Annotated in this window: 53 protein-coding genes (1 of these 53 cut by a window edge); 33 read left to right on the top strand and 20 right to left on the bottom strand. The window is 62.6% G+C overall.

Translation table 11 applies throughout. The annotated features are described in order from the left end of the window. Positions 1-15 precede the first annotated feature (15 nt). Genes KI242_RS27260 through KI242_RS27250 form a run of 3 tightly spaced genes read left to right on the top strand, consistent with a single transcriptional unit; the run spans position 16 to position 2,752 of the window. Positions 16-576: an ankyrin repeat domain-containing protein gene (locus KI242_RS27260; protein ID WP_015637109.1), complete on the top strand. Its 561-nt coding sequence runs from the start codon at positions 16-18 to the stop codon at positions 574-576. A gap of 45 nt (positions 577-621) precedes the next feature. Next, positions 622-1,989, top strand: coding sequence for a DNA repair protein RadA (gene radA, locus KI242_RS27255; protein WP_011063580.1), 1,368 nt, complete (start codon positions 622-624; stop codon positions 1,987-1,989). A gap of 40 nt (positions 1,990-2,029) precedes the next feature. After that, entirely contained in the window at positions 2,030-2,752 is a 723-nt protein-coding gene (locus KI242_RS27250; protein ID WP_011063579.1) for a hypothetical protein, read from the top strand. A 7-nt stretch (positions 2,753-2,759) separates the two neighbouring features. On the opposite strand, the gene KI242_RS27245 is transcribed toward KI242_RS27250, so the two are convergent. Both KI242_RS27245 and KI242_RS27240 read right to left on the bottom strand, forming a co-directional pair. Next, entirely contained in the window at positions 2,760-3,128 is a 369-nt protein-coding gene (locus tag KI242_RS27245) for a PilZ domain-containing protein (protein WP_011063578.1), read from the bottom strand. A gap of 54 nt (positions 3,129-3,182) precedes the next feature. Further along, positions 3,183-3,644 carry an isoprenylcysteine carboxylmethyltransferase family protein gene (locus KI242_RS27240; protein WP_015637107.1) on the bottom strand — a complete coding sequence of 154 codons (462 nt, stop codon included), beginning with the start codon at positions 3,642-3,644 and terminating at the stop codon, positions 3,183-3,185. A gap of 216 nt (positions 3,645-3,860) precedes the next feature. Here KI242_RS27240 and KI242_RS27235 point away from each other — a divergent pair, with 216 nt between their 5' ends. The 3 genes from KI242_RS27235 to yjiA all read left to right on the top strand — a co-directional run bounded on the left by KI242_RS27235 (position 3,861) and on the right by yjiA (position 7,227). Further along, positions 3,861-5,927 (top strand): carbon starvation CstA family protein, encoded by a 2,067-nt coding sequence (locus KI242_RS27235; protein WP_011063576.1) that lies wholly within the window; start codon positions 3,861-3,863, stop codon positions 5,925-5,927. A 16-nt stretch (positions 5,928-5,943) separates the two neighbouring features. Beyond that, positions 5,944-6,141, top strand: a complete 198-nt coding sequence (locus KI242_RS27230) for a YbdD/YjiX family protein (RefSeq protein WP_007937254.1) — start codon at positions 5,944-5,946, stop codon at positions 6,139-6,141. 114 nt (positions 6,142-6,255) lie between these two features. Continuing rightward, positions 6,256-7,227 carry a GTPase gene (gene yjiA / locus KI242_RS27225; protein WP_019095101.1) on the top strand — a complete coding sequence of 324 codons (972 nt, stop codon included), beginning with the start codon at positions 6,256-6,258 and terminating at the stop codon, positions 7,225-7,227. Between the two features lie 6 nt (positions 7,228-7,233). Here yjiA and KI242_RS27220 read toward each other — a convergent pair whose 3' ends face one another. From KI242_RS27220 to KI242_RS27200, 5 genes are all read right to left on the bottom strand, one after another. Next, complete coding sequence (locus tag KI242_RS27220; protein ID WP_212805704.1) at positions 7,234-7,929, bottom strand: GntR family transcriptional regulator; 696 nt, start codon at positions 7,927-7,929, stop codon at positions 7,234-7,236. Between the two features lie 36 nt (positions 7,930-7,965). After that, entirely contained in the window at positions 7,966-8,679 is a 714-nt protein-coding gene (locus KI242_RS27215) for a FadR/GntR family transcriptional regulator (protein WP_011063573.1), read from the bottom strand. Positions 8,680-8,758: 79 nt separating this feature from the next. Then, the gene (locus KI242_RS27210) at positions 8,759-10,072 is read right to left on the bottom strand and encodes a C4-dicarboxylate transporter DctA (RefSeq protein WP_015637104.1); all 1,314 of its coding nucleotides are present in this window, start codon (positions 10,070-10,072) and stop codon (positions 8,759-8,761) included. Positions 10,073-10,424: 352 nt separating this feature from the next. Next, entirely contained in the window at positions 10,425-11,678 is a 1,254-nt protein-coding gene (gene glyA, locus KI242_RS27205) for a serine hydroxymethyltransferase (protein WP_011063571.1), read from the bottom strand. Positions 11,679-11,874: 196 nt separating this feature from the next. After that, positions 11,875-15,663, bottom strand: a complete 3,789-nt coding sequence (locus KI242_RS27200) for a bifunctional diguanylate cyclase/phosphodiesterase (protein ID WP_085983369.1) — start codon at positions 15,661-15,663, stop codon at positions 11,875-11,877. 342 nt (positions 15,664-16,005) lie between these two features. On the opposite strand from KI242_RS27200, the gene ettA reads away from it, so the two are divergent. Together ettA and gdhA are read left to right on the top strand one after the other, a co-directional pair. Beyond that, on the top strand, positions 16,006-17,670 hold the full coding sequence (ettA, locus tag KI242_RS27195; RefSeq protein ID WP_011063569.1) for an energy-dependent translational throttle protein EttA: 1,665 nt from the start codon (positions 16,006-16,008) through the stop codon (positions 17,668-17,670). Between the two features lie 286 nt (positions 17,671-17,956). Then, complete coding sequence (gene gdhA / locus KI242_RS27190) at positions 17,957-19,294, top strand: NADP-specific glutamate dehydrogenase (protein ID WP_041119950.1); 1,338 nt, start codon at positions 17,957-17,959, stop codon at positions 19,292-19,294. Between the two features lie 6 nt (positions 19,295-19,300). Here the strand turns inward: gdhA and KI242_RS27185 are convergent, their stop codons facing one another. The 4 genes from KI242_RS27185 to KI242_RS27170 all read right to left on the bottom strand — a co-directional run bounded on the left by KI242_RS27185 (position 19,301) and on the right by KI242_RS27170 (position 22,816). After that, positions 19,301-19,792: a GreA/GreB family elongation factor gene (locus KI242_RS27185; protein ID WP_011063567.1), complete on the bottom strand. Its 492-nt coding sequence runs from the start codon at positions 19,790-19,792 to the stop codon at positions 19,301-19,303. A gap of 73 nt (positions 19,793-19,865) precedes the next feature. After that, positions 19,866-20,222 carry a hypothetical protein gene (locus KI242_RS27180; protein ID WP_011063566.1) on the bottom strand — a complete coding sequence of 119 codons (357 nt, stop codon included), beginning with the start codon at positions 20,220-20,222 and terminating at the stop codon, positions 19,866-19,868. A gap of 159 nt (positions 20,223-20,381) precedes the next feature. Continuing rightward, the gene (locus KI242_RS27175; RefSeq protein WP_053160109.1) at positions 20,382-22,235 is read right to left on the bottom strand and encodes a DUF4105 domain-containing protein; all 1,854 of its coding nucleotides are present in this window, start codon (positions 22,233-22,235) and stop codon (positions 20,382-20,384) included. Between the two features lie 92 nt (positions 22,236-22,327). Beyond that, positions 22,328-22,816 (bottom strand): DUF3015 domain-containing protein, encoded by a 489-nt coding sequence (locus KI242_RS27170; RefSeq protein WP_011063564.1) that lies wholly within the window; start codon positions 22,814-22,816, stop codon positions 22,328-22,330. A gap of 276 nt (positions 22,817-23,092) precedes the next feature. Between KI242_RS27170 and KI242_RS27165 the strand changes: the two genes are divergently transcribed. Together KI242_RS27165 and KI242_RS27160 are read left to right on the top strand one after the other, a co-directional pair. Beyond that, positions 23,093-25,531: an AAA family ATPase gene (locus KI242_RS27165; protein WP_015637098.1), complete on the top strand. Its 2,439-nt coding sequence runs from the start codon at positions 23,093-23,095 to the stop codon at positions 25,529-25,531. A gap of 214 nt (positions 25,532-25,745) precedes the next feature. Further along, positions 25,746-26,087, top strand: a complete 342-nt coding sequence (locus tag KI242_RS27160) for a hypothetical protein (RefSeq protein WP_015637097.1) — start codon at positions 25,746-25,748, stop codon at positions 26,085-26,087. A 3-nt stretch (positions 26,088-26,090) separates the two neighbouring features. Here the strand turns inward: KI242_RS27160 and KI242_RS27155 are convergent, their stop codons facing one another. Next, complete coding sequence (locus KI242_RS27155; RefSeq protein WP_212805703.1) at positions 26,091-27,917, bottom strand: hypothetical protein; 1,827 nt, start codon at positions 27,915-27,917, stop codon at positions 26,091-26,093. A 162-nt stretch (positions 27,918-28,079) separates the two neighbouring features. On the opposite strand from KI242_RS27155, the gene KI242_RS27150 reads away from it, so the two are divergent. The 3 genes from KI242_RS27150 to KI242_RS27140 all read left to right on the top strand — a co-directional run bounded on the left by KI242_RS27150 (position 28,080) and on the right by KI242_RS27140 (position 29,754). Beyond that, a complete protein-coding gene (locus tag KI242_RS27150) occupies positions 28,080-28,568 on the top strand; it encodes a TIGR00645 family protein (RefSeq protein WP_015637095.1) in 489 nt (162 codons plus the stop codon). Positions 28,569-28,703: 135 nt separating this feature from the next. After that, on the top strand, positions 28,704-29,009 hold the full coding sequence (locus tag KI242_RS27145) for a DUF6482 family protein (RefSeq protein WP_011063559.1): 306 nt from the start codon (positions 28,704-28,706) through the stop codon (positions 29,007-29,009). Positions 29,010-29,136: 127 nt separating this feature from the next. Continuing rightward, a complete protein-coding gene (locus KI242_RS27140) occupies positions 29,137-29,754 on the top strand; it encodes an FKBP-type peptidyl-prolyl cis-trans isomerase (protein ID WP_007924751.1) in 618 nt (205 codons plus the stop codon). A 90-nt stretch (positions 29,755-29,844) separates the two neighbouring features. Here the strand turns inward: KI242_RS27140 and KI242_RS27135 are convergent, their stop codons facing one another. From KI242_RS27135 to KI242_RS27125, 3 genes are all read right to left on the bottom strand, one after another. Next, positions 29,845-30,114 (bottom strand): hypothetical protein, encoded by a 270-nt coding sequence (locus KI242_RS27135; RefSeq protein ID WP_011063558.1) that lies wholly within the window; start codon positions 30,112-30,114, stop codon positions 29,845-29,847. Between the two features lie 204 nt (positions 30,115-30,318). Beyond that, positions 30,319-30,660, bottom strand: coding sequence for a zinc ribbon domain-containing protein YjdM (locus tag KI242_RS27130; protein ID WP_011063557.1), 342 nt, complete (start codon positions 30,658-30,660; stop codon positions 30,319-30,321). 122 nt (positions 30,661-30,782) lie between these two features. After that, on the bottom strand, positions 30,783-31,751 hold the full coding sequence (locus KI242_RS27125; protein WP_011063556.1) for a polyprenyl synthetase family protein: 969 nt from the start codon (positions 31,749-31,751) through the stop codon (positions 30,783-30,785). 378 nt (positions 31,752-32,129) lie between these two features. Between KI242_RS27125 and rplU the strand changes: the two genes are divergently transcribed. The 5 genes from rplU (at position 32,130) to KI242_RS27100 (ending at position 35,939) form a co-directional block, all read left to right on the top strand. Continuing rightward, on the top strand, positions 32,130-32,441 hold the full coding sequence (gene rplU / locus KI242_RS27120; protein ID WP_003228361.1) for a 50S ribosomal protein L21: 312 nt from the start codon (positions 32,130-32,132) through the stop codon (positions 32,439-32,441). Positions 32,442-32,476: 35 nt separating this feature from the next. Continuing rightward, complete coding sequence (rpmA, locus tag KI242_RS27115; protein WP_003228360.1) at positions 32,477-32,734, top strand: 50S ribosomal protein L27; 258 nt, start codon at positions 32,477-32,479, stop codon at positions 32,732-32,734. A gap of 195 nt (positions 32,735-32,929) precedes the next feature. Further along, entirely contained in the window at positions 32,930-34,153 is a 1,224-nt protein-coding gene (gene cgtA / locus KI242_RS27110) for an Obg family GTPase CgtA (protein WP_212805702.1), read from the top strand. Between the two features lie 186 nt (positions 34,154-34,339). Further along, a complete protein-coding gene (gene proB, locus KI242_RS27105) occupies positions 34,340-35,458 on the top strand; it encodes a glutamate 5-kinase (protein ID WP_011063553.1) in 1,119 nt (372 codons plus the stop codon). A gap of 19 nt (positions 35,459-35,477) precedes the next feature. After that, positions 35,478-35,939 (top strand): CreA family protein, encoded by a 462-nt coding sequence (locus KI242_RS27100; protein WP_011063552.1) that lies wholly within the window; start codon positions 35,478-35,480, stop codon positions 35,937-35,939. 116 nt (positions 35,940-36,055) lie between these two features. On the opposite strand, the gene rpsT is transcribed toward KI242_RS27100, so the two are convergent. Beyond that, the gene (rpsT, locus tag KI242_RS27095) at positions 36,056-36,334 is read right to left on the bottom strand and encodes a 30S ribosomal protein S20 (RefSeq protein WP_007924739.1); all 279 of its coding nucleotides are present in this window, start codon (positions 36,332-36,334) and stop codon (positions 36,056-36,058) included. Between the two features lie 252 nt (positions 36,335-36,586). Here rpsT and murJ point away from each other — a divergent pair, with 252 nt between their 5' ends. From murJ to ispH, 6 genes are all read left to right on the top strand, one after another. After that, a complete protein-coding gene (murJ, locus tag KI242_RS27090) occupies positions 36,587-38,125 on the top strand; it encodes a murein biosynthesis integral membrane protein MurJ (RefSeq protein ID WP_011063551.1) in 1,539 nt (512 codons plus the stop codon). Between the two features lie 128 nt (positions 38,126-38,253). After that, positions 38,254-39,198 carry a bifunctional riboflavin kinase/FAD synthetase gene (gene ribF, locus KI242_RS27085; RefSeq protein ID WP_011063550.1) on the top strand — a complete coding sequence of 315 codons (945 nt, stop codon included), beginning with the start codon at positions 38,254-38,256 and terminating at the stop codon, positions 39,196-39,198. A gap of 13 nt (positions 39,199-39,211) precedes the next feature. Next, positions 39,212-42,043 carry an isoleucine--tRNA ligase gene (gene ileS, locus KI242_RS27080; protein WP_103408137.1) on the top strand — a complete coding sequence of 944 codons (2,832 nt, stop codon included), beginning with the start codon at positions 39,212-39,214 and terminating at the stop codon, positions 42,041-42,043. Further along, a complete protein-coding gene (lspA, locus tag KI242_RS27075) occupies positions 42,036-42,548 on the top strand; it encodes a signal peptidase II (protein WP_011063548.1) in 513 nt (170 codons plus the stop codon). Before ileS ends, lspA begins: the two co-directional genes overlap by 8 nt. Beyond that, positions 42,541-42,993, top strand: coding sequence for an FKBP-type peptidyl-prolyl cis-trans isomerase (gene fkpB, locus KI242_RS27070; RefSeq protein ID WP_011063547.1), 453 nt, complete (start codon positions 42,541-42,543; stop codon positions 42,991-42,993). Before lspA ends, fkpB begins: the two co-directional genes overlap by 8 nt. A gap of 102 nt (positions 42,994-43,095) precedes the next feature. Continuing rightward, positions 43,096-44,043, top strand: coding sequence for a 4-hydroxy-3-methylbut-2-enyl diphosphate reductase (gene ispH / locus KI242_RS27065; protein WP_212805701.1), 948 nt, complete (start codon positions 43,096-43,098; stop codon positions 44,041-44,043). Here ispH and KI242_RS27060 read toward each other — a convergent pair whose 3' ends face one another. Next, positions 44,044-44,568 (bottom strand): GspH/FimT family protein, encoded by a 525-nt coding sequence (locus tag KI242_RS27060; protein WP_072452997.1) that lies wholly within the window; start codon positions 44,566-44,568, stop codon positions 44,044-44,046. Positions 44,569-44,699: 131 nt separating this feature from the next. Between KI242_RS27060 and KI242_RS27055 the strand changes: the two genes are divergently transcribed. From KI242_RS27055 to thiO, 7 genes are read left to right on the top strand one after another with little or no spacing between them, the layout of a single operon-like run. Further along, entirely contained in the window at positions 44,700-45,170 is a 471-nt protein-coding gene (locus KI242_RS27055; protein ID WP_212805700.1) for a GspH/FimT family protein, read from the top strand. Beyond that, positions 45,167-45,610 carry a type IV pilus modification protein PilV gene (gene pilV / locus KI242_RS27050; protein ID WP_072444995.1) on the top strand — a complete coding sequence of 148 codons (444 nt, stop codon included), beginning with the start codon at positions 45,167-45,169 and terminating at the stop codon, positions 45,608-45,610. The genes KI242_RS27055 and pilV overlap by 4 nt, the downstream gene beginning before the upstream one ends. Then, entirely contained in the window at positions 45,607-46,317 is a 711-nt protein-coding gene (locus KI242_RS27045) for a prepilin-type N-terminal cleavage/methylation domain-containing protein (protein WP_015637087.1), read from the top strand. The genes pilV and KI242_RS27045 overlap by 4 nt, the downstream gene beginning before the upstream one ends. After that, positions 46,317-46,799 carry a PilX N-terminal domain-containing pilus assembly protein gene (locus KI242_RS27040; protein ID WP_233447094.1) on the top strand — a complete coding sequence of 161 codons (483 nt, stop codon included), beginning with the start codon at positions 46,317-46,319 and terminating at the stop codon, positions 46,797-46,799. The genes KI242_RS27045 and KI242_RS27040 overlap by 1 nt, the downstream gene beginning before the upstream one ends. Next, positions 46,786-49,848 carry a PilC/PilY family type IV pilus protein gene (locus KI242_RS27035; protein ID WP_212805699.1) on the top strand — a complete coding sequence of 1,021 codons (3,063 nt, stop codon included), beginning with the start codon at positions 46,786-46,788 and terminating at the stop codon, positions 49,846-49,848. Before KI242_RS27040 ends, KI242_RS27035 begins: the two co-directional genes overlap by 14 nt. A 15-nt stretch (positions 49,849-49,863) precedes the next feature. Further along, entirely contained in the window at positions 49,864-50,265 is a 402-nt protein-coding gene (locus KI242_RS27030; RefSeq protein WP_015637084.1) for a type IV pilin protein, read from the top strand. A 53-nt stretch (positions 50,266-50,318) separates the two neighbouring features. Then, the gene (thiO, locus tag KI242_RS27025) at positions 50,319-51,419 is read left to right on the top strand and encodes a glycine oxidase ThiO (protein ID WP_212805698.1); all 1,101 of its coding nucleotides are present in this window, start codon (positions 50,319-50,321) and stop codon (positions 51,417-51,419) included. On the opposite strand, the gene KI242_RS27020 is transcribed toward thiO, so the two are convergent. The 3 genes from KI242_RS27020 to KI242_RS27010 form a co-directional block, all read right to left on the bottom strand. Continuing rightward, entirely contained in the window at positions 51,416-52,750 is a 1,335-nt protein-coding gene (locus KI242_RS27020; protein ID WP_212805697.1) for a sigma-54 dependent transcriptional regulator, read from the bottom strand. The two genes, thiO and KI242_RS27020, sit on opposite strands and share 4 nt — an antisense overlap. 425 nt (positions 52,751-53,175) lie before the next feature. After that, positions 53,176-53,409, bottom strand: coding sequence for a PP0621 family protein (locus tag KI242_RS27015; protein WP_015637081.1), 234 nt, complete (start codon positions 53,407-53,409; stop codon positions 53,176-53,178). A 124-nt stretch (positions 53,410-53,533) separates the two neighbouring features. Next, positions 53,534-54,559, bottom strand: a complete 1,026-nt coding sequence (locus KI242_RS27010) for an outer membrane protein assembly factor BamD (RefSeq protein WP_011063536.1) — start codon at positions 54,557-54,559, stop codon at positions 53,534-53,536. A gap of 150 nt (positions 54,560-54,709) precedes the next feature. Between KI242_RS27010 and rluD the strand changes: the two genes are divergently transcribed. Beyond that, on the top strand, positions 54,710-55,672 hold the full coding sequence (gene rluD / locus KI242_RS27005; RefSeq protein WP_011063535.1) for a 23S rRNA pseudouridine(1911/1915/1917) synthase RluD: 963 nt from the start codon (positions 54,710-54,712) through the stop codon (positions 55,670-55,672). Beyond that, on the top strand, positions 55,669-56,052 hold the 5' portion of the coding sequence (pgeF, locus tag KI242_RS27000) for a peptidoglycan editing factor PgeF (RefSeq protein ID WP_015637079.1). 342 nt of this gene lie beyond the right edge of the window; only the first 384 of its 726 coding nucleotides appear in the window; it begins with the start codon at positions 55,669-55,671; the stop codon falls past the right edge of the window. Before rluD ends, pgeF begins: the two co-directional genes overlap by 4 nt.

Genomic DNA, 56,052 nt, shown 5'->3' with positions numbered 1-56,052 from the left:
CAGAGGAGTCGCGCCATGCGTCTTTTTATAGCGCTGCTGTCAGTGGCCTGGTCGTTTGCCGCCTACGCGCAGCCTACGGCCGAAGCAGCGGCCGCCGCCGACCCGGTGGCGGTCAAGGTCCAGCTGGAAAACTACTATTTCGATGCCGCCCGCCGTGGCGATGTGGAAATGCTCGACACCTTTATCGCGGCCGGCTATTCCCTCGATACCCAGGATGAAAAGGGCTACACCGCGCTGATCCTCGCGGCCTATCACGGCCAGGGCCCGGCGGTGGAGCGCCTGCTGGCCGCTGGGGCCAACGCCTGCGCCCAGGACAAGCGTGGCAACACGGCCTTGATGGGGGCGATCTTCAAGGGCGAGGTGCAGATCGCCCGGCGCCTGCTGGCCGCCGATTGCAGTCCCGACCAGCGCAATGGCGCCGGGCAGACCGCCGCCATGTACGCCGGGTTGTTCAAGCGGGTCGAATTGCTCGACGCCCTGGCCGCCAAGGGCGCCGACCTGAATGCCGAGGATCCCCTGGGCAATAGCGCCACGCGCCTGGCCAGCGGGCAGATACGTACCGCCGCACCGCGCTGATCCGCGCCAGCTGAGCTATCATCGCGGTTTTTGCCGGGGGTTCAGATGGCCAAGGCCAAGCGCATGTACGGCTGCACCGAGTGCGGCTCCACCTTTCCCAAATGGGCCGGGCAATGCGGTGAGTGCGGGGCCTGGAACACCCTGACCGAGACCATGATCGAAAGCGGCGGCGCGGCGGCACCTGCCGGGCGCACCGGCTGGGCCGGGCAGCAGGCGCAGATCAAGACCCTGGCGGAAGTCAGCGTCGAGGAAATTCCGCGTTTCTCCACCGCTTCCGGTGAACTCGATCGGGTACTGGGCGGCGGCCTGGTGGACGGTTCGGTGGTGCTGATCGGTGGTGATCCGGGGATCGGCAAGTCGACCATCCTGCTGCAGACCCTGTGCAATATCGCCACGCGCATGCCGGCGCTGTATGTCACCGGTGAGGAATCCCAGCAGCAGGTGGCGATGCGCGCCCGGCGCCTGGGCCTGCCCCAGGACCAACTGCGGGTGATGACCGAGACCTGCATCGAAACCATCATCGCCACGGCCCGGGTAGAAAAACCCAAGGTCATGGTGATCGACTCGATCCAGACGATTTTCACCGAACAACTGCAGTCGGCCCCGGGCGGCGTGTCCCAGGTGCGCGAGAGCGCGGCCTTGCTGGTGCGCTACGCCAAGCAGAGCGGCACGGCGATCTTCCTCGTCGGCCACGTGACCAAGGAAGGCGCCCTGGCCGGGCCGCGGGTGCTGGAGCACATGGTGGACACCGTGCTGTATTTCGAAGGCGAATCCGACGGGCGCCTGCGCTTGCTGCGGGCGGTGAAGAACCGTTTCGGTGCGGTGAATGAGCTGGGTGTATTCGGCATGACTGACCGCGGATTGAAGGAGGTCTCCAATCCTTCGGCGATTTTCCTGACTCGTGCCCAGGAAGAGGTTCCGGGCAGCGTGGTGATGGCCACCTGGGAAGGCACCCGGCCGATGCTGGTGGAGGTCCAGGCGCTGGTGGATGACAGCCACCTGGCCAACCCGCGCCGGGTGACCCTGGGCCTGGACCAGAACCGCCTGGCCATGCTGCTGGCGGTGCTGCATCGCCATGGCGGCATCCCCACCCACGATCAGGATGTGTTCCTCAACGTGGTGGGCGGGGTCAAGGTGCTGGAAACCGCCTCCGACCTGGCGTTGATGGCCGCCGTGATGTCGAGCCTGCGCAACCGTCCGTTGCCCCATGACCTGCTGGTGTTTGGCGAAGTCGGCCTGTCGGGTGAGGTGCGCCCGGTGCCCAGCGGTCAGGAGCGCTTGAAGGAAGCGGCCAAGCACGGCTTCAAGCGAGCTATCGTGCCCAAGGGCAACGCGCCGAAAGAGGCGCCGCCGGGCTTGAAGATCATTGCCGTGACCCGCCTGGAGCAGGCGCTGGATGCACTTTTCGAGTAAGCATGTAGGTCTTTTTTGAAAGGAAGCAGGTGATATGGCCATGAGCGGATTCAGGGGGCGGGTGTTGGGTTGGGGGTTGCTGGGCTATTGCGGCCTGGCCCTGGCACAGCCGGCCGAGGTGCCGGAAGGCTATCGGATTGCCCAGCAGGTGTTGGTGGGCGACGGTTCGGTGCTGGAGGTGCTGGAGGATGTGCGCATCACCCCCCAGTTGCATGCCGATAGCTGGGGCAATGGCCTGGACGCCGACAGCTTTGCCGAGCCGGAGGGGGATCAGCCGAGCGCGCCGTTGGGAGCCCAGGCGCGCCTGGTGTCCGATAGCGGCGAGGTACTGGCGCAGAAGTCCCTGGGCTACCCGATGGCCACCGTGGAAAAGGCACCGCTGAACGGCCTGCCGTCCCCGGCGTTTTTCCTGACCATCGACCAGACCGCTCCCATGGGCAGCTACAGCGGCCCGGCCACCCAAGTGCTGATGCCGGAACAGAATCAGTTGGACCCGGTGCTGTGCCAGGGGGAGGGCGCGGAGAAGCAGCCGCTGGTGTTTGCCCAGACCGGCAAGGCGGCCTGGCAGATCGTACCGTCCGTTGGTGGCGGCACGGAAAGCATCCAGCAGGTGTCGTCCGCTTCATCGATGGAGAACGAAGAGTTCGTTACCACCTATCGCACCTTCCGTTATGCCGACGGCCAGTGGACTGTCGCCACGCGCCAGCAGGCGGGTTACTGGGACACGGAAAGCGAGTTTCCCGAGCCCGCGCTGTTTCCCTGAAAGGGCATCAGATATCGATCAAGGCCCCGAGCTCGCGCTCAAGCTCCTCGGGGTCTCCCAGGTTCAACTCGATCAGGCGCCTGAGGTGCTCGATGGACTCCAGGCCGATGTGCAGGCAGACGAAGCCCAGTTGGCCCTTATTGTCATGGGCCAGTTGTACGTCCATGCGCACATCGGCGTCGGAGCTCAGGTGAATGTCGGCCTCGAAGGGGCGCGCCGGGTCGCCCAGCCACGGATCGGGGCGCTCGATCAGCAGGCCCTTCAGTGAAAGATCCAGCAGCCGTACCGGCCAGCGGTGGGTGCCTTGGCTGAGTTCGGTCCGGGCATCGAAGGCGATGCGTTTGAAGCGTCGGCGGTCGTCGTGTTGCTCGGTCATGGGCTGGCCCTCTGCATGGTGCCCTGAACTATAGACCCCGGTTCGCGCCTGTCGCTACAACCAGCGCCGGACCTTGCGGCAGTAGTCACGGTAGGGCTGGCCAAAGAGCTCCAGCAGTTGTCTCTCGTCCGGGCGGATCACCGTGCGGTTCATCAGGTACAGCAGCCCCGGCAGCAACAGCCAGGGCCACAGGTTGCCCAGCAGCAGGGCAATGGCGCAGTAGCCCAGGGTGTCGCCCAGGTTGATCGGGTTGCGCGAGATGGCGAAGGGGCCATCGCGGAGCAACTGGTCGGGCTGGTCGAAGTTGCTGGAGGTGGTGCGCTGTTGCCGGAAACGCCACATGGCCCAGAACGACAAGCCCTGCCCGAAGACGATCAGGATCACTGCCAGGCTGCGCACGCCGTTATTGACCGGCAGCGGCAAGGGCAGCCAGCCGCTGAGAAACAGCGCCAGGGTCAGGCACAGTAAATACAGGAGTGGCGGTGGCAATGGCGGTTGTTCGGGTGGCGTTGACATGGAGGTTCCTGCACCAGGGCTCAAGCGTGCGACTGTCGGCAAGTGCCCAGGGTTCCGGTTTTTTCCTGGCGGGCGCCGCTCAGGCAGATCGGGAGCAAGAAAAACCGCCCTCATAAGTTAAAAGAAGGCTCTAGACCAACGTGGGGGGTGGTCTTTAAGAGCAGTAGCGCTACACTCGAAACGCGGTTTTTCTATCCTCCTGGCTGGAATAAAAAAATGAAAAATAATAATAGCCTGTTGCGCCATGTTCCTTGGCTGCTGCTGGCAATCGTAGGAGCTTGCGCCCTTGGCGTAGTTGCATTGCGTCGCGGCGAGGCGATCAACGCCTTGTGGATTGTGGTCGCCGCCGTGGCCATCTATCTGGTGGCGTACCGGTATTACAGTCTGTTCATTGCCAATAACGTGATGCAGCTGGACCCGGGCCGGGCCACGCCCGCCGTGGTCAACAATGATGGCCTGGACTACGTCCCGACCAACAAGCACATTCTCTTCGGTCACCACTTCGCGGCCATTGCCGGCGCAGGCCCCCTGGTGGGCCCGGTGCTGGCGGCGCAGATGGGCTACCTGCCCGGCACCCTGTGGCTGATTGCCGGGGTGGTCCTGGCCGGTGCGGTGCAGGACTTCATGGTGCTGTTCCTGTCCACCCGGCGTAACGGCCGTTCCCTGGGCGACATGGTCCGTGAGGAAATGGGCCGTATCCCGGGGACCATCGCGCTGTTCGGCTGCTTCCTGATCATGATCATCATCCTCGCGGTGCTGGCGCTGATCGTGGTCAAGGCCCTGGCCGAGAGCCCGTGGGGCATCTTCACGGTGATGGCGACCATCCCGATCGCGGTGTTCATGGGCGTGTACATGCGCTACATCCGCCCGGGCCGCATTGGTGAGATCTCGTTGATCGGCGTGCTGCTGTTGCTCGGCTCCATCTGGCTGGGTGGCCAGGTGGCGGCGGATCCGGTGTGGGGCAAGATGTTCACCTTCACCGGCGTGCAGATCACCTGGATGCTGATCGGCTACGGTTTCGTCGCGGCAGTACTGCCGGTGTGGCTGATCCTGGCACCGCGGGACTACCTGTCGACCTTCCTCAAGATCGGCACCATCATCGCTCTGGCGATCGGCATCCTGATCACCATGCCCGAGCTGAAGATGCCGGCCCTGACCCAGTTCACCGACGGCACCGGCCCGGTGTGGAAAGGCGGCCTGTTCCCCTTCCTGTTCATCACCATCGCCTGTGGCGCGGTCTCCGGCTTCCATGCGCTGATCTCCTCGGGCACCACGCCCAAGCTGCTGGATAACGAAGCCAACGCCCGCTACATCGGCTACGGCGGCATGCTCATGGAGTCCTTCGTGGCGATCATGGCCATGGTCGCGGCCTCGGTGATCGAGCCGGGCGTGTACTTCGCCATGAACAGTCCGGCGGCCATCGTCGGCGGCGACGTGGTAGCGGTAGCCCAGACTGTCAGCAGCTGGGGTTTTGCGATCAGCCCGGACCAACTGCAGGCGGTGGCCAAGGACATCGGTGAAAACACCATCCTGGCCCGTGCCGGCGGCGCGCCGACCCTGGCAGTGGGGATCGCGCAGATCCTCCACCATGTATTGCCGGGTGAGAACACCATGGCCTTCTGGTACCACTTCGCGATCCTGTTCGAAGCCCTGTTCATCCTCACTGCGGTGGACGCCGGTACCCGTGCCGGGCGCTTCATGCTCCAGGACCTGCTGGGCTCCTTCGTTCCGGCGCTGAAACGCACCGAGTCGTGGACCGCCAACCTGATTGCCACCGCAGGCTGCGTGGCGCTCTGGGGCTACCTGCTGTACCAGGGCGTGATCGATCCTCTGGGCGGCATCAACACCCTGTGGCCGCTGTTCGGCATCTCCAACCAGATGCTGGCCGGTATCGCCCTGATGCTGGGTACCGTGGTGCTGATCAAGATGAAGCGCCAGCGCTACATCTGGGTCACCCTGCTGCCGGCTGTGTGGCTGCTGATCTGCACCACCACCGCAGGCTTCATCAAGCTGTTCGACGCCAACCCGGCGATCGGCTTCCTGTCGCTGGCGAAGAAATACAGCGATGCAATGGCCAACGGCCAGATCATCGCCCCGGCCAAGGACATCACGCAGATGCAGCACGTGATCTTCAACGCCTACACCAACGCGACCCTGACAGCCCTGTTCCTGCTGGTGGTGTTCAGCATCCTGTTCTACGCGCTCAAGGTCGGCATCGCCGCCTGGGGCAGCAAGGAGCGTACGGATAAAGAATCGCCCTATCAGGCCGTGCCGGACGCGTAACTCGAGGATTGCAACGATGTTCAATGACCTGAGTCGCCTCGGTAAATACCTCGGTCAGGCCGCGCGCCTGATGGTCGGCATGCCCGACTACGACAACTACGTCGAGCATATGCAAACCAAGCACCCGGACAAGCCGGTGATGTCGTACGAGGCGTTCTTCCGGGAACGCCAGGAGGCGCGATACGGCGGTAAGGGCGGTCCGAAGTGCTGTTGAAATACAGCGTTTGAGCCACACCCCTGTAGGAGCCGGTTTGCCGGCGATAGCGGTTCTTCGGACGCCATCGCCGACAAGCCGGCTTCTACGTTTTTATGCGTGGGAGATCCTGTTTTGCACAACCCTATTCCCGTGACCGTGCTCAGCGGTTTTCTTGGCGCCGGCAAGACCACTTTGTTGCGCCACCTGCTCAAGGCCGAGCACGGCCTGAAAATCGCCGTGATCGAGAACGAATTCAGCGATGCCGGCATCGACACCCAGTTGCTGGGCGAGCAGCCGGTACAGGTCATGACCCTGTCCAACGGCTGCGTCTGCTGCACTATCCACACCGACCTGACCAAGGCCCTGTACCTGTTGCTGGAGCGTCTGGACAGCGGCGAGATCGCCTTTGACCGGCTGGTGATCGAGTGCACCGGGCTGGCCGATCCGGCGCCGGTGGCACAGACCTTCTTCATCGATGAGGAACTGCGCGAACGCTATATCCTCGACGGCATCATCACCCTGGTGGACGCCAAGCACGCCGAGTTCCACCTGACCCAGACCATTGCCCAGGCGCAGATCGGTTTTGCCGACCGGCTGCTGGTGAGCAAACGTGACCTGGTGGACGAGGCGACTTTCGAAGCCCTCGGCCAGCGCCTGACCCGGATCAACCGCCGGGCACCGATCCGCCTGGTGGAGCACGGCCAGATCGACCTGGCCGAACTGCTGGATGTGCGGGGGTTCAATCTCAATGCCGACCTGGGGGGCGGTCTCAGCCTGCGGCCAGTGAGCAAGGCGCCGTCAGTGGACCGGATTTCCAGCCTGGTGCTGCGCACCGAGCAAGCCCTGGACCTGGATCGCCTGAGCGAATTCATGAATGAGCTGCTGGAAGACCACGGCAAGCAACTGCTGCGCTACAAAGGTGTGCTGAGCGTTATCGACGAGCCCCGGCGCATGGTGTTCCAGGGCGTGCTCAAGCTCTATGGCTTCGATTGGGACAGCGAATGGGCCGAAGGCGAAGTGCGCGAGAGCGTGATGGTGTTCATTGCCGACGATCTGCCGGAAGAGAAGATCCGGCAGGGGTTCGAGCGGATGCTCGCGGGCTGATGGCGGCTACAGGCCGCCCAGCAGGCGCTGCTCCAGGTGCGCCAGGTGCTGGTTCATCAGGGTTTCGGCCTTTTCGGCATCGGCCTCCTGTAGTGCATCGATGATCTTCGAGTGTTCCTGCCAGGAGCAGTAGTTGCGGGTCTGGCCCTCGAACTGGGCGATGGCCAGTGAGGTCAGGGGCACCAGGCTGCCGAGGAACTGTGCCAGGGGCCCGTTGCCGGCGATTTCCGCCAGTTGCAGATGGAACTCCCCGGACAGGCGGATAGCCGGCCCGCGCTGGTCGCGGGCAATGGCCTCGCGCTCCTGGGCGATCAACTCGCGCAAGGGTTGCAACTGGCGCCGGGGCTGCTGGCAGGCCAGGCGCACCAGGGTGATTTCCGTCAGGCGCCGGGCATGCAGGATCTGCCGGGTCTGTTCCAGGTCCGGCGCCGCCACCTGGGGCCGGTAATTGGGCCGCAGGATCACCACTTGCTGATGGGAAAGCCGCGCCAGGACCTGGCGCACTATGCTGCGGCTGACGCCGAAGGCCTGCCCCAGGCTGTCTTCGGTGAAGCGGCTGCCGGGAGCGATGCGCTGTTCGAGAATGGCGTCGAAGATCTGCGGGTAGACATCATCCACCAGCAGCTTCCTTTCGCCCCGAGGGCGCCTTGGCAGGCTAGCCACCCGGGTGAAGGGATTGTTTTTCAGGGCGTAGCTGACCATGGCCTGTCTCCAGTCCGGTTGCTGACTCGGGGGGGATTACTGGGCGCTGTTGCCCAGGTGATCGTCCGGGATATTCAGTTCGATGCCCATGCGCTGGCCTTCCTGGAGGATGTGCCGGCGCATCTCGGCGCTGGCCAGGGCGCTGTTCTTGTTGCGGATGGCCCGCACCACCGCCTCGTTTTCTTCCAGGCGTTCGGCCAGGTGCTCCGGTGAATTGCGCAGGATCTGTGCACTTTGCTTGAGGGCATTGCTGGTCTGTTGCACCACGTTCTGGAAGATCGGGTTGCTGGTCAGGGTGAAGAGTTCCTCGTGGAAGGCGATGTAGGCATTGACCCCGGCTTCGCTGTCGCCGGCTTCAAGGGCTTCGCGCATGTCCATCAGGGTCAGGCGCAACTGGCCGACTTCCTTGCTGCTGATGGATTGCGCCACCAGGCCGACGATGAAGGGCTCCAGGGTGTAGCGCAGTTGCAGCACGTCTTCGAGGCTGGCCCCGGCCACTGCACTGTCGCTGTTCTGCGCTTCGTCCAGGGGGGTGTCCAGCACCACCACGCCTTTGCCGGGCATGGAGCGCACCAGGCCCAGGGTCTCCAGGACGATCACCGCTTCGCGCAGGCTGGGGCGGCTGATGCCCAGTTGCTCGGCCAATTCGCGTTGCCCTGGCAGCATGTCGCCGGAGCGCCACTGGCCGCGGGCCAGGGCGGCCCGGAGCTTTTCTACCACTGAATTCACCACTGTTGACGAGCTGATCACTGCTGACTCCATGAACGATTAATAGCGCGCTGTTGCCGCGCCGAGTGTTGTGCCTGCCGATGACAGGCACAAGGTCGGGTCAAAATTCTTGCTGGTGGGCGCCGGTCACCGGTTTTCGGGCCTGGAAGGTGTAGCCCTGCTGGCCGCTGAGCACCTTGTTGGCCCGCTGCACGTCGATGTCCTTTTCCCAGCGGGCGATGGCGACGGTGGCCACGCAGTTGCCGATCAGGTTGGTCAAGGCGCGGCCAATGCCCATGAACCAGTCCACCGCCAGCACCAGCACCAGGCCCACCACCGGAATCGCCGGGATTGCAGTCAGGGTTGCCGCCAGGATCACCAGCGCCGAGCCGGGGATGCCGTGGGCGCCCTTGGAGGTGATCAGCGACACCAGAAGAATGGTCAAAAGGTCCGACATGGACAGCGGAGTGCCGGTGGCGTTGGCAATGAAGACGATGGCCAGGGTCAGGTAGATGGAGAAGCCGTCGAGGTTGAACGAGTAGCCGGTGGGAATCACCAGGCCTACGGTGGAACTGCCGATCCCCAGGTGTTCCAGCTTGCGCATGATCTGCGGCAGCACGGCGTCGGAGGAAGCGGTGCCGAGGACGATCAGCAACTCTTCGCGCAGGTACTTGAGAAAGGGCAGCATGCGCAGGCCCGACAAACGCATCACCAGGCCCAGGATCACCGCGACGAAGGCAAAGCAGGTCAGGTAGAACAGCCCCACCAGGCTGCCCAGGTGCTGCAGCGAATCCAGGCCGTACTTGCTGGTGGTGAAGGCGATGGCACCGAACACGCCGATGGGCGCCAGACGCACGATCATGCCCATGATGCGGAAGATCACATGGCTCAGTTCGTTGATCAGCCGGGAGATGCCCGAGGCGGCTTCACCCACCAGGTTAAGGGCGCTGCCGAACAGCACCGAGAACAGCAGTACCTGGAGGATGTTGTTCTCGGCGAAGGCACCGATCACCGAGGTGGGAATCAGGTCCATGAGGAACTGAGTGGTGGTGTGCATGTGCTGGCCACGCTGGGCGATGTCGCCCATGTCCGCGGTGGACAGTTGCTCCAGATGGATGTTGGCGCCGCTGCCGATGCCGGTGCTGAAGGCCATGATCAGGCCGATCACCAGGGCCACGGTGGTGAGGATCTCGAAGTAGATCACCGACTTGAGGCCGATGCGGCCGACCTTCTTCAGGTCGCCGGCACCGGAGATGCCGCTGACGACCACGCAGAACACGATCAGCCCGATCAGCATCTTGATCAGCTTGATGAAACCATCGCCTAGGGGTTTGAGCTGGGAGGAGTATTCGGGGAGGGTGAGTCCGCACACGATGCCGAGCATCAGTCCGAGGACAACCTGGAGGAAAATCGAACGCGAGCACCATCTGAGCATGGGGGGAATCCTGGTCGGTGTCCTGTCTGCCGTGCGCGGGGGATGCGCAGCGGATGGAGGACTTAATTATTGTGGTCTTACCGGTATGTCCAGTGCAGGCGCAGTCTACGCTCGGGTTTTATGGGTTTACAAGGGGGAGGGTGCAGATTGGCTTTACCGGTCTGACCAGTGGTTTTTCCTCCCCTGGCCACTGTAGCCGGTGTCGCAGGCTGCGATCGGCCGGACCAGCCGCCCGGGCATCTTGCGTTCGCAAGACCTCGCAGGCTCCTTTCACCGCCTGTCGCCGCGGCCCTGCGGGCACAAAAAAGCCCGGCACTGGGCCGGGCTTTTTCTGCTGCAGTCTGCGGGCTGATTAAGCGCCGTATACCGGCAGCTTCTTGCAGATGGCCTTGACCTTCTCACGCACAGCGTCGATCACCGCTTCGTTGTTCAGGTCCGCCAGGATGTCGCAGATCCAGCCGGCCAGTTCCTTGCACTCGGCTTCCTTGAAGCCACGAGTGGTCACGGCCGGAGTACCGAAGCGCAGGCCGGAGGTGACGAACGGGGAGCGTGGATCGTTTGGCACGGAGTTCTTGTTCACGGTGATGAAGGCTTTGCCCAGAGCGGCGTCGGCGTCTTTACCGGAGATGTCCTGCTTGATCAGCGACAGCAGGAACAGGTGGTTCTTGGTACCACCGGAAACCACATCGAAACCGCGGGCGATGAACACTTCGGCCATGGCCTGGGCGTTCTTCACCACTTGTTCCTGGTAGGCCTTGAACTCAGGCTGCAGCGCTTCCTTGAAGCAGATCGCTTTAGCGGCGATCACGTGCTCCAGCGGGCCACCCTGGGCGCCCGGGAATACGGCGGAGTTGAGCTTCTTCTCGATGTCGGCGTTGGCGCGAGCCAGGATCAGGCCGCCACGTGGACCGCGCAGGGTCTTGTGGGTGGTGGTGGTGACCACGTCGGCGAATGGTACTGGGTTCGGGTAGACGCCAGCGGCGACCAGACCGGCCACGTGGGCCATGTCGACGAACAGGTAGGCGCCCACTTTGTCAGCGATTTCGCGGAAACGCGGGAAGTCGAGGATCTGCGAGTAGGCGGAGAAACCGGCCACGATCATTTTCGGCTTGTGCTCGACGGCCAGGCGCTCGACTTCGTCGTAGTCGATCAGACCGTTGGCGTCGATGCCGTACTGGATAGCGTTGTACAGCTTGCCGGAGGAGGACACCGCGGCGCCGTGGGTCAGGTGACCGCCGTGGGCCAGGCTCATGCCCAGGATGGTGTCGCCACCTTGCAGCAGGGCCAGGTAGACCGCGGCGTTGGCCTGGGAGCCGGCGTGTGGCTGGACGTTGGCGTAGTCGGCGCCGAACAGCTCCTTGGCGCGGTCGATGGCCAGCTGTTCAACCACGTCGACGTATTCGCAGCCGCCGTAGTAACGCTTGCCCGGGTAACCTTCGGCGTACTTGTTGGTCAGTACCGAGCCTTGAGCTTCCATCACCGCTGGGCTGGTGTAGTTTTCCGAAGCGATCAGCTCAATGTGCTCTTCCTGGCGCTGAGCTTCTTGCTCCATGGCGGCAAAGAGATCGGCGTCGTACTTGGCAATAGTCAAATCACGGCTGAACATGGCGGTCCTCAAGGATCGGGGGCAGAAAAGGGAGGCATTCTAACCCAATGGGTTTTAGATGGCATATGAAAGGACATCATGTCGCAGACAAGTGGCCTTCACTTGGGTACGGGCTTGTATAGGAGCTGGCTTGCCAGCGAAGAGGCCCCTGAGACCGCCTTCGCCGGCAGGCCGGCAATTACGCAAGCAGGGGATGTTAGTCGAACATGAACAGGGCGTCGTTGCTGAACTGCGCCTCGAAGCGGTTGGCCGGCATCGGCCGGCCGAACAGGTAGCCCTGGACCTCGTCGCAGCCATGTTCGCGCAGGAACTCCAGCTGTTCGTGGGTTTCCACGCCTTCGGCGATCACCGCCAGGTTCAGGCTGTGGGCCATGGCGATGATGGCGCGGGCGATCTGCGCATCCTGCTCGCCGGACGGCAGGCCGTCGACGAAGGTGCGGTCGATCTTCAGCACGTCGATGGGGAACTGCTTGAGGTAGTTCAGCGATGAGTAGCCGGTGCCGAAGTCGTCCACCGCGATGCTCAGGCCGAGGTTCTTCAAGCCATCGAGAATCTGCATCGCCTCGCTGACTTCGCGCATCAGGATACTTTCGGTCAGTTCCAGCTCCAGGCACGCCGGTGGCAGGCCGGTGTCCTTGAGGATGGTGGCGATGCGCATGCCCAGCTGGCCGTCGGAGAACTGCCGGGCGGAGATGTTCACCGAAACCTTCGGCACCCGCACCTTGGCCTGGTGCCAGGACTTGAGCTGGCGGCAGGCTTCACTGATCACCCAGTCGCCCACATCCACCACCAGCCCCAGTTCTTCGAGCACCGGAATGAAGTCACCCGGCGGTACCAGGCCGCGACGCGGGTGACGCCAGCGCAGCAGCGCCTCGGCGCCGGTCAGGCGCTTGCCGTCACCGCTGAACTGCGGTTGGTAATAAAGCACGAATTCTTCCTGCTCCAGGGCGTGGCGCAGGTCGCTTTCCAGTTCCAGGCGCTCCAGGGCGCTGGCGTTCATGTCCGCCTGGTAGAACTGGAAGTTGTTCTTGCCGCGTTCCTTGGCGTGGTACATCGCGGTGTCGGCGTTCTTCATCAGCTGGCTCAGCTCGTTGCCGTCCTGGGGGCTCAGGGCGATGCCGATACTGGCGGTAACAAAGAACTCGCGGCCTTCGAGGACGAAGGGTTTGACCAGGCTGGCGAGAATCTGCTCGGCCACATGGATCGCCCGGTTCAGGGCCATCTCGCGGCTGGAGCGCGGCTGCAGGAGCAGGGTGAATTCGTCGCCGCCCATGCGTGCCACGGTGTCGTCGTCATCGACGCAGCCCAGTAGGCGCGTGGCCATTTCCTTGAGCATGCGATCGCCGGCGGCATGGCCCAGGGAGTCGTTGATCGGCTTGAAGCGGTCCAGGTCGAGGAACATCAGCACCACCCAGGACTTCTGTCGTTCTGCCGATTGCAGGGCGGTGTGCAGGCGGTCCTGGAACAGAGTGCGGTTGGGCAGGTGGGTCAGGGCGTCGTAGTAGGCCAGGCGGTGGATGCGCTGTTCACTGGCCTTGCGTTCGCTGATGTCGCTGAAGAAGCACACGTAGCTGGCCAGGTCGCCTTCATCGTCGAGCACTGCGGTGATCCCGACCCACGCCGGGTAGTGCTCGCCATTGCGGCGCTTGAGCCAGACTTCGCCTTCCCAGGTGCTGTGCTGGTTCAGCTGCTTGAGTACATAGCGCAGGTGGGCTTCCTGCTGGTCGTCCACGGTGAGCATGTTCGGCAACTGGTCGAGCACCTGGGACACCGCGTAGCCGCTGACCCGGCTGAACGCCTCGTTGGCCTGGACGATATAGCCGGCGGGGTCGGTGATCAGGATCGCCGAGGTCGAGTGCTCGAATACCGTGGCCGCCATGCGCAGGTCCTTTTCCGCTCGGCGCTGCTGGCTGATGTCGCGGCCGACCCCGAGCACGCCCTCGAAGGCGCCATGCTCGTCCCACACCAGTACCAGGCGCAGCTCGATGGGGATCTTGCGGCCATCGGCCCGCAGGCAGTCGAACAGGAACAGCTGGGTCTGCACCTGGCTGCGCAATTGCGCCAGTTGCTCGGGTTTGTCCAGGGCCTTGCTGACCCGGTCCATGAGGGTGTAGATGCCGCTCAGCTGCTGCGGGTTGGCGATGGTCGACTGCCAGCCGTTCTGGAAGATCCACTCCACGTCGTAGCCGAGCACCGCGTGCACCGAAGGGCTGACGTAGTTCAGCGAAAGCTTGCTGTCGGTGGAGAAGATCACATCGCTGATGCTTTCGGCGAGCATGCGGTAGCGCTGCTCGCTGTCACGCAGGGACTCGCTGGCCTCGATCTGGTCGGTGATGTCCTTGGCCACGCCGATGATCCGCGTCACCTGGTCGTAGCGGTCCCGGGCCAGGGCCTGCTCGCGGATCTCGAAGCGCCGCCACTGGCCGCTGCGGTGGCGGAAGCGCAACTGGCATTGCAGCAATTGGGCGTAGGCCGAATGCCGCTGTTCCTGGCGCAGGCGGTGGTACAGGTCGGCGTCTTCCGGATGCAGGAGGATTTCCCAGAAGTACTCGCCCATCTGGTGCAGCTCGGTCTTGTTGTAGCCCAGGGTCTGGCCCAGATGGTGGTTGCTGAAGATCATCCGCTGGCTGATCACATCCTGTACGTACAGGTGATCGGGCACGGTGCGCACCACGTCCGACCAGAAACCTTCGCGCTCCAGCAGTGAAAGTTCGATCAGCTTGCGGCTGGTGATGTCGCTGATGCTGAGGATCACCGCGCTGTAGTCCGCGATGGCCTCGGGCAGGCGCAGGACCAGCCACAGATGCTGGTCGTTGCCCTGGGCGTCGCTGAGCTTGATCTCCAGTTCCAGCTGTTTCTGCTGGTTGATCACGGCTTCGAGCAACTGGCTGCCGATGGCGTTGCCGTTCTTCGGGCTGCCTTCGATCAGCAGTTGCCAGGCCTGCTCGCTGGATTCGACGTTGAGCAGGCGCAGGGCAACCTGGTTGACCTCGGTGATGCGCAATTCACTGAGCAGTTGCAGGCGGTGGCCAGGATCGCTGGCCTGCCAGCGCTTGAGTTGGTCGCTGTTGTGCAGGTTGTGCTTGTCGAGCAACCCTGGAAGCCCGGAGATATCCATGACGCACAAGGCCACGCCGGTGCCTTCGAAAATGTCCTGATAGCGCCGCCGGCCTTCGTGCAGTTGGCGCTGGCGCCGGCGCATGTTCAGCAGGGCGATCACCGGCAGCAGGGAGAAGGCCAGGCCCAGCAGGCACTTGCCAATGAAGGCCGGCAGCAGCGCCTCGAGCACGGCCCGCTGGTCGAACAGGCCGCGCAGTTGCCAGTCGCTGTTGCTCAGGGGCACCAGCAGTACGCTGCTGGCCATTTCGTCGGGATCCAGCATGCCTGGGGTCGAAGTGCTGCGCTCATCGCGCTTGATCACCTGGTGGCTGAGGCGGTTCTCGATCACCCAGGTGGGCTTGAAGCCCTCTTCGCTTTGCCGCACCAGGGTCTGCAGAAAGCTTGGAGCCAGGCGCAGGACCCAGTAGCCGCGGCTCCCGCCGCTGGACTGGTGCAGCAGGACATGCACCACCGAGCCATCGGCGGGGTTGCTGTAGTAGTAGCGTTGGGCACGGCTGCGCTGGACCAGCTCGGCGAGCCACAGGGCGTCCTGGCTATCGGTGGCGCTGTCGCTGAGGATTTGCCCCTTGCTGTCCAGCAGGGCAAAGCTGCGTACGTCCGGCAGCGAGCGCTGGAGTTTCTGAAGCAGTTGCTGTTGCTGCTGGCTGTCTTGCGGTGCTTCGATGATGGGCAGCAGATTGAGGGCGATCTGGGCGTTGAGCGCCAGGTTCAGGCTCAGGTGGTCGGCCAGGTCGGCGCTGTAGTCGATGGCATGCTGACGCTGGTCCTGGCGGGTCTGTTGCAGTTGATCGAGCAACTGCCAGAACAACAGGGCCAGCAGCAACAGCACCAGCGTCGCCAGTGCGCCTTTGAGTGTGCCACGCATAGGATAGGCCGGCCCGGGGGCAGCGGCGCGCGCGGGCTTTGGCGAAGTGACGTTGAACAAGCTGTGATCCTGCGGTTTGGCTGGGCTGGCGCGACGTGCACTATAAGCCGGACGCCCGAAGGGCGGCTAGCATGCCTTGAGTTGTGGCAAAGTGCCAGTCCCGCCTGGCTGGACCTGGATCGTGCATTGAGGTAGTTTTGCCGGTTACGCGGGAGCGTTCCAGCTCCAGACAATCAGGCTTTTTCCGCCCGTCGGTATTGATCATGGTCAATGCCGGCGCAGCGCATGGCCTGGCCCGGGCCCGGCCCGTTCTATTCATCTGTCACTGACGCTAGGTTCACCATGGCTCAATACGTCTTCACCATGCATCGGCTGGGCAAGGTTGTTCCGCCGAAGCGGGAAATCCTGAAAAACATCTCCCTGTCCTTTTTCCCTGGCGCCAAGATCGGCGTGCTGGGCCTCAACGGTTCGGGCAAGTCCACGCTGCTGAAGATCATGGCCGGCGTCGACACCGAGTTCGAGGGCGAAGCCCGCCCGATGCCGGACCTGAACATCGGTTACCTGCCCCAGGAACCCCAGCTGGACCCGGCCAAGACCGTGCGTGAAGTGGTCGAGGAAGCGGTCAGCGTGATCAAGGACGCCCAGGCGCGCCTGGACGAGGTCTACGCCGCCTATGCCGAGCCGGATGCCGACTTCGACAAGCTGGCCGCCGAGCAGGCCAAGCTGGAAGCCATCCTGCAGGCCAGCGACGGCCACAACCTGGAGCGCCAGCTGGAAGTGGCCGCCGACGCCCTGCGCCTGCCGGCCTGGGACGCCAAGGTCGAGCACCTGTCCGGTGGCGAGAAGCGTCGTGTGGCCCTGTGCCGCCTGCTGCTGTCCGCTCCGGACATGCTGCTGCTCGACGAACCCACCAACCACCTGGACGCCGACTCCGTCGCCTGGCTGGAGCACTTCCTCCACGACTTCCCGGGCACCGTGGTTGCGATCACGCACGACCGTTACTTCCTGGACAACGTTGCCGGCTGGATTCTGGAACTCGACCGCGGCGCCGGCATTCCTTACGAGGGCAACTACTCCGGTTGGCTGGAAGCCAAGTCCGACCGTCTGGCCCAGGAATCCAAGCAGCAGTCGGCCCATGAAAAGGCCATGAAGGAAGAGCTGGAGTGGGTGCGCAAAGGCGCCAAGGCCCGCCAGTCGAAATCCAAGGCTCGTCTGCAACGCTTCGAGGAAATGCAGTCCCAGGAATTCCAGAAGCGCAGCGAAACCAACGAGATCTACATCCCGGCCGGCCCGCGCCTGGGTGACAAGGTCATCGAATTCAAGAACGTCACCAAGGGCTACGGCGATCGCGTGCTGATCGACAACCTGTCGTTCTCCATGCCCAAGGGCGCCATTGTCGGCGTGATCGGCGGTAACGGTGCCGGTAAATCGACCCTGTTCCGCATGCTCATGGGCAAGGAAACCCCGGATTCGGGCAGCATCGAGATCGGTGAAACCGTGCAGCTTGCCTGCGTGGACCAGAGCCGTGAGGACCTGGACGGCAGCAAGACCGTGTTCCAGCAGATCTCCGACGGCTCCGACCAGATCCGCATCGGCAACTACGAGATCCCGTCGCGTACCTACGTCGGCCGTTTCAACTTCAAGGGCGGCGACCAGCAGAAGTTCGTCAAGGACCTGTCCGGTGGTGAGCGCGGCCGCCTGCACCTGGCCCTGACCCTGAAGGAGGGTGGCAACGTCCTGCTGCTCGACGAACCTTCCAACGACCTCGACGTTGAAACCCTGCGTTCCCTGGAAGAAGCCCTGCTGGACTTCCCGGGCGCCGCCATTGTGATTTCCCACGATCGGTGGTTCCTGGACCGGGTGGCCACTCACATCCTGGCGTACGAAGACGACTCCCAAGCGGTGTTCTTCGAAGGCAACTACACCGAGTACGAAGCCGATCGCAAGAAACGCCTGGGCGAAGCCGCAGCGCAACCGCACCGGGTACGGCACAAGAAGCTGGCCTGATCGGTTAGCTGCTTGAAAAAAACGGGGCCTTCGGGCTCCGTTTTTATGCCTGGCAGAAACCTGGGCGGTTAATTCGGGGGCGTGGCTCAACGTTCAAAGTGAGTGCAAAGCAGTCAGTTTTTGTCACCAATTCGGTGCGTAAAACACCTGTAGAACCGGGCTATTTATATTTATTGCACCATTTAAATTCATATCTGCGACATTTTGCGCTGTCGCGGTGCGGATTGAATTGATAAAGTCCCGGGCAAATCTCTTCTTAACGACAATAAATTTGCCGAGACTTCCCATGATCGAATCCGTCGAAGACTTCCTCGCCCGCCTGAAAAAACGCGATCCGGACCAGCCTGAATTCCATCAGGCGGTGGAAGAGGTCCTGCGCAGCCTCTGGCCGTTTCTCGAAGCCAATCCGCACTACTTGAGCTCCGGTATTCTCGAGCGGATCTGCGAGCCGGAACGCGCGGTGGTGTTTCGCGTGTCGTGGGTCGACGATCAGGGCAAGGTCCGGGTCAACCGCGGCTTCCGCATCCAGATGAACAGCGCCATCGGCCCGTACAAGGGCGGCCTGCGCTTCCATCCCTCGGTCAACATGGGCGTGCTGAAATTCCTCGCCTTCGAGCAGACCTTCAAGAACTCCCTGACCTCCCTGCCCATGGGCGGCGGCAAGGGCGGTTCGGACTTCAACCCCAAGGGCAAGAGCGACGCCGAGGTGATGCGCTTCTGCCAGGCCTTCATGAGCGAGTTGTACCGGCATATCGGTGCCGACGTTGACGTCCCGGCCGGTGACATCGGCGTGGGTGCCCGGGAAATCGGTTTCCTCTTTGGCCAGTACAAGCGCCTGAGCAACCAGTTCACGTCGGTGCTGACCGGCAAGGGCATCAGCTACGGCGGCAGCCTGATCCGCCCCGAGGCCACGGGCTTTGGCTGCGTGTACTTCGCCGAGGAAATGCTCAAGCGCCGCGGTGATCGGGTCGAAGGCAAGCGCGTGGCGATCTCCGGCTCCGGCAACGTGGCCCAGTATGCGGCGCGCAAGGTCATGGACCTGGGTGGCAAGGTGATCTCCCTGTCCGATTCCGAAGGCACCCTGTATTGCGAGTCGGGCCTGAGCGAAGAGCAGTGGCTGGCGGTACTGGAACTCAAGAACGTGCAGCGTGGGCGTATCAGCGAGCTGGCGAGCCAGTTCGGCCTGGAGTTCCGTGCCGGCAAGACTCCGTGGGACCTGCCGTGCGATATCGCCTTGCCCTGTGCCACGCAGAATGAACTGGACGCCGAGGCGGCCCGTACCCTGCTGCGCAACGGCTGCACCTGTGTCGCCGAAGGTGCCAACATGCCGACCACTCTGGAGGCTGTGGATATCTTTATCGACGCGGGCATTCTCTTCGCCCCGGGCAAGGCGTCCAACGCCGGTGGCGTGGCGGTGAGTGGCCTGGAAATGTCGCAGAACGCCATGCGCCTGCTGTGGACCGCCGGTGAAGTGGACAGCAAGCTGCACAACATCATGCAGTCGATCCACCACGCTTGCGTGCACTATGGCGAAGAGAATGGCCGGATCAACTACGTGAAGGGTGCGAACATCGCCGGCTTCGTCAAGGTCGCCGATGCCATGCTGGCCCAGGGCGTGGTCTGAACCGTCTCAGGCCGGTTCGATGCGGATGATCTCGATCAACTGATTGCCCGCCGGCCTTTGCCACAGGACTTCGTCCCCCGGTTGTGCTCCCAGTAGGGCACGACCCAGGGGCGAGGCCCAGTTGATCAGCCCCTTGGCCGCATCCGCTTGATCCTCCCCCACCAATTGCACGCTTTGCTGGCGATCCTGTTCATCGGCGAAGGTCACCCGGCTGCCGATCTGCACCTTGTCGGTTGAATTGGCCGTCGTCACCACTTGGGCGCTGTGCAGGCGCTGGGTGAAATAGCGCAGGTCGCGCTCAAGCTCTGCCATTCGCTGCTTGTCGGCGTCATCTCCCAGGTCGTTTTGCTCGCTGTGCTGGCTGTGCAGCAGGGCAACCCTGGCCTGCAATTCGGCAAGGCCCTGGGGTGTGACGTAATTGGGCTGGGCGCTGATCTGGCGCTCCACCGGCTGCTCGGCCTGGGCGGCTTGATCTTCATTGACGAAAGCGCGGCTCACGGTTTTCTCCTTGAAGGGAGGCGGGTGGACCATGGTTGCAGGCTTTTCACCTGGGCGGTTACCTGAAAGCGACCTACGGCGAACGATAGGCTCGGGCCGCATCGCGGTCCTTTTCCTGCTGCCAGGCTCGCTCGCGCTCGTCCCAGTGCCGCTCTCGATACTCGTTGCGGTCCTGGTTCTCCAGCATGGCCTGGCATTGGCGGAAACCATCGTTCCAGCCTTCGGCGTATTGCGCGTCCTTGAGGTAGCGCGGTACGTCCTTGCGAAACTCTCCGCTCATGGAGCCTGCCGCCTGGCGGCCGCTGACGCAGCCGGCATCGAAGCCATCGGCAAAGGCCGGCGGATAGCCCTGCGCCAGCAGATGCTCATGGGTTGATTCACAGCCACCGACTAGCGCCAGCAACAGCGCTGCCCACCCGTACCGCCACATTTTCGTCTCCCAGGCTTCCTCTGCGTGAAGTCTAGAAGGGCGTTTGTCAGCAAGCCGTGAAAGCCGGGTGATCAACCCATTTATCCGTGGCCGCTGGTGCAGGCTGCGACAAGGCTCGCAGCACCTTCCAGGGCCCTTGAGAGCGGCCTCTGGCTGCCTTTAGTAGTGATACCACTTGAGTTCGAGCATGACCTCGTTGACCGGAGTCGCCAGTTGGCTGAACTCCCGCTGTGCGCTCAGGCGCAGGCCCAGGTTGCGCGACAGCTCCCACTGCTGGTTGAGGCTCAGGCTGCGGCGTACCTCGCCATTGGTGAAGTAGTCGCCCTTGGCCTCAAGGCTGAAGTTGCCCAGCGGGTTTTTCCACAGCAGCCCGGAGTTGAAGCCTGCTGCCGGGGCGATGAAACCGGCGAAGTCGGCGTTGTGCTCGACCCGCACCGTGCCTAGGACAAAGCCCAGGGTGTCCTCGCCCAACTGCCAGGTGCCGCCGGCCCCGCCGTTGACGTGGCTGACCAGGGTCTCGTCGTCGTGTTTGCCCGGTACTCGCTCCAGGCCGCCGGTGACCTGCCAGGACCAGGGTTGCAGCAGGTCGTTGCGTGGGGTCAGGGAACGGATGGTCGCCAGGTCCAACTGTTGCAACTGCCAGTGGTTGCCTTCGTACTGGCGCAGCTTCATCTGCAGGATCTCGATCTGCGCCCCCAGGGGGAAGCCTTCGGCGTTGTCGTTGAGGTCGTGATAGGCCATGCGCAGGCCGTACTCGGCGAAGGCCTTGTCGTCCCGGGTGCCGACTCCCAGCTGCCAGGTGCGCGACTGGTGGCCGTCTTCCGGCAGGCCGGGGCGCTGGATCTGCAGCTCCGGTGCCGGGTTCTGGTTGATTGCCCGCAGCAGTTCGAAACTGCGTTGCGAGCGCTGCGCATCTCGTTCCAGGCCGTTGGCCCGGTAGCGTTCAAGACGGTAGGCGGCATCCACGATCAAGGCCTGGCGATCCTGGGGCAGAGCCTTCAGCTCAGGGGCCTGCAATTGCTTCTGGTCAGCGCTGACCTTGAGCACCCATTGCTGTTCTTCCGGGTCCAGGGGCTGGGCGCGGCTCAGCAGCTCCCGCTCCCGGGAAGGGCGATAGTCGATGCGTTCCACCAGCCCGGCGTCCTTGACTGCCTTGACCGTATCGGTAGGGATCGCCGTCAGCGGGAACTGTTCGGTCAGGCGCAGGCTGGGGCGCGCCACTTGCAGCAGTTCCAGCAGCCGGTAGGAGCAGTTTTCATCGAAGAAGAAGTAGTCGAACTTGATCTGCTTGAGTTCCCAGACATGCTCCACCATGCGTTCGGTTTCGGCCTGGGTCAGGTTCAGGCGGTATTCCCACAGGTCGCGGTTTTCCAGGCTGCGGTATTCCGAGAGCTTCTCCTGGTAGGGCACCAGAGCGAACAGCCCCGGATAGCCGCCCATCAGGCCTTTCCAGGCGTAGAGAATGCTGTTGTCCGAGCCCTCGATATAGGCCCCGAAGTTGATTGCGTAGCTGAGCAGCGCGGTGTTGTTGCTCTGTACGTCCGCCTGATCGATGCGCAGCAGGGTGTGGCCGAACATCGACGAGGGGCTGTTCAGGTAGGCCGCGGGAAAGATCATCACCGTGCTGTGGGGCGAGACATCCTTGAACCATTGCTTGAACTCGGCGCACTCCACCGCAGGCAAGTCATTCAGGCCCAGTTGCGCCTTGAGCCAGCGGGTGCGGGACGGATAGACGCACTGGGCATGCTGGTCACCCGCATCGGCGGGGGCGTAGAGGGCGTTCAGGGTCGCGGCCAGCTCAGCGTCGGGATGATGGGCACCGTCGGCAGCGAGGAAGAATTTCGGGTCGCTGACATAACTGCGCCAGCCGCCGAGCTTGGCAGTTTCGTAGTGACCTATGGATATCCAGAAGGGGTCATTGGCCAGTTGCTGCAAACGTTGAGGGTCGATGTGAGGCGCGGCATACAGCGGGGCGCAGACACAGAGCGCCAGGTAGGCAAGGCGTTTGAGCATGTTGGGCAACTTAAGTCGGAAATACAAAGACCCAAGGTGGGCAAGGTCCGGAAAATAAAACCCGCTCCTCGCGAGGAGCGGGTGGGGCGAGCTTAAGCTGGGGTTGCGTACTTGGCCAGGCGCGCGTCGTTTTTCAACACGGCCAGGGTATTGGTGTGCACATCTTCCGCGGTCACGTCAGCCTTGCTGAAGATCTGTTGGAAGTGCTCGTGGGTAACCGCGGCAAAGTGCGCGCGATCCTCAGGGGCTACACCGAGTACCACGGCGTAGGTGGTCAGGGCTTCGCCTTGACCCTTGGCCATGTCTTCGGAGAGCTCGTTCATCATGCCGTTCATGGCGAACCAGGACTTACCGCCATAGGTCAGCGAGGCATTGGTCGAGCAGCCGTTGGTACCGGAGGTCATGCCGAAAGTGGCGTTGCCTGAGGTGCCGTTGGTGGTGGATGCGAGGAAGTGCGCCGGAGTGCCGCGCTGGCCTTCGAACAGCATGTTGCCCCAGCCGCAATCCGGGCCGCCTGGCGCCTGGGCCATGGCGTTGAGGGATACAGCGGTGAAAAGAGTACCGAGAAGAATCCGTTTCATAGCGTTGTTCTCTTTGTGTGCATACCAATGGACAGGGAGACTGGCCCGTGTGGGCGCCAGTGGGCCGGTTATCTATCCAGCCGCGCAGTTTGGAGTTTAGGCAGGTTCCTCAGGTTCCGTAACTATTTACAAAACAATACCTGAAACAGCTGGTTTTACTTGGTGCGGGTCGTGGCCTGCGGCTTGTCTATGCTTTCCCCTGAGGCGCGCCTTGCCAGCCGGGCATACCCGGCGCCAGAATGCCGCCATCTGCCCCGCCTGATGTAAGGAAGCCCGATGCCTGATCCTGTTGCTGCCAGCCTGCGTCTTGCGCCTGAAGCGCTGACCCGTCCTTTCTCTGCTGAACAGTTCAGCTTCTCCACCACCAATGATCTGGAGCCCTTCCGCGGTGTGCTAGGCCAGGAACGTGCGGTCGAAGCCTTGCAGTTTGGCGTGGCCATGCCGCGCCCCGGCTACAACGTCTTTGTCATGGGCGAGCCGGGCACCGGCCGCTTCTCTTTCGTCAAACGCTATCTGAAGGCCGAAGGCAAGCGCCTGCAGACCCCGTCGGACTGGGTCTATGTCAACAACTTCGACGAGCCCCGGGAACCCCGGGCACTGGAGCTGCCAGCGGGGGCCGCGGGCAGTTTCATCAGCGACATCAACGGCCTGATCGATAACCTGCTGGCCACCTTTCCGGCGGTCTTCGAGCACCCTTCGTACCAGCAGAAGAAGAGCGCCATCGATCGCGCCTTCAACCAGCGCTATGACCGCGCCCTGGATGTGATCGAGCGCCTGGCCCTGGAAAAGGACGTGGCGCTGTACCGCGACAGCAGCAACATCGCCTTTACCCCGATGTTCGAAGGCAAGGCCCTGGACGAGGCTGAGTTTGCCCAGTTGCCCGAGGCCGATCGAGAACGCTTCCACGAGGACATTTCCGCCCTGGAGGAGCGCCTCAACGAAGAACTGGCGAGCCTGCCGCAATGGAAGCGCGAGTCGAGCAACCAGTTGCGCCAGCTCAATGAAGAAACCATCACCCTGGCCCTGCAGCCCTTGCTCGCGCCGCTGTCCGAGAAGTACGCGGAAAACGCCGCGGTCTGCGGTTACCTGCAGGCCATGCAGGTCTATCTGTTGAAGACCGTGGTCGAACAACTGGTGGACGACAGCAAGACCGACGCCGTGGCGCGCAAGCTGCTGGAAGAACAGTACTGCCCGAGCCTGGTGGTCGGTCACCCGGCCAGCGGTGGTGCCCCGGTGGTATTCGAGCCTCATCCGACCTACGACAACCTGTTCGGGCGCATCGAGTACAGCACCGACCAGGGGGCGCTCTACACCACCTACCGGCAGTTGCGCCCTGGCGCCTTGCACCGGGCCAATGGCGGTTTCCTGATTCTGGAAGCCGAGAAGATGCTCAGCGAACCCTTTGTCTGGGACGCGCTCAAGCGTGCCCTGCAATCGCGCAAGCTGAAGATGGAGTCGCCACTGGGCGAGATGGGCCGCCTGGCCACTGTGACCCTGACGCCGCAGGTGATTCCGCTGCAGGTCAAGGTCATCATCATTGGCGCCCGCCAGTTGTATTACACGCTGCAGGACCTGGATCCGGACTTCCAGGAGATGTTCCGGGTACTGGTGGATTTCGACGAAGACATTCCGATGGTGGACGAAAGCCTGGAGCAGTTCGCCCAGTTGCTGAAAACCCGCACCTCGGAAGAGGGCATGGCGCCACTGACCGCCGACGCCGTGGCGCGGCTGGCCACCTACAGTGCACGCCTGGCGGAGCATCAGGGGCGCTTGTCGGCGCGTATCGGTGATCTGTTCCAACTGGTCAGCGAAGCCGATTTCATCCGGCACCTGGCTTCGGATGAAATGACCGACGCCGGGCATATCGAGCGCGCGCTGAAGGCCAAGGCCACGCGTACCGGGCGGGTGTCGGCGCGGATTCTCGACGACATGCTGGCGGGCATCATCCTCATCGACACCGATGGTGCTGCGGTAGGCAAGTGCAACGGCCTGACGGTGCTGGAGGTCGGGGACTCGGCCTTTGGCGTGCCGGCGCGGATCTCGGCCACGGTCTACCCCGGCGGCAGCGGTATCGTCGACATCGAGCGCGAGGTCAATCTCGGCCAGCCGATCCACTCCAAGGGGGTGATGATCCTCACGGGTTACCTGGGCAGCCGTTACGCCCAGGAGTTCCCCCTGGCGATTTCCGCGAGCATCGCCCTGGAGCAGTCCTATGGCTATGTGGACGGTGACAGTGCTTCGCTGGGCGAGGCCTGCACGCTGATTTCGGCGCTCTCCAAAACCCCGCTCAAGCAGTGCTTCGCCATTACCGGCTCGATCAACCAGTTTGGTGAGGTGCAGGCGGTCGGCGGGGTCAACGAGAAGATCGAAGGCTTCTTCCGTCTGTGCGAGGCCCGTGGCCTGACCGGGGAGCAGGGGGCGATCATTCCCCAGGCCAACGTCGCCACTCTGATGCTCGACGAGAAGGTCTTGCAGGCGGTGCGAGCCGGGCAGTTCCATGTGTATGCGGTGCGCCAGGCCGATGAGGCCCTGAGCCTCCTGGTGGGCGAGCCGGCTGGCGAGCCGGATGCCGAAGGGCAGTTCCCCGAGGGCAGCGTCAATGCGCGTGTGGTGGAGCGGCTGCGGGTGATTGCCGAGATGATCAGCGAAGACGACCTGAAGGAGGCCGAGAAGGAACAGGCCCAGGAGGCGTTGGCCGATACCAAGCCGGCGTGATGCTGTTCGATGGCGAGGGGGGTGTTCCCTCGCCATCGGCGCCAGGCCGCTGACGCCAATTTTTCAAAATAGACCATTCGGCGCCTGTTGGATCGGTCAACTTTGTTTATCAGGCTTTTCTTCTATTCTCAGGGCAAGGAGAACGACAGTCGTCGCTGGATCGAAACAGCCTTGCGTTGAAGGCTGAATAGTGGATCTACCGAGGGTCGCCGCCATGTCGCGCAACCTTTGCCTTACTCGCCAATGCCTTGGCCTGGTTACCCGTATCGAATGCATTGTTCGCCCTTTGGCGGGGGACAACGGTATGTGGACCCTTCTCTTCGCCGCCGGAATGGCCGGTGAACAACCCTCGGCGATCAAGTCCCAGGGGCCGTTCTGCGGACCTGTTGTGGCCGAATCGATCCTCGATTCGATCGTTGAAAGCCTGACCACCCACGGTTACCAACTGGCCGACGATCCGCAGATATGGTGCCTGCATCTGCAGGCCCAACTGCGGCAGATCAACGGTGAGCGGGGGCGTCACGCCGGGGATTTCCAGTTCCATCCCGAACATTGATGGCTAGGGTGGTGTCGGCTCGGCTTTGTCGAGTTTGACCTCGAAGCCGTATTCGACGGCATTGAGTTCGCTGCGCTCGTAGCTTTCCAGTTGGCTGGGCTGGCCGTAGAAGTAATGCACGTCGAACAGCGCGGGCCCGTTGTTCGAGGCTCCGTGGCTGACGGCAAGGATCTCCTTCAGGTACTGGCCACTGTCGTCCTTGGCATAGAAGCGCCAGGCATCCGCGGGAAAGAGCTTCTGATCGACTATCAGGGCATTGCCCTGGAGCTCCAGGCCCTTGGGCAGTTGCTGGGCACTGATGGTCTTTTTCTCGATGTTGGCGAGAAACAGCGGGATAGAGCCGACGGCATAGGCCGGGGTTTCCGGGAACAGGTTCAGGTCATAGGTGATGACGCCACGCATGGGGTCGATTTCAAAGGCCTCGTCCGGCAGTTCGATCGGTTCGCCACGCTGGCCCTTGTCGTCCTGAGTGAAGAAGGTCAGCGGGGTGTCGCCGGCATTGAACTCCGAGCCCAGCAGTTCGTCGTTGAAGGTCCGCGGATGGCTGAACTCAATGCGTGCTGCACTGGCATCTTCCACCGATTGGCTGATGGTCACGGACTTTTTCAATGAGTCCTCATCAAGCTCCGCGCCCTTGAGGTAGCTGGCGGCCTGATCGTCATAGACCACCACCGGCATCGGCAGTGGCTGGATGTTCTTGTCGGTGGTGAGCCGATCGAAGCGGTGTACCGGCAGGTCGAGGTTCTTGCGGGTCACGCTGGCCTGAGCGAAGTCGAGTACGGCGACCTCCAGCTTGTCGATCTGGCCGTTGAAATACACCTTGGCGTAATGCTGGGTGTGCTGTTGGTCAAAGGCTTTCTGCTCATCCTCCAGTTGCTTCTCGAAGGCCTCGCTCCAGCTCTTCTGCTTCTGCATCTCGGCCAGTTGCTGGCGGTAAAAGGCGACCTGCTGGGCGCTCTCATTGATCGAGCCCGACCGAGAGAGGATTTGCCCGCTGCTGTCCCGAGCCTGCGCCAGCAAGGGGTTGAGGGAGGCGTCGTCGGCTTCCTCAGGCAGGGCGGCGTTATTGCTCAGTTCGATCTCGGCGACATTCTTTTCCAGCGCCAGCAAGGTCAGGCTGATGTTGCCGTCCTGGCGTGGCTTGCCGATGTCGGCCCGGGTCAGTTCGAAGGTCAGGGTGCGGCCGGGAGCTATCACTTCCAGCTTGCCCTGCAGCGAGACCGGCTGCGGCTGGTTCTTGTTGTCCACTTCCAGGCCCTCGATGAAGGGATAGGTCACGGTCAGGTCATCCGGGTTGGTCAGGTTGGAACTGGACGGGCTGAGTTGAATCCCCGGGTCGGTTTCCGACCATTCGGGCTGAAAGGGGATGACCTTCTTGTTGCTCAGGGTGACGGACTGCCACTCCAGGCCATGGGGAAAGGGGAACTGCGCGGGCATGTTGAAGCTGAAGGGGAACACCGGCTGCAGGTCGGTCAGGTAGTCCGAGCTGGAGGGCTTGCGCAGCACGAACAGGCCATTGACGTAGGTGTCCACCAGCGCCTGGGCCGTGGGGTAGTGCTTGAGCAGGGCCAGGCTGTCGTCACCGTATTCGGTTTCGATCGGCTTGCTGTCGAGCTTGATCTGCGCACGCTCCAGCAGCAGCAGTGAGCCGCCGAGGTCGGCGATGGCGTCCTTGAGCTTGGGGTCCTGGATGGCGTCCAGGGATTTTTCAAACTGTGCGGTCCTCTCTTCGAGGCTGGCCTGCTTCTTTTCGTCGCTGGGTGAACAGCCGCCGCTGATCAGCAGCGCCAGACCAAGGCCGAAGCTGGCCAAAGGCAATCGCAAATCCATTTTCCAGTCTTCCTGTCCAGTGTCGGTGGGCGGTGGCAATGGCTTCGACACTAGCAGAAAAAACGTTCGGAAAAACCCGTGGGTCAGGGGATTGTCTGTGGTTTATGGGCTTTTGGCGCGCTGATATACTCGCCGCCGTTTTTACACCGGGTACGAGATTCAATGGAACGTTTTATCGAAAATGCAATGTATGCCTCACGCTGGCTGCTGGCGCCGATCTACTTCGGATTGTCCCTGGGCCTGCTGGCACTGGCATTGAAGTTTTTCCAGGAAGTTTTCCACGTTATTCCCAATGTGTTCTCCATGGCCGAGTCCGACCTGATCCTGGTGCTGCTGTCGCTGATCGACATGGCGCTGGTGGGTGGCCTGCTGGTGATGGTGATGATTTCCGGCTACGAAAATTTCGTGTCGCAGCTGGACATCGATGAGGACAAGGAAAAGCTCAGCTGGCTGGGCAAGATGGATTCTTCGTCGCTGAAGATGAAAGTGGCGGCGTCCATCGTCGCGATCTCCTCGATCCACCTGCTGCGGGTGTTCATGGACGCCAAGAACACCCCCACCGAGTACCTGCTGTGGTACGTGGTGATCCACATGACCTTCGTGATCTCGGCATTTGCCATGGGGTACCTGGACAAGCTGACCAAGCACTGACCGCCCCCTGCCCACCGGACACCTGCCGCCCGGCCGTTGCGAAACGGACGGGCGGCGTTGTTTGTGGCTTGTGCTTTTTCCGGGCGGGGCATATGCCTGTAGGGGTCATGGCTTTCAATTGCACGAGGTGCGCTCATGAACCTGCAGGAAATGAATGCCTACGCCATTGCCGGAAAAGTCGATGAGTTGAACCTGATTTCGCTGGAAGGCGGAATCTACCTGCTTGAGGCGCGCATGCACGGGGCTGCATACCCGTTGAGCGACGCCCATGGGCAGATGTTTCATCTGCGTTCGGTGGAGCATGCCCGTGAAGTGCTGCAGTCGTTTCCCAAGCTGCCGTTCAACCTGATCCACACCTCGGTACATGACGAGATGTGCGGGTTGTCTGCCAGCGCCGAGGAAAGCCTCAAGGTGCCGATCACCCTGCACTCCGGCTGGTAGCGCCGGGGTTGCGCTGATTGTCGCCGGACTTCTGTGCTAGTCTGCTCGCCCTTTTGGTTCCGGGCGCTCCGGAAGGTGCTGTGTTTCCACGGCCTTTCCCGAGCCGTCCGCACAGCGGAGCAGTGTCATGTCCGAAGTAAATCTGTCCACCGACGAAACCCGCGTCAGCTACGGCATCGGCCGTCAGCTGGGCGACCAACTGCGTGACAACCCGCCACCGGGCGTGAGCCTGGATGCAATCCTGGCCGGCCTGACCGACGCTTTCGCCGGTAAGCCAAGCCGTGTGGGTCAGGAAGAAATGTCTGCCAGCTTCAAGGTCATCCGCGAAATCATGCAGGCTGAAGCCGCTGCCAAGGCCGAAGCGGCTGCCGGTGCCGGTCTGGCATTCCTGGCGGAAAACGCCAAGCGTGAAGGCATCACCACCCTGGCTTCCGGCCTGCAGTTCGAAGTGCTGACCCAGGGCGAAGGCGCCAAGCCATCCCGTGAAGACAGCGTTCGCACTCACTACCACGGCACCCTGATCGACGGCACTGTGTTCGACAGCTCCTACGAGCGCGGCCAGCCTGCCGAATTCCCGGTTGGCGGCGTGATCGCTGGCTGGACCGAAGCGCTGCAACTGATGAACGCCGGTAGCAAATGGCGTCTGTACGTGCCGAGCGAACTGGCTTACGGCGCACAAGGCGTGGGCAGCATCCCGCCGCACAGCGTCCTGGTGTTCGACGTCGAGCTGCTGGACGTTCTGTAACCCCTGTAGGAGCCAGCTTGCTGGCGATGAAGGCTGCGCACTCGCGGTCTGCTCATCGCCGGCAAGCTTGCCCCTTGATCGGCTTAGGTTTCATAGACGGATTTTTGCGCCCAGGCTTTGACCATCGGTACCGGTCGGCCGCAAGGCTCTGGCGTAGCAGAACAAAAACAGGTTGCGCACCAATTCCTTGAGTACCAGCGGTTCGCTGGAGCTCAGGCCGTTCAGGTCCAGATCTCCCTGGTCCTGCAGCTCGTTCAGGGCTTCCTCTTCCAGTACCGCACAGACTTCCCCGGTTTCCCGATGCAGGATTCGCAGGTAAGGGTGTGGGCGGTCCAGCCAGGCATCAATCAAATAAGTCATGGTCGTCATCTCCTTGAATGGGGTTCAATGAGAATAATTCTTATTCAATGAATAGCAAGTGCCTATTGGCGGTTTCTGCTTTTTTCTGTGCAGAAATTGTTTTCGATCAAATCGACTGGCTTTCTGCTAGTAAGGTTGCGGGATGACCGAGTGGGGAGGGGCGTAGGGGGGACCCTCTCGCGGCGGGCGCGAGAGGGGGGGGACTCAGACCTTGCGGACGAACTCGGACTTGAGTTTCATCGGGCCGATACCGTCGATCTTGCAGTCGATGTCGTGGTCGCCATCGCACAGGCGGATGTTCTTGACCTTGGTGCCGACCTTGACCACCAGCGAGGTGCCCTTGACCTTGAGGTCCTTGATCACGGTAATGGTGTCGCCGTCTTGCAGCACGTTGCCCACCGAATCTTTCTTCACGGCTTCATCGGATACGGCTTCGGCTTCACCGCTGGCGGACCACTCGTGGGCGCACTCAGGGCAGATCAGCTGGGTGCCGTCCTCGTAGGTGTATTCGGAATTGCATTTTGGGCAGGGTGGCAAAGTGCTCACTTAAGCTCCTCAAAGTCAGGATGGCTAAAAAGCGCACATTGTATAGGGTTTTGTGGGCGAGAGGGGATGAAGGGGGGGCAGGGCAACGAGCCGGCTCCTGTGATGAGCAGGAGCCGGGCTGTTTAGTGGGTGCGGGCGACGGCGAATTCGCTCAGTTCCACTAGGGCATCGCGGTACTCGCTCGGTGGCAGGGCTTCCAGGCAAGTGATGGCGCGCGCAACGTAATCGCGGGCCAGTTGTGCGGTGTAGTCCAGGGAACCCGAGGCCTCGACGGCGGCACGGATGCTTTCCAGATCTTCGATGCCGCCTTTCTGGATCGCCTGGCGAACCAGGGCTGCCTGTTCCGGTGTGCCTTCGCGCATGGTGTAGATCAGCGGCAGCGTCGGCTTGCCTTCTGCCAGATCGTCACCGACGTTCTTGCCCAGGGTCTCGGCATCGCCGCGGTAGTCCAGCAGGTCGTCCACCAGTTGGAAGGCCACGCCCAGATGGTCGCCAAAGGTGCGCAGGGCCTCGGCCTGTTCCTCGGTGGCGCCGGCCAGTGCGGCGGCGCTGTGGGTCGAGGCTTCGAAGAGCATCGCGGTCTTGCCGCGGATGACTTCCATGTAGGTTTCTTCGGTGGTGCTGGCGTCACGCACCTTGGAGAGCTGCAGGACTTCGCCTTCGGCGATGATCCGGGTGGCCTGGGACAGGATGCGCATGACCGGCATCGAGCCGAGCTCGACCATCATTTCGAACGAGCGCGAGTACAGGAAGTCGCCCACCAGTACGCTGGGAGCGTTGCCCCACATGGCGTTGGCGGTTGAGCGGCCACGGCGCATGCCGGACATGTCGACCACGTCGTCATGCAGCAGAGTGGCGGTGTGCAGGAATTCGATGGTGGCGGCCAGCAGGCGCAGGTCGTCGCCTTCGCGGCCCAGGGCCTTGCCGCACAGCAGCACCAATAAAGGACGCAGGCGCTTGCCTCCGGCCGAGGTGATGTAATCGCCGATTTTGGAAACCAGCGGAACTCGGGAGGTCAGCTGTTTCTTGATGATGCCGTCGACGGCGCTAAAATCGTCCGCCACCGCGCGGTAGAAAGCTTGGGGTTGCATCAGCGACAGGTGCTCCAGAAGGGTTGCGCGGCATGCTAGGACCCACGTCCGCGGGTGTCAAGGCGCGGTCCCGCACGGCTAAAGCCCCGACGGGCTGTAATTTGTCAGGGTAAAACACTGGGGTATAGTCGCGTGCTGCCATTAAACCCTGGTTTCAGGGGGTTAGGTCCCCGGCGCCAGGGCTGGCAGCGTTGTCCGACGTGGCCTGAACGGCACTTGCAAGGCCATGGAGCCTTGCGTACAATCGCGCACCCTGAACTTCCTGGGCAGCACCTGCCTTACGCAATTGCACTTGGGCCGTTCCAGCCCCATGCAGCCATGCCAGCCAATACCTCTTCTTATAAAGAGCTGGGTGAGCAGGATTATCGGAGAAATACCATGTACGCAGTAATCGTTACCGGCGGTAAGCAATACAAGGTCGCTGAAGGTGAATACCTGAAGATCGAAAAACTGGAAGTCGCTACTGGCGAATCCGTGACTTTTGACCGCGTTCTGTTGGTCGCCAACGGCGACGACGTGAACATCGGCGCACCTGTTGTTGCTGGCGCAACCGTCAAGGCTGAAGTGATCTCCCAAGGTCGTCACGATAAAGTCCGCATCATCAAGTTCCGTCGCCGTAAGCACCACATGAAGCGTATGGGCCACCGCCAGTGGTTCACCGAGATCAAAATCACCGGTATTCAGGCTTAATTTCAGCCTAATTCCTCACTAGGAGAATTGAACTCATGGCACACAAAAAAGCTGGTGGTAGTACCCGTAACGGTCGCGACTCAGAAGCCAAACGCCTTGGCGTGAAGATGTATGGCGGCCAGGTCATCAAGGCCGGCAACATCATCGTGCGTCAGCGCGGCACCCAATTCCACGCTGGCTACGGCGTTGGCATGGGTAAAGATCACACCCTGTTCGCGAAAATCGAAGGCGTGATCAAGTTTGAAGTAAAAGGCGCCTTCGGTCGTCGTTACGTGAGCGTCGTCGCAGCTTAATTGCGCGATCGCTGGAAAAGCCCTGTCTCGCGACGGGGCTTTTTCGTTTGTGGGATGAGTCTCTTGCAAAACTGTTTGTACGAGCTGCCAGCGTTGGATGTTTCGGTCGTTGATTGAGGTCGCTGCGCTCATTTTTGCAAGAGTCTTATGTCTTAGTGCTTTTCAGCTCGCCCGTGTGGCGAGAGGCGTTTGAACATGAAGTTTGTTGATGAAGTATCGATTCGAGTAAAGGCTGGCGACGGCGGCAATGGTTGCATGAGTTTCCGTCGGGAAAAGTTCATCGAAAACGGTGGTCCCAACGGTGGTGATGGTGGTGATGGTGGCTCGATCTACATGGTCGCCGACGAAAACCTCAATACCCTGGTGGACTACCGCTACACCCGGCATTTCGATGCCGAGCGCGGTTCCAATGGTGGCAGCACCGACTGCACTGGCAAGAAGGGTGAGGATCTGGAGCTGCGGGTTCCGGTCGGTACCACGATCATCGATGCCGGCACCCAGGAAGTCATTGGCGACCTGACCAAGGCTGGCCAGCGGTTGATGGTGGTGCAGGGCGGCTGGCACGGTTTGGGCAACACCCGTTTCAAGTCCAGTACCAACCGTGCGCCGCGCCAGACCACTCCGGGCAAGCCGGGTGAGCAGCGTGATCTCAAGCTGGAGCTGAAGGTGTTGGCGGACGTGGGTCTGCTGGGCTTGCCGAATGCGGGTAAAAGTACCTTTATCCGCTCGGTGTCCGCGGCCAAGCCGAAGGTGGCCGATTACCCGTTCACCACCCTGGTGCCGAACCTGGGTGTGGTCAGCGTCGATCGCTGGAAGAGCTTCGTGATCGCCGATATTCCGGGTCTGATCGAGGGTGCTTCCGATGGTGCCGGCCTGGGGATTCGCTTCCTCAAGCACCTGGCGCGTACGCGCATCCTGCTGCACCTGGTGGACATGGCGCCGCTGGATGAAAGCAGCCCGGCGGATGCGGCAGAGGTGATTGTCAATGAGTTGATGAAGTTCAGCCCGTCCCTGGCCGAGCGCGAGCGCTGGCTGGTGCTGAACAAGTCCGATCAGATCCTCGAGGAAGAGCGTGAAGAGCGGGTCAAGGAAATCGTTGATCGCCTGGAGTGGACGGGGCCGGTATACGTGATCTCGGCCATCTCCAGGGATGGTACCGAGCGCCTGAGCCGCGACATCATGCGTTACCTGGAGGATCGTGCCGATCGCCTGGCAGCCGACCCTGCCTATGCCGACGAGTTGGCTGAGCTGGATCAGCGCATCGAAGACGAGGCGCGTGCCCAGTTGCAAGCCCTCGACGATCAGCGTGCTCTGCGCCGCAGTGGCGTGAAGAGTGTCCATGACATCGGTGATGATGACTGGGACGAAGAAGACGTTGACGATGAAGATGGTCCGGAAATCATTTACGTCCGCGACTGATTCGGCAGGAGCGGGCTTGCCCCGCGAAGACGGTTTATCTGGCAGGGTGCGGTGTTATCATCGCAGCCAAGCCAGCTTCCAAGGCGCCGCTCATTTGAGCGGCGTTTTGGTGTCTGCAGGATACAAATACGAATAACCCCATGAGTGGCGCTCGGTCGCGTCGCTCGCTGGCAAAGGTTGAATAAGATGCGGAGCAAGGTGACAGGTGCGCAGCGCTGGGTCGTTAAGATCGGCAGTGCGCTGCTGACGGCGGACGGCAAGGGGCTGGATCGCACGGCAATGGGTGTGTGGGTGGAGCAGATGGTGGCCTTGCATGAGGCCGGCGTCGAGCTGGTACTGGTTTCCTCCGGTGCTGTAGCGGCCGGCATGAGCCGCCTGGGCTGGACCGCACGACCGAGTGCGATGCATGAGTTGCAGGCCGCTGCGGCCATCGGCCAGATGGGGCTGGTGCAGGCCTGGGAGTCGAGCTTTGCCGAGCATGGCCGACATACTGCACAGATTCTCCTGACCCATGACGACCTCTCCGATCGCAAGCGCTACCTCAATGCTCGCAGTACCTTGCGTGCCCTGGTGGAGCTCAAGGTGATCCCGGTGATCAACGAGAACGACACCGTGGTGACCGACGAGATCCGCTTTGGCGACAACGATACTCTGGCGGCGCTGGTGGCCAACCTGGTTGAGGCTGATCTGCTGGTGATTCTTACCGACCGTGACGGCATGTTCGATGCCGACCCGCGTAACAATCCTGATGCCCAGCTGATCTATGAGGCGCGGGCCGACGACCCGGCGCTGGATGCGGTGGCCGGTGGTACGGGCGGTGCGCTGGGGCGTGGCGGCATGCAGACCAAGTTGCGTGCGGCGCGGCTGGCTGCGCGTTCCGGGGCGCATACGATCATCGTTGGTGGGCGTCTGGATCGCGTGCTGGACCGCCTCAAGGCTGGCGAGCGCATCGGCACCTTGCTGTCGCCGGAGCGCGGCATGCTGGCGGCGCGCAAGCAGTGGCTGGCCGGGCATCTGCAGACCCGCGGCACCCTGGTGCTGGATGAGGGGGCGGTGTCGGCTCTGTCCCAGGGTAACAAGAGTCTGTTGCCGGTGGGGGTCAAGCAGGTCCAGGGTGGTTTCCGGCGTGGTGAGATGGTGGTGTGCGTAGCGCCGGATGGTCGTGAGATTGCTCGTGGCCTGGCCAACTACAGTGCGCTTGAGGCGCAGAAGATCATTGGTCAGCCGTCCGACGCTATTGTCGGTGTCCTGGGGTATATGGCGGAGCCTGAACTGGTACACCGCGATAACCTGATTCTGGTGTAAGTGGCGTAAGGAAAAGCGTATGCGCGTAGCAAAAGGATTGTTGGGCTTGCTCTTGGCGATGCCGTTCATGGCTTCGGCCGAGGAGATTGGCCAGGTGTCCACGGTGTTCAAGTTTGTCGGGCCGAATGACCGGATCGTGGTCGAGGCGTTCGATGATCCCAAGGTCGATGGGGTGACGTGCTATCTGTCGCGAGCCAAGACGGGTGGGCTCAAGGGTGGCCTGGGCCTGGCGGAAGATCGTGCGGAGGCCTCCATTGCCTGTCGTCAGGTGGGGCCTATTGCGTTCAAGGGTGAGCTCAAGGATGGCGACGAGGTATTCAAGGAGCGCACCTCGCTGGTATTCAAGACCATGCAGGTGGTGCGTTTCCTGGATAAGAAGCGCAATACCCTGGTGTACCTGGTCTACAGCGATCGCCTGATCGAGGGCAGTCCGCAGAATGCGGTGACGGCTATCCCGATCCTGCCCTGGCCGCACCCGTAACGGAGTTTCTCCTGGCATGCTGGCCCTCTGTTGAAGGCGGGGCTGGTTTGCCGGGTGGGTAAATCGCGGGCAATAAAAAACCGACCCTTGGGTCGGTTTTTTAACAAGCGTGTCGCTTAGGCTGCAGCAGCAAGGTTCAGAGCCTTGATGTGGCCATTCAGACGACCTTTATGGCGAGCAGCCTTGTTCTTGTGGATGATGCCTTTATCGGCCATGCGGTCGATAACTGGCACAGCCAGAACATAAGCAGCTTGCGCTTTTTCAGCGTCTTTTGCGTCGATGGCTTTAACTACATTCTTGATGTAGGTACGAACCATGGAACGCAGGCTGGCGTTGTGGCTGCGACGCTTCTCAGCCTGTTTTGCACGTTTTTTGGCGGAAGGTGAGTTGGCCACCGTCGAGCTCCTCGAAAGACTTTTTGGGAAATAGCAAACAAAATAGGCCGCGAATCATGCCGATGAGTTGAAGTCTTGTCAAGGGCGGGTGATGCGTTCCGCTGAGTGGTCGATCTGAAGAGGCGGGATATTTATTTCCGGCGCTTGACCTGTAAACTCGCGAGCTTTGGCTCTGTGCTGTTGCGGCGCGGAGTATCGCATAAGTGGGTGTCTTTTCGCCTGCTGTTTATCTACAAGGCGCAAAACCTTTTCATGAACCTGCTCAAGTCGTTGGCCGCCGTCAGCTCTATCACGATGCTTTCCCGGATACTGGGGTTTGTGCGTGACACCATCATCGCGCGCACTTTCGGTGCCGGGATGGCCACCGATGCCTTCTTCATTGCCTTCAAGCTGCCCAACCTGCTGCGGCGCATCTTTGCCGAAGGAGCGTTCTCCCAGGCGTTCGTGCCGATCCTGGCGGAATACAAGAGCCAGCAGGGGGAAGAGGCGACCCGTACCTTCATTGCCTATGTCTCGGGTCTGCTGACCCTGGTCCTGGCGCTGGTGACGGCTTTGGGCATCATCGCCGCGCCCTGGGTGATCTGGGCCACGGCACCGGGGTTCGTCGACTCTCCGGAAAAGTTCGCCCTGACCTCTGACCTGTTGCGGGTGACCTTTCCTTATATATTGCTGATCTCGCTGTCGTCTCTGGCCGGGGCAATCCTCAATACCTGGAATCGTTTCTCGGTGCCGGCCTTCGTGCCGACCCTGCTCAACGTCAGCATGATCATTTTTGCGGTGTTTCTGACGCCGTATTTCGATCCGCCAGTGATGGCTCTGGGCTGGGCGGTACTGGCTGGCGGCCTGGCGCAGTTGCTGTATCAGCTGCCGCACCTGAAGAAGATCGGCATGCTGGTGCTGCCACGCCTGAACCTGCGGGATACCGGGGTCTGGCGGGTGATGAAGCAGATGCTGCCGGCGATTCTCGGGGTTTCGGTGAGCCAGATCTCGTTGATCATCAACACCATCTTCGCCTCTTTCCTGGTAGCCGGTTCGGTGTCGTGGATGTATTACGCCGACCGCCTGATGGAGCTGCCGTCCGGTGTGCTGGGGGTGGCGCTGGGCACCATTCTTCTGCCGACCCTGGCCAAGACCTACGCCAGCAAGGACCGCCACGAGTATTCGCGGATTCTCGATTGGGGCCTGCGCCTGTGTTTCATCCTGGTGCTGCCGTGCTCCCTGGCCCTGGGTATCCTCGCCGAGCCGCTGACCGTGTCACTGTTCCAATACGGTGAGTTCAGTGCCTTCGATGCGTCCATGACCCAGCGTGCGCTGGTGGCTTATGCCGTGGGTTTGCTGGGGATCATCGTGATCAAGGTGCTGGCGCCGGGCTTCTATGCGCAGCAGAACATTCGTACACCGGTGAAAATCGCCATCTTTACGCTGATCGTCACCCAACTGCTGAACCTGGCCTTTATCGGCCCCCTGAAACACGCGGGCCTGGCCCTGGCCATCAGCGCCGGGGCCTGTATCAACGCCGGACTGCTGTTCTACCAGTTGCGCAAGCAGCAGATGTTCCAGCCGCTGCCGGGGTGGGGGCGGTTCACCTTGAAGTTGCTGTTGGCGGTAGCGGTCATGTCCGCGGTATTGCTGGGCCTGATGCATTTCATGCCGGCCTGGGATCAAGGCCACATGCTCCAGCGGTTCCTGCGCCTGGGCGTGCTGGTGGTGGCTGGGGTGGTGGCATATTTCGGCATGCTGGCGCTGCTGGGCTTCCGTTTGCGCGACTTCAATCGCAAAGCCTTGAACTGACGGCTGTTTAGTCGCCAGGGCAGGGCAGGCATCGGTTTTGTCGGATCAACCACATTGGGTGCGGTGCTGCCTGTCGTCGGCCGCCGGGTGTGGTTATAATCGACCACTTTATGAGCAAGAAGCGCGTTATGCAGCTGGTTCGAGGCCTCCACAATCTGCGCCCCCAGCATCGGGGCTGCGTCGCCACTATTGGCAACTTTGACGGTGTTCACCGTGGTCACCAGGCTATCCTGGGCCGGCTGCGCGAACGTGCGCTCGAGTTGGGCGTGCCCAGCTGCGTGGTGATTTTCGAGCCCCAGCCGCGAGAATTCTTTGCCCCTGAGACGGCTCCGGCGCGTCTGGCCCGCCTGCGGGACAAGCTGCAGTTGCTGGCTGACGCCGGTGTCGACCGGGTGCTGTGCCTGGCCTTCAACCAGCGCCTGAGCAAACTCAGCGCCAGCGAGTTCGTCGAGCGAATCCTGGTGGATGGCCTGGGTGTACAGCACCTGGAAGTGGGTGATGACTTCCGCTTCGGTTGCGACCGGGTCGGTGATTTTGACTTCTTGCAGCAGGCCGGAGCCACCCACGGCTTTACCGTGGAGGCGGCGCAGACCGTCGAGCTCGACGGCCTGCGGGTGAGTAGTACCCAGGTCCGCAATGCCCTGGCCGCCGCCGATTTCGATCTGGCCGAGCGCCTGCTGGGTCGCCCGTACCGCATTGCCGGGCGGGTGTTGCACGGCCAGAAACTGGCGCGCCAGTTGGGTACGCCCACTGCCAATGTGCAGTTGAAGCGCCGTCGCGTGCCGCTTTCCGGGGTGTACCTGGTGAGCGTCGAGCTCGATGGCAGGACCTGGCCCGGCGTCGCCAATATCGGCGTGCGGCCCACGGTTGCAGGTGATGGCAAGGCCCACCTGGAAGTACATCTTTTAGATTTTGCCGGCGATCTGTATGACCGGCGTTTGACGGTGGTTTTCCACCACAAGCTGCGTGAAGAGCAGCGTTTCGCCTCCCTGGAGGCGTTGAAGACGGCGATCAATGCGGATGTTGCCGCCGCCCGTGCCCAAGTGGCACGTATCCATAGCGCCAATCGCTAATGAAGAGCCTTAAATGACCGACTATAAAGCCACGTTAAACCTTCCGGACACCGCCTTCCCAATGAAGGCCGGCCTGCCTCAGCGCGAACCACAGATTCTGCAGCGTTGGGACAGCATTGGCCTGTACGGAAAGTTGCGCGAGATTGGCAAGGATCGTCCCAAGTTCGTACTGCACGACGGTCCTCCCTATGCCAACGGCTCGATTCACATCGGTCATGCGGTCAACAAGATTCTCAAGGACATGATCATCCGCTCGAAAACCCTGGCGGGTTTCGACGCGCCTTACGTTCCTGGCTGGGACTGCCACGGTCTACCGATCGAGCACAAGGTCGAGGTGACCCACGGCAAGAACCTGTCCTCGGACCAGACCCGCGAGCTGTGCCGCGCCTACGCTTCCGAGCAGATCGAAGGGCAGAAGGCCGAGTTCATCCGCCTGGGTGTGCTGGGCGACTGGGCCAATCCCTACAAGACCATGAACTTCGCCAACGAGGCCGGCGAGATCCGTGCCCTGGCGGAAATGGTCAAGGGCGGCTTCGTGTTCAAGGGCCTGAAGCCGGTGAACTGGTGCTTCGACTGCGGCTCGGCCCTGGCTGAAGCAGAAGTCGAGTATCAGGACAAGAAGTCCGCGACCATCGACGTGGCCTTCCCGGTCGCCGACGAAGCCAAGCTGGCCGGCGCCTTCGGCCTGGCCAAGCTGGCCAAGCCTGCTGCCATCGTGATCTGGACCACCACCCCCTGGACCATCCCGGCCAACCAGGCGCTGAACGTACACCCCGAGTTCAACTATGCCCTGGTCGACACCGGCGCACGCCTGCTGGTGCTGGCCGAAGAGCTGGTGGAATCCTGCCTGGCCCGCTACAACCTGGAAGGCTCGGTGATTGCCACGGCTCCAGGTTCGGCCCTGGAACTGATCAATTTCCGTCATCCGTTCTACGATCGTCTGTCGCCGGTGTATCTGGCCGAATACGTGGAGCTGGGTGCCGGCACTGGCGTGGTTCACTCGGCCCCGGCCTATGGTGAAGACGACTTCGTGACCTGCAAGCGTTATGGCATGGTCAACGACGACATCCTCAACCCGGTGCAGAGCAACGGTGTCTACGCGACATCGCTGGAGTTCTTCGGCGGCCAGTTCATCTGGAAGGCCAACCCGGCCATTGTCGACAAGCTGAGCGAAGTCGGTGCGCTGCTGCACACCGAAACCATCAGCCACAGCTACATGCACTGCTGGCGCCACAAGACCCCGCTGATCTATCGCGCCACCGCGCAGTGGTTCGTCGGCATGGACAAGCAGCCGGAAGCCGGCGACACCCTGCGCCAACGCGCCCTGCAAGCCATCGAAGACACCCAGTTCGTACCGGCCTGGGGCCAGGCACGCCTGCACTCGATGATCGCCAACCGCCCGGACTGGTGCATCTCCCGCCAGCGCAACTGGGGTGTGCCGATCCCGTTCTTCCTGAACAAGGAAAGCGGCGACCTGCACCCACGCACTGTCGAGCTGATGGAAGAAGTGGCCCAGCGCGTCGAGCAGGAAGGCATCGAGGCCTGGTTCAAGATGGACGCCGCTGAGCTGCTGGGCGACGAAGCCGCCCAGTACGACAAGATCAGCGACACCCTGGACGTCTGGTTCGACTCCGGCACCACTCACTGGCACGTGCTGCGCGGTTCGCACCCCATGGGCCACGAAAGCGGTCCGCGGGCCGACCTGTACCTGGAGGGCTCCGACCAGCACCGTGGCTGGTTCCACTCGTCCCTGCTCACCGGTTGCGCCATCGACAACCACGCGCCGTACCGCGAACTGTTGACCCACGGCTTCACCGTGGACGAGAACGGCCGCAAGATGTCCAAGTCCCTGGGCAACGTGATCGCGCCACAGAAGGTCAACGACACCCTGGGTGCCGACATCATGCGCCTGTGGGTCTCGGCCACCGACTACTCCGGCGAGATGGCGGTTTCCGATCAGATCCTGCAGCGCAGCGCCGACGCCTACCGGCGGATCCGCAACACTGCGCGTTTCCTGCTTTCCAACCTGAGCGGCTTCAACCCGGCCACCGACCTGCTGCCGGCCGAAGACATGCTGGCCCTGGACCGTTGGGCCGTGGACCGTACCTTGTTGCTGCAGCGCGAGCTGGAGCTGCACTACGGCGAATACCGCTTCTGGAACGTCTACTCCAAGGTGCACAACTTCTGCGTGCAGGAGTTGGGCGGCTTCTACCTCGACATCATCAAGGACCGCCAGTACACCACCGGCGCCAACAGCAAGGCGCGCCGTTCGGCGCAGACCGCGCTGTACCACATCTCCGAAGCGCTGGTGCGCTGGATCGCACCGATCCTGGCCTTCACCGCCGATGAGCTGTGGGAATACCTGCCGGGCGAGCGTAACGAATCCGTGATGCTCAACACCTGGTACGAAGGCCTGACCGAATTGCCCGCTGACTTCGAACTGGGCCGCGAGTACTGGGAAGGCGTGATGGCCGTAAAGGTTGCGGTGAACAAGGAGCTGGAAGTTCAGCGCGCGGCCAAGGCCGTCGGTGGCAACCTGCAAGCCGAAGTCACCCTGTTTGCCGAGGATGGCCTGGCCGCTGACCTGGCCAAGCTGAGCAACGAACTGCGTTTCGTGCTGATCACTTCGACCGCCAGCCTGGCCCCGTTTGCCCAGGCACCAGCGGACGCCGTGGCCACTGAAGTACCGGGCCTCAAGCTCAAAGTCGTCAAGTCGGCCTTCCCCAAGTGCGCCCGTTGCTGGCACTGCCGTGAAGACGTCGGCGTGCACCCTGAGCACCCGGAAATCTGCGGTCGTTGCGTAGACAACATCAGCGGAGCAGGCGAGGTCCGTCACTATGCCTAACGCCGCAGGCCGTTTCGGCCGTCTGGGCTGGCTGTGGTTGAGCGTGCTGGTCCTGGTCATCGACCAGGTCAGCAAGCTGCACTTCGAAAGTTCGCTGAGCATGTACCAGCAGATCGTGGTGATCCCGGATTACTTCAGCTGGACCCTGGCCTACAACACTGGCGCCGCCTTCAGCTTCCTCGCCGACGGCTCCGGCTGGCAGCGCTGGCTGTTCGCCCTGATCGCGATTGCGGTCAGTGCGGTGCTGGTAGTCTGGCTCAAGCGTCTGGGGCGCAATGAAACCTGGCTGGCCATCGCTCTGGCGCTGGTGCTGGGCGGGGCCCTGGGTAACCTGTACGACCGCATCGCCCTGGGCCATGTGATCGATTTCATCCTGGTGCACTGGCAGAACCGCTGGTACTTCCCGGCATTCAACTTCGCCGACAGTGCCATTACCGTTGGCGCGGTGATGCTGGCCCTGGATATGTTCAAGAGCAAGAAAACCGGAGAAGCCGTTCATGACTGAACAGGTATTGACTGAGCAACGCATCGGTCAGAACACGGAAGTCACTTTGCATTTCGCATTGCGCCTGGAGAACGGCGACACCGTAGACAGCACGTTCGACAAGGCCCCGGCGACCTTCAAGGTCGGCGATGGCAACCTGCTGCCAGGGTTCGAGGCGGCGCTGTTCGGCTTCAAGGCCGGCGACAAGCGCAACCTGACCATCGAACCGGAAAACGCCTTCGGCCAGCCCAACCCGCAGAACGTGCAGGTCATCCCGCGTTCGCAGTTCCAGGACATGGAGCTTTCGGAAGGCTTGCTGGTGATCTTCAACGATGCGGCGAACACCGAGTTGCCAGGTGTGGTCAAAACTTTCGATGACGCGCAGGTGACCATCGATTTCAACCACCCGCTGGCCGGCAAGACCTTGACCTTCGACGTTGAAATCATCGACGTCAAAGCGCTTTAAAAGCATCGCCGGCATGCCGTCTTCTATTATCCAGGAGCCGGCTGCCGGCGATCCGCTGTCTACAACGATCTAACTTCTTGCGCGCAAGACACGAGGCACAGCATGCAAATCAAACTCGCCAACCCCCGTGGCTTCTGCGCCGGCGTGGACCGGGCGATCGAAATCGTCAATCGCGCCCTGGAAGTCTTCGGGCCGCCGATCTACGTCCGGCATGAAGTGGTGCACAACAAATTTGTCGTCGAAGACCTGCGCAATCGTGGAGCGATCTTCGTCGAAGAGCTGGACCAGGTGCCGGATGATGTCATCGTCATCTTCAGCGCCCACGGTGTTTCCCAGGCGGTGCGCAGCGAGGCTGCAGGTCGTGGCCTCAAAGTGTTCGACGCCACCTGCCCGCTGGTGACCAAGGTGCATATCGAAGTGGCGCGTTACAGCCGCGACGGCCGTGAATGCATCCTGATCGGCCACGCTGGCCACCCCGAGGTCGAAGGCACCATGGGCCAGTACGACGCCAGCAATGGCGGCGCCATCTACCTGGTGGAAGACGAAAAGGATGTGGCCGAATTGCAGGTGCGCAACCCCGAGCGCCTGGCATTCGTGACCCAGACCACCTTGTCCATGGATGACACCAGCCGGGTGATCGATGCCTTGCGCACGCGCTTTCCGGCCATCGGCGGGCCACGCAAGGACGACATCTGCTACGCCACACAGAACCGTCAGGACGCGGTCAAGCAACTGGCCGACGAATGCGACGTGGTGCTGGTGGTCGGCAGCCCCAACAGCTCCAACTCCAACCGCCTGCGCGAGCTGGCCGAACGCATGGCCACCCCGGCCTACCTGATCGACGGTGCCGAAGACCTGCAGCGCAACTGGTTCGATGGTGTGGAGCGCATCGGCATTACCGCCGGCGCCTCGGCCCCGGAAGTGCTGGTGCGTGGCGTGATCCAGCAACTGCAGGCCTGGGGTGCCACCGGCGCCGATGAGCTGGCCGGCCGCGAAGAAAACATCACCTTCTCCATGCCCAAAGAGCTGCGGGTTCGCTCGCTGCTCTGATCAGCCGACGCCTGCACACAAGGCCTGCTCGGCGTTTTCGCTGCGCAGGCTGACCCTCCCGCTACGTGACAGCACCACTTGATGGCGGCTGTACTCCTGGCCTGCCTGGCAGACATGGAGTGTTCCGGCCTGGAAGGCGCCACTGGGCAGCAGCGGATGGCCCAGGGCACTGAAGCGCACGAAGTGCTGCACCGGGCGATTGCCCACGATCAATACCTGCCCACTGCCTTGGCGCTCGATCAGTTGCGGGTTGCGTGCGTCCTGGGCGCCCTTGCCGCTGATATCCAGGATGATCCTCCAGCCCCGGCTCCAGTCGTCCTCCAGACCATGGATCAGGACCGTGCGCTGGTGCAGGATCGCTGCCGCCCGGGCGTTGCGCAGGCCACTGGCGAGCATCTGCGCGGCGTCCTGCTGGCGATTGGAGCGCAGCAGCTCACTCATGGCGCTACCGGAAAGCGGCAGCAGCAGGGCCAGCAGAACCAGTGCGGTCAGCAGTTCAATCAGGCTGAAGCCTTTCTCATGCATGGGGTCTCCCTCCCTGGGGACGACGGTTTCACGCAATCCGTGCGTGTTCATTGAGCAAATGGCCAAAGCGCCGGTCTATGGAGGGTCCGGGCGCTTGCCTGTTATAGCCGATGACACTTCCAAGGCCGGCCATGAATTTGCATACAAAGGGTTTCACCTTGCTGGAATTGCTCGTCGCCCTGGCGATCGCGGCCCTTCTTCTGGGCCTGGTGGTGCCAGCCTATCGCGCCACCGTGCAGCGAGTGCGTGCCGACACCGAGATCAATCAACTACGCCAGGCCCTGGCTTACGCACGGTTGGAAGCGATCAATCGCCGCCAGAGGGTCGGGATTCGCCCGGCTGCCAAGGACGCTCCCTGGAACGGCGAATTGATGGTGTATGCGGGGCAGGACCCCGAAGGCAATGTATTGCGGGTTGTTCCAGCCATCAGTCCGGGGGCCACCCTGACGCTAACCTCAGATGACCACAGCATCGATTTCAATCGCCTCGGCGGCTTGGTGGCCAGTGATGCGCTGCACATCGTCTATGGACTGGACCAGCAGCGGCGGGTGATCAGTGTCTGTCTCAATGGGCGGGTGATAGCAGCGGAGAACTGCGGATGAACGTGCGGGATGCACAGGATGGCATGACCCTGATCGAGGTGCTGGTGGCGCTGTTGATACTGGCGGTGGGCCTGCTGGGTGCGGCGGCGGTGCAGATCAAGGCGCTGCAGTACACCGACAGCTCGCGGATGACCACCCAGGCCAGCTTTATCGCCTATGACATGCTCGACCGGATCCGCGCCAACGCCGCCGCCGACTACAGCGTGGCGATACCGGCAGAGGGCAACCCGGGCAATGTGCGGGATCAGGACCTGTACGACTTCGCCGCCAATATCGCGAGCTTCGCCGGCCCCAGCGGCAAGGGCAGCATCAGCGTCAAGCAGCATGTCTACACCATTCGCATCACCTGGGACGACTCCCGGGCCGAAGGCCGGGGGGGCAGCCTGCGGAGCCTGGAGCTCAGCAGCCGGGTTGCAGCGCAACCGGGAGGCTTGCCGTGAACCGGGCCGATAGTGGCTTCGGCCTGGTGGAGATGATGCTGGCACTGGCCTTGAGCCTGGTGCTGGTACTGGGGGTGGCCCAGGTATTCATTGCGGCGAAGAACACCTACCAGAGTCAGAGCGCTGCCGCCTACCTGCAGGAGGATGCTCGCTTTGTCCTGAGCAAGATGCTTCAGGAAATCCGCATGGTGGGGCTGTTCGGTTGCCTGCGGACCATCAGTGATGCCAGCACGGCACGGGAGTTCTCGCACTATGCGGCGACACCGATCCAATGGGACAACGCCGAGCAGAAACTGACCCTGATCACCGCCGATGTCGGGGACGATGGCGGTACGCCGACCTGGAGCGTGGTCAGCGACTGCCAGCGCAGCGCCGTAGCCTATTCAGGCGCTCATCGAGGGGCCGGCGCTGAGCAGGTGTTCGCCCTGCGCCGGCTGTTCTACAGCCTGAAGAATCGCCAGTTGCTGCTGGGCAGTGGCCTTGGCAAGCAGCAAGCGGTGCTGCTGGACAACGTCGAAGCCTTTGATGTGAGTTTCGGCATGGCCCGTTCGGCCACAGACATTGCCGCCTCCAGCTACAGTCGCAACCCGTTGGACCCGGAACGGATCCGCAGTGTGCGCTTGCGCCTGACCCTGGTCGACCCCCATGACCGCGTGCGCCCGCAGACCTATAGCGTGGTCGCGGCCCTGCGCAACAGGTTGCCCTGATGACGCGCTTGCGAGGTCGGGTTCCTCTCGGGCAGCGGGGCATGGCGTTGCTGGTCAGCCTGGTGTTCCTGTTGCTGCTGACCCTGATCGGGCTCTCGTCGCTGCAGAACGCCACCCTGCAGGAAAAAATGGCCGCCAGCCTGGCTCTGCACAACCGCGCATTCCAGGCCGCCGAAGCCGCGCTGCGGGTGGGGGAGAGTGCGGTGCAGCAGGATGATTTTCGCTTGCCGGTATGTGCCAGCCCTGCTCAGTGCGCGCCTCCCGCCGAATCAGCGCTGGTCAAGGCTCCTGGAGTCAATGCTGCTTCGGCGGTGCTGTGGATCGCTAGCGGCTCTGGCTTCTACGGGGTGCAGAACCTCGGTGTTTCACAGGATGCGGTGAATGTGCCGAGCAATACTCCAGCCACCTTGTATCGCGTGACCGCTGTCGGTCTGGCCGGGCAATCGCGCAGTGTGCTGGAGAGCATCTATGCCAAGTATTGATCGGGGCATGCGTCGGCCCGGCTGGCGAAGCCTGGGCGCGCTGCTGCTGAGCCTGTTGCCGGTGCCTCTAGCCATGGCGTTCAACCCTGCCAGCACCCCGCTTCTTGGTGCCGCGGCGGTGGCGCCGAACGTGATGCTGGTGCTGGATGACTCCCTGGGCATGAACAGCATTGTCCATGCCCGGGAGTTCGATCCGCTGCTCGCCCGGGCTGCGGTCTGGCGCTGTGCCGGAGTGGGGGGCGAGTGTGCTCGGGGTGAGCGGCTTGCAGGCCAGGCGATTGCCTTGTCCAGCCTCGGCGAGTCGGGGTGCCGGGCAGGCTTTCACAGCTTCCATGATCCCGAGCGTGGGGTGCGCTGCCTGAAGCTGCCGGACCCGGTTGGGGCGGGAAATACGCTGTACTCCGCGGACTACCTGTCCTGGCTACTGGCGCAGGCCAAGGGACGGGAGCGAGACTTCACTGACGGTTCCATTCCCAACGACTACCGGATGAATGTGGCTCGGCGGCTGGCCACGGCCCTGGTTACCCGGTATCGCTGGCTGCGCCTGGGGTTGGCCACCTTCAACCCGCCGGCCCCGGGTGATCCGGGCCCTGGGGGTTACATTGCCCGTCCCATCAGCGACCTGTCGGCCATTGAAGGCGCTGTGAGCCCGGTCCAGGCCGAGGCCAATTACCAGGCCCTGCTGGCGACAATCAACGGCCTCAAGGCCGGCGGTCATACGCCGTTGGCGGAAACCTACTACGAGATCACCCGCTACCTGCGCGGCATGGTGCCGTACTACAACCTTTCACCGGCGCTCTACAGCAGCCCCATTCAATACCGTTGCCAGAAGAACTACGGGGTGGTGATCAGTGCCGGCGCGGCGGATCACGATACTCAGTTCCCGCTCAACGACCCTTTGGGGGCGGGGCGCCTGCCCAACTGGGACGGGATCGGCAACGATGGTGGCGAGCGCGATGGGCAGACCCTGTTCCTCGATGACCTGGCCAAGTTCGCCTTCGATATCGACTTGCGTGGCCCAGGAGTGGATGAGGCCGGTAAAAGCTGGGCGGCGGTGGATTTCCCCCGTCAGTACCTGAATACCTTCACGGTGGGTTTCCAGGCCCACAATCCTCTGCTGATGGGCGCTGCGGACTACGGCCAGGGTGAGTATTTCCAGGCCCGCAGCAACCTTGAACGCGTGCTGGCAAGCGTTCTGGGCGAAGGCGTAGCCAGTGCCGTGACTGCCGGCAGTGGTGTACTGGATGCCGCCAGTGGTCGTTATTACCAGAGCCAGTACGACCCGGTCGATTGGCATGGCACGATCCGCGCCTACGGCATCGACAATCAGGGCCGAGTGGCTGTCGGTTCGCCGTTGTGGAGCAGCGATAGTGGCGTGGATGGTGCCGGCGCGGCGGTAATCCATGAGACCTGGAACACTGCCAGCCGGCGTCCGGTGAGCCTGGCCTACGGCAACTTGTCCACCGCTCAGCGTGGCGAACTTGAGCAGTCGTTGCCTGCAGGTGTCAGTGGCGCCGAGTTACTGCGCTGGAGCCAGGGCCGCTCCGTGAGCGGGCTCAGGGAGCGCCGCTATCAGTTGGGAGATATCGTCAATTCGCCGCTGGTGCTGGCAACTGCCGGGCAGCGCAGTGCTGTCGATGGGGCTGCCGGGGGCGACTACAGCCGCTACCTGGCACAGAAAGCCACGGCCATGGCGACGCGCTTGTTGGTGAACAGCAATGACGGGTTGTTCAATGTGCTGGACCCGGCCAGCGGTGAGCGCCTCTATGGCTACATGCCCTCCAGCGCGTTGGGCGCCCTGGCGCAGGTCGCCGATCCCGGTTATCGGCGGGGCGAGCGCCATCGCTATCTGGTGGATGGTCCCCTGGCGGTGTTCGATGGGCAGCGGGGCGGTGCCTGGCAAACCCTGGCCCTGGGGGGCGTCGGGGCGGGCGGCAAGAGTTTCTTTGCGGTGCGTCTGTTCGACGCCGTGCACGGCAATACGCCTGGCGCCTTGTGGGAAATCGGCGCTCCTCCCGAGCCGGACCGCAATCATCCTTTCAATGACCTGGGGTATGCCTATGCCCGCCCACAAGTAGCGCGCTTGGCCGATGGTCGCTGGGCGGCCTTCATCGGCAATGGCTACGGCAGCCATTCCGGGGTGGCAGCGCTGTATGTGGTGGACCTGAATGATGGCTCGCTGATTCGCGAGATCGCCATTGACGACCAGCCTGACAATGGCCTGTCGTCCGTCACCCTCAAGGTCAATGCACGCAATGAAGTGCAGGCGGCCTATGCGGGCGACCTCAAGGGGCGGCTGTGGAAATTCGAGCTGTCCGGCAACGATAGCGCCAGCTGGCATCTGGCATTTGCCGGGCAGCCCTTGTTCCGCACCGCGGGAGGCGCCAGCCAGCCGATCAGCGTACCGCCGCGCCTGCTCGATCATCCCCGTGGTGGCCAATTGGTGCTGTTCGGTACGGGCAAGCTCAACGAGACCCGGGACAAGCAAAGCCGGGCGCGCCAGGGATTCTATGGCGTGTGGGACGCCGAGGGCGGTCCTGGGGGCATTGGCGAAAGTCAGTTGCAGGTGCAGCACCTTGAGGCCGGGTTCAGCGCGGCGGCCGGCAGTTTCCTGCGCAGCACCCTCAACGAGGTGCGTTATCCGGCGCAGCGCGGCTGGTACCTGCCCCTGGTACAAGGTGGCCTGGCAGCCGGCGAGCGGGTGCTCAACGAGGCGACCCTGGTGGCCGGCAGGGTGGTGTTCAGCACCCTGCAACTGGAGCCCGACGACCCTTGTTCGAGTGCCGGCAGTGGGAAATTGATCGAGCTGGAGGCGTTCAGCGGTAAGATGCTCGACGCTGCGGTGCTCGACACCAATGGCGACGGGGTCGTGGATGACCAGGACCAGCCCTCCAGCGGCGTGCGCTACGTCGGCACCGTGCCCAGCCTTGGCGGAGTTGCCAGCAATGGCGCCCGCAAGATCATCAGTGACTCCAGGGGTGGCATCAGCACCCTGGTGGAAAGGCCCGGCGGTGGCAGCCGGCGCATCCTGTGGCGACAAATCCAGTAAGCGAGATTCTTGACCATGCGCAGATCCAACCAAGGTTTTACCCTGATCGAAATCATGATCGTGATTGCGATCATCGGTCTGGTCCTTACGTTGAGCCTTCCCAGCATCACCGAATACGTGAAAAAACCGCACCGCAGCGAAATCGCGGTACTGCTTACCGAGCAGGCACAGCAGCTTGAACGGCATTTCTCCAAGGCTGGGGTCTACAGCAACGCCCCGGACCTGAGCGCCGGCAATGAGTACTACAGCATTGCCGCAACCCTGACCGACACCGGCTTCTCCCTGACCGCGACCCCGAAGGACGATGGGCTGATGGCGGCGGATAAATGCGGCAGTTTCAGCATCGACCAGACCGGCGCGACCCGCATCAGCGGCCAGGCCGAAGGGCTGACCGCCAAGGATTGCTGGGGGCGCTGAGCACCTGATTCGGGCCGCGGCGCCCACTGTCTTTCTCATGATTGGATCGGACTATGGCTAAGCAACAGCAAGTGCTGGTGGTGGGCGGCGGGGTGATCGGCCTGCTCACCGCCTTCAATCTGGCGTCCCAGGGCCAGCAGGTACGGCTTCTGGAACGTTCGGACCTGGGGCGTGAATCGTCCTGGGCCGGTGGTGGGATCGTCTCGCCGCTTTACCCCTGGCGCTACAGCCCGGCGGTCACAGCCCTGGCGCACTGGTCGCAGGATTTCTACCCACAACTGGCCCAGCAACTGTTCAATGCCACCGGTGTCGACCCGCAAGTGCATGTCACCGGCCTCTACTGGCTGGACCTGGAGGATGAAGCCCAGGCCCTGGAGTGGGCCAAGCGTGAAGGCCGGCCGCTGAGTGCTGTGGATATCTCGGCGGTGTATGACGCGGTGCCGGTGCTGGGCAATGGTTTTCAACAGGCGATCTACATGGCCGATGTGGCCAACGTGCGCAACCCGCGCCTGGTCAAATCCCTGAAGGCGGCGTTACAGGCGTTGCCTAATGTGCAAATCGATGAGCAATGCACCGTCAGTGGTTTTATCCGCGAAGGCCAGCAAGTGGTGGGGGTCGATAGCTCGCTGGGCGAGGTTCGCGCTGATCAGGTGGTGCTCTGCGCGGGGGCCTGGAGTGGCGAACTGCTGGGCAGCCTGGGCCTGGAACTGCCGGTGGAGCCGGTGAAGGGGCAGATGATCCTCTACAAGTGTGCTGCCGACTTTCTGTCCTGCATGGTCCTGGCCAAGGGGCGCTATGCCATCCCGCGGCGCGATGGCCACATTCTGGTGGGCAGCACCCTGGAGCATGAAGGCTTCGACAAGACCCCGACCGTTTCGGCCCTGGAGAGCCTCAAGGCCTCCGCGGTCGAGCTGATTCCCGCCCTCGCCGAGGCCGAGGTGGTCGGGCACTGGGCCGGGCTGCGCCCGGGCTCTCCGGAAGGCATTCCCTACGTGGGGCCGGTTCCGGGCTTTGCTGGCCTGTGGCTCAACTGCGGGCACTACCGCAATGGCCTGGTGTTGGCGCCGGCCTCCTGCCAGCTGTTCTGCGACCTGCTGCTGGGGAACCCGCCGATCATCGACCCGGCGCCTTATGCGCCTGAAGGTCGGATCTAGTCCAGCCCGAGCTTCTTCATGCGGTAACGCATCGAACGAAACGACAGGCTCAGCCGCCGGGCCGCCGCCGTGCGGTTCCAGCGGGTTTCCTCCAGGGCCTGGAGCAGCAGCTGGCGCTCCACCTGTTGCAGGTGCAGCGCCAGGTCTAGCTGGGTGGCCGCCGCCGATGATCGGGCTTCAAGGCTGTCGGCTCTGGGCAACTGCAGGTCGTCTGTTTCTATCCAGCGTCCTTCGCATAGGGTCTGCGCCCGTTCCAGCAGGTTTTCCAGCTCTCGCACGTTGCCCGGAAAGTCATAGCGCTCCAGGGCTTGCAGGGCTTCGGGACGTAGCTGGACGGCAGGCTGTCCGCTGTCCCTGGCCAGGCGCTGCAGGACGTGCCCGGCCAGTGCGGGGATGTCGCCACGGCGCTCGCGCAACGCAGGGACTCGCAACTCGATGACGTTCAGGCGGTAGTAGAGGTCCTGGCGAAAGCGTCCGGTCTCTACCTCGTTTTTCAGGTCCTTGTGGGTGGCACAGAGAATCCGCACGTCGACGGTTTTTTCCTGTTGGCTGCCTACAGGGCGCACGGATTTTTCCTGCAAGGCTCGCAGCAGTTTTACTTGCATGGCCAGGGGCAGGTCGGCGACCTCATCAAGAAACAGGGTGCCGCCGTGGGCGGCCAGAAATAACCCGGGCTGATCGCTGACGGCGCCACTGAAGCTGCCTCTGCAATGGCCGAAGAGTTCACTCTCCATCAATTCGGAAGGAATCGCCCCGCAGTTGACCGGGACGAACGGGTATCGGGCCCTGGGGCCAAGCTGGTGGAGCAGGCGGGCGACCCGTTCCTTGCCACTGCCGGATTCACCGCTGATATAGACCGCCGCCAGGCTGTGGGCCAGCTTGTCGATGTGGCGACGCAGGGCATTCATGGGCGCCGAGTCTCCCAGCAATTGCCGGGCTGGGTCATCCGTTGCGCAGTCCGTGGCCTGCTTCAGGCTGGCACCTACCCAAGCGCGCAGTTGCTTGAGGTCCAGAGGCTTGTGCAGCAACTGGCAGGCTCCGGCCTGCAGGGCGCCCGCGCTGGCCTGTGCACAGGCGCCGTTGCTTAGCAGCGCCACAGGAAGGTTGGGGTGGGACTGGCGGATGTGCCGCAGCAGCTCCAGCCCGCTGCCGTCCGGTAGCTGCAGGTCGGTCAGGCACAGGTCAAAGCGCTCCCGGGCCAGGCGGCCACGGGCTTCCTGCAGGGTGCGCGCACTTTGGGTGTGCAAGCGCATTCGGCCCAGAGTGATCTCCACAAGGGCGCGGGTTTCCGTGGCGTCATCGACCACCAGCACCGATTGCCGTGGGTTCATGGCGGCTGCAGTTTTCATCCGTGAGTGAGGAGCGGGCGACAGTGCTCGCCCGATGGGCGTGAACTCAAGTCTAGGCCCGACGGGGTAGCGGCGCAGGGGATGGGCCACTGGTCATCCTGCCGGGCATCCTGAAGGTGCGCGTCGTCGGGACGTTGTGGTGCCCATGGATGGGGGGCTACAGCGCTCTGCCCGAGAGCGAAACGGCGAGTGGGCGCCAACAGGCTATTTTGTCGCCAATTGTTCGGCCGGGGTTGGCACTTGGGCCTTCCCGTTCCTGGGTAGAGGTTCGAAGCCTGGGAGAGGCGAGGGAGGAAGGGGGCGACGAGCCGGTTCATGCGCTGACCAAGGCCTGGAATAGTCCGTGTCAGACGCCATTTTTCGCCCCCGAGTTCCTTGCCTCGGGTATCCGCAGTGGGCCTGGGGGCTCAGCGGTCCTGGTTTCCCGGCCCTTGTTGCAGGTGTGCCTGGCTGCAGTACCACTGTTGCGACTGGCTCAGGGCCCGGTCCTGGGGCAGGTGCACGCCGCAATGGGCGCAACGCACCATGGGCGTAGTGGCCGGTTCATTGGGGGAGCGAGGGGCGGCGACAGGACGCTTGAACTTGCGCCAGAACCATACCGCGGCGGCAATCAGAGCGATCCAGAACAGTAGACGAACCATGGCAACCAGCTTTTTGAAGGGGGAGGGGGCAGTTTAGCCAAGCGCCCGACGGGCGCACAGGCCCATCAGTGTGCGGGCATAAAAAAGGGAGACTTCAAGTCTCCCTTTCCGGCCTGCGGGGTGATCAGTCGAACACGCCGAAGGTCATGTAGCTGAACCAGGAGCGGTCGCTATTGTTGTTGCCGGCAGCCTCGTGCTCTTCTTCCTCGACCACGTCGCCGTTGCTGTCTTTAGGCTTGAGCTCGGACGGAATGGCGTCCTTGGCATCCTGGTACTGCTTCATCACGTCCTGGTTGGCGCGGGTTTCTCCCGGCGGCAGCGGAGGACGGGACTCGATCAGGCCCAGGGTGGCCTTGCTCAGCCACGAACGGTTGTCGGCTTCAGCCACGCGTGGCACGAACTGACCGTCCACCAGGCTAGGGTGGTTGGGGTAGTTGAGCTTGAGAGTTTCCAGGCTGGTGGCAGCCAGTTCATCCAGGTGCAGGCGCTGGTAGGCCTCGGTCATCACCGCCAGGCCGTCGCCGACCGATGGGGTTTCCTGGAAGTTCTCCACTACGTAGCGGCCACGGTTGGCGGCGGCGACATAGGCCTGGCGGGTCAGGTAATAGTCGGCTACGTGGATCTCGTAGGCAGCCAGCAGGTTGCGCAGGTAGATCATGCGCTGCTTGGCGTCCGGCGCGTAGCGGCTGTTGGGGAAGCGGCTGGTCAGCTGGGCGAACTCGTTGTAGGAGTCGCGGGCGGCACCCGGGTCACGCTTGGTCATGTCCAGCGGCAGGAAGCGCGCCAGCAGGCCGACGTCCTGGTCGAACGAGGTCAGGCCCTTGAGGTAGTAGGCGTAGTCCACGTTCGGGTGCTGGGGGTGCAGGCGAATGAAGCGCTCGGCGGCGGACTTGGCGGCCTCCGGCTCGGCATTCTTGTAGTTGGCGTAGATCAGCTCGAGCTGTGCCTGATCGGCGTAGCGACCAAAGGGATAGCGCGATTCCAGGGCCTTGAGCTTGGCGGTGGCGCTGGTATAGCTGTGGTTGTCCAGGTCGGTCTGCGCCTGCTGGTACAACTCGACTTCGCTCAGGTTTTCGTCAACGACTTCCTTCGATGAGCAAGCAGCGGTCAGTGCGAGGATGGCGATCAGCAGCAGGTGTTTCACTTGCATGGCGGCTTGCGTCCCTATGACGGCCGCTGTCTTGGGCGGGGCCGTCCTGTTATGATGAGCGCCCCGTTGAAAGCCTCGGGGCAAAAGACGCCGTATTTAACCACAAGCGCGCAGCCGAAACCAAAGGCTGTGCCGACGCCCAGTCCGAGCATGTCCGATAAAATTGAACTTCGCGCAGAGGTGCCGTCCGAACTGGGCGGTCAACGCCTCGATCAAGTCGCCGCCCAACTATTCGCTGAGCATTCGCGCTCGCGCCTTTCCGCCTGGATCAAGGACGGCCGCCTGACTGTGGACGGAGCGGTCATCCGCCCGCGGGACATCGTGCACGGCGGCTCCATTCTTGAGCTGACTGCCGAGCAGGAGGCCCAGGGCGAGTGGATCGCCCAGGATATCGAGCTGGACATCGTCTATGAAGATGACGACATCCTGGTGATCAACAAGCCTGCGGGCCTGGTGGTGCACCCGGCTGCCGGCCATGCCGACGGCACCCTGCTCAATGCCCTGCTGCATCACATCCCGGACATTATCAATGTGCCGCGGGCCGGTATCGTCCACCGCCTGGACAAGGACACCACAGGACTGATGGTGGTGGCCAAGACCATCCAGGCGCAGACCCAACTGGTGGCCCAGCTGCAAAGCCGCAGTGTCAGCCGCATCTATGAATGCATCGTGATCGGCGTGGTAACCGCCGGGGGCAAGATCAACGCTCCGATCGGCCGTCATGGCCAGCAGCGCCAGCGCATGGCGGTGATGGAAGGCGGCAAGCAGGCCGTCAGCCACTACCGGGTCCTGGAACGTTTCCGTTCCCACACCCATGTGCGGGTAAAGCTGGAAACCGGTCGTACCCACCAGATCCGGGTGCACATGGCCCACATCAACTTCCCGCTGGTGGGGGATCCAGCCTACGGCGGCCGCTTCCGCATTCCGCCGGCGGCGAGCCAGACCATGGTCGACTCGCTGAAGAACTTCCCGCGCCAGGCCCTGCATGCACGCTTCCTGGAGCTGGATCATCCGACCACCGGTATCCGCATGAGCTGGGAATCGCCGCTGCCGGACGATTTCGTCTGGCTGCTGTCGCTGCTCAAGCAGGACCGTGAGGCGTTCATCGGATGAATGACTGGCTGATTCCCGACTGGCCCGCGCCGGCCGGAGTCAAAGCCTGTACTACCACCCGCGCTGGCGGCGTCAGCCTGACGCCGTTCGACAGCCTCAACCTGGGCGACCATGTCGACGATCAGCCGCAAGCAGTGGCCGAGAATCGCCGTCGCCTGAGCGAACACTTCGGCATCGCCCCGGCCTGGCTGCAACAGGTGCACGGGGTGGCCGTGGCCCACGCCGACCCTTCCATGGTCGCGACCGCGGACGCCAGTTGGTCCGCCACCCCGGGCGTTGCCTGTGCGGTGATGACGGCCGACTGCCTGCCGGCACTGTTCTGCAACCATGCCGGAACCCGAGTCGCCGCGGCCCATGCCGGCTGGCGCGGGTTGGCGGCG

This window comes from Pseudomonas sp. Eqa60 (assembly GCF_018326405.1).
Lineage (GTDB): Bacteria > Pseudomonadota > Gammaproteobacteria > Pseudomonadales > Pseudomonadaceae > Aquipseudomonas > Aquipseudomonas protegens.
Note: the sequence above shows the minus strand (reverse complement) of the source record. Positions and strands in the feature narration are given on the sequence as shown.

Bases quoted from the DNA above. Each gene is read 5' to 3' on its own strand.
- KI242_RS27260 (WP_015637109.1), top strand. From the start codon at position 16: ATGCGTCTTTTTATAGCGCTGCTGTCAGTGGCCTGGTCGTTTGCCGCC.
- radA (WP_011063580.1), top strand. From the start codon at position 622: ATGGCCAAGGCCAAGCGCATGTACGGCTGCACCGAGTGCGGCTCCACC.
- KI242_RS27250 (WP_011063579.1), top strand. From the start codon at position 2,030: ATGAGCGGATTCAGGGGGCGGGTGTTGGGTTGGGGGTTGCTGGGCTAT.
- KI242_RS27245 (WP_011063578.1), bottom strand. From the start codon at position 3,128: ATGACCGAGCAACACGACGACCGCCGACGCTTCAAACGCATCGCCTTC.
- KI242_RS27240 (WP_015637107.1), bottom strand. From the start codon at position 3,644: ATGTCAACGCCACCCGAACAACCGCCATTGCCACCGCCACTCCTGTAT.
- KI242_RS27235 (WP_011063576.1), top strand. From the start codon at position 3,861: ATGAAAAATAATAATAGCCTGTTGCGCCATGTTCCTTGGCTGCTGCTG.
- KI242_RS27230 (WP_007937254.1), top strand. From the start codon at position 5,944: ATGTTCAATGACCTGAGTCGCCTCGGTAAATACCTCGGTCAGGCCGCG.
- KI242_RS27220 (WP_212805704.1), bottom strand. From the start codon at position 7,929: ATGGTCAGCTACGCCCTGAAAAACAATCCCTTCACCCGGGTGGCTAGC.
- KI242_RS27210 (WP_015637104.1), bottom strand. From the start codon at position 10,072: ATGCTCAGATGGTGCTCGCGTTCGATTTTCCTCCAGGTTGTCCTCGGA.
- glyA (WP_011063571.1), bottom strand. From the start codon at position 11,678: ATGTTCAGCCGTGATTTGACTATTGCCAAGTACGACGCCGATCTCTTT.
- KI242_RS27200 (WP_085983369.1), bottom strand. From the start codon at position 15,663: ATGCGTGGCACACTCAAAGGCGCACTGGCGACGCTGGTGCTGTTGCTG.
- ettA (WP_011063569.1), top strand. From the start codon at position 16,006: ATGGCTCAATACGTCTTCACCATGCATCGGCTGGGCAAGGTTGTTCCG.
- gdhA (WP_041119950.1), top strand. From the start codon at position 17,957: ATGATCGAATCCGTCGAAGACTTCCTCGCCCGCCTGAAAAAACGCGAT.
- KI242_RS27180 (WP_011063566.1), bottom strand. From the start codon at position 20,222: ATGTGGCGGTACGGGTGGGCAGCGCTGTTGCTGGCGCTAGTCGGTGGC.
- KI242_RS27175 (WP_053160109.1), bottom strand. From the start codon at position 22,235: ATGCTCAAACGCCTTGCCTACCTGGCGCTCTGTGTCTGCGCCCCGCTG.
- KI242_RS27170 (WP_011063564.1), bottom strand. From the start codon at position 22,816: ATGAAACGGATTCTTCTCGGTACTCTTTTCACCGCTGTATCCCTCAAC.
- KI242_RS27165 (WP_015637098.1), top strand. From the start codon at position 23,093: ATGCCTGATCCTGTTGCTGCCAGCCTGCGTCTTGCGCCTGAAGCGCTG.
- KI242_RS27160 (WP_015637097.1), top strand. From the start codon at position 25,746: ATGTCGCGCAACCTTTGCCTTACTCGCCAATGCCTTGGCCTGGTTACC.
- KI242_RS27155 (WP_212805703.1), bottom strand. From the start codon at position 27,917: ATGGATTTGCGATTGCCTTTGGCCAGCTTCGGCCTTGGTCTGGCGCTG.
- KI242_RS27150 (WP_015637095.1), top strand. From the start codon at position 28,080: ATGGAACGTTTTATCGAAAATGCAATGTATGCCTCACGCTGGCTGCTG.
- KI242_RS27145 (WP_011063559.1), top strand. From the start codon at position 28,704: ATGAACCTGCAGGAAATGAATGCCTACGCCATTGCCGGAAAAGTCGAT.
- KI242_RS27140 (WP_007924751.1), top strand. From the start codon at position 29,137: ATGTCCGAAGTAAATCTGTCCACCGACGAAACCCGCGTCAGCTACGGC.
- KI242_RS27135 (WP_011063558.1), bottom strand. From the start codon at position 30,114: ATGACTTATTTGATTGATGCCTGGCTGGACCGCCCACACCCTTACCTG.
- KI242_RS27125 (WP_011063556.1), bottom strand. From the start codon at position 31,751: ATGCAACCCCAAGCTTTCTACCGCGCGGTGGCGGACGATTTTAGCGCC.
- rplU (WP_003228361.1), top strand. From the start codon at position 32,130: ATGTACGCAGTAATCGTTACCGGCGGTAAGCAATACAAGGTCGCTGAA.
- rpmA (WP_003228360.1), top strand. From the start codon at position 32,477: ATGGCACACAAAAAAGCTGGTGGTAGTACCCGTAACGGTCGCGACTCA.
- cgtA (WP_212805702.1), top strand. From the start codon at position 32,930: ATGAAGTTTGTTGATGAAGTATCGATTCGAGTAAAGGCTGGCGACGGC.
- proB (WP_011063553.1), top strand. From the start codon at position 34,340: ATGCGGAGCAAGGTGACAGGTGCGCAGCGCTGGGTCGTTAAGATCGGC.
- KI242_RS27100 (WP_011063552.1), top strand. From the start codon at position 35,478: ATGCGCGTAGCAAAAGGATTGTTGGGCTTGCTCTTGGCGATGCCGTTC.
- murJ (WP_011063551.1), top strand. From the start codon at position 36,587: ATGAACCTGCTCAAGTCGTTGGCCGCCGTCAGCTCTATCACGATGCTT.
- ribF (WP_011063550.1), top strand. From the start codon at position 38,254: ATGCAGCTGGTTCGAGGCCTCCACAATCTGCGCCCCCAGCATCGGGGC.
- ileS (WP_103408137.1), top strand. From the start codon at position 39,212: ATGACCGACTATAAAGCCACGTTAAACCTTCCGGACACCGCCTTCCCA.
- lspA (WP_011063548.1), top strand. From the start codon at position 42,036: ATGCCTAACGCCGCAGGCCGTTTCGGCCGTCTGGGCTGGCTGTGGTTG.
- fkpB (WP_011063547.1), top strand. From the start codon at position 42,541: ATGACTGAACAGGTATTGACTGAGCAACGCATCGGTCAGAACACGGAA.
- ispH (WP_212805701.1), top strand. From the start codon at position 43,096: ATGCAAATCAAACTCGCCAACCCCCGTGGCTTCTGCGCCGGCGTGGAC.
- KI242_RS27060 (WP_072452997.1), bottom strand. From the start codon at position 44,568: ATGCATGAGAAAGGCTTCAGCCTGATTGAACTGCTGACCGCACTGGTT.
- KI242_RS27055 (WP_212805700.1), top strand. From the start codon at position 44,700: ATGAATTTGCATACAAAGGGTTTCACCTTGCTGGAATTGCTCGTCGCC.
- pilV (WP_072444995.1), top strand. From the start codon at position 45,167: ATGAACGTGCGGGATGCACAGGATGGCATGACCCTGATCGAGGTGCTG.
- KI242_RS27040 (WP_233447094.1), top strand. From the start codon at position 46,317: ATGACGCGCTTGCGAGGTCGGGTTCCTCTCGGGCAGCGGGGCATGGCG.
- KI242_RS27035 (WP_212805699.1), top strand. From the start codon at position 46,786: ATGCCAAGTATTGATCGGGGCATGCGTCGGCCCGGCTGGCGAAGCCTG.
- KI242_RS27030 (WP_015637084.1), top strand. From the start codon at position 49,864: ATGCGCAGATCCAACCAAGGTTTTACCCTGATCGAAATCATGATCGTG.
- thiO (WP_212805698.1), top strand. From the start codon at position 50,319: ATGGCTAAGCAACAGCAAGTGCTGGTGGTGGGCGGCGGGGTGATCGGC.
- KI242_RS27020 (WP_212805697.1), bottom strand. From the start codon at position 52,750: ATGAACCCACGGCAATCGGTGCTGGTGGTCGATGACGCCACGGAAACC.
- KI242_RS27015 (WP_015637081.1), bottom strand. From the start codon at position 53,409: ATGGTTCGTCTACTGTTCTGGATCGCTCTGATTGCCGCCGCGGTATGG.
- KI242_RS27010 (WP_011063536.1), bottom strand. From the start codon at position 54,559: ATGCAAGTGAAACACCTGCTGCTGATCGCCATCCTCGCACTGACCGCT.
- rluD (WP_011063535.1), top strand. From the start codon at position 54,710: ATGTCCGATAAAATTGAACTTCGCGCAGAGGTGCCGTCCGAACTGGGC.